The sequence below is a fragment of the uncultured Agrobacterium sp. genome (genome assembly GCF_913777885.1).
Lineage (GTDB): Bacteria > Pseudomonadota > Alphaproteobacteria > Rhizobiales > Rhizobiaceae > Agrobacterium.
Window position 1 is genome coordinate 288,357 of sequence record NZ_CAJYTV010000018.1, and the last position, 57,671, is coordinate 346,027.

A 57,671-nucleotide genomic window follows, 5' to 3' on the forward strand; every position below is an offset into this window, starting at 1 on the left:
GCAAGGCGCCAGATAGGAAACGACCGGCAGCATGGCGGCGCGCATCGCATGAAACACCACGACGCTTTTGGCCGGAAGCCCGTAAGCCTTGGCGGTCCGGATATGGTCCATCCGCAAAGCCTCGATCATCGCACCACGGGTCAGGCGGGCAATCACTGCAAGCTGCGGCAGGGCCAGCGCAATCATTGGCAAAATGAGATAGCGTAGCGATCCATCACCCCAGCTACCGGCGGGCAACAGGCCGAGGAACACCGCGAAGACGAGCGTCAGAACGGGTGCAACGACGAAGTTCGGCACTGTAACGCCAACTGTCGAAATCGACATGATGGAGAAATCGAAAGCGCTGTTTTGTCGAAGGGCGGCGAAGGTGCCAGCTGTCACGCCGCCGATCAGCGCCAAAAGCAGCGCGTAGCAGCCAAGCTCCAGCGAATAAGGCAGGCCCTTGCCGATCAACTGAGCGACAGTGTTGTCCTTGTAAATATAACTCGGGCCGAAATCTCCGGTCACCGCATTGCGCAGATAAATTAGATACTGACGCCACAATGGTTCATCCAGATGATAAGTCCTCATCAGGTTTTCCATCGTTTGTGGCGGTAGCGGCCGTTCGAGGTTGAACGGACCGCCCGGCGCAAAACGCATCAGGAAAAAAGAAATGGTGACGACGATGAACAGCGTCGGCACCGCGCTCGCCAAACGGCGCAGAACAAATGAAATCATGGATCTTCAGGCTCCGGGCAAGGCACGGCGGACCCTATGAACCGCCGCGCCAGCGCTGCTTATTCGGAAACGCTCAGAAAGCGGCTCAAATGTTCATTGGCAGCGTTGTCGTGCCAACCCTTGACGCGATCCGATACCAGCCAAAGGTCGGCCTGGGTCAGAAACGGTGCCACCGGCTGTTCCTTCATCAGAATGGTTTCAGCCTCATGCAGCAGCTTGGAGCGGGCTGCCGGGTCCTTTTCCTCGTAAGACTTCTGCATCAATGCGTCATAGTCGGCATTGTTGAACTTCGCATAGTTGAAGGTCTTGTTGGAAGAGATGGAAAGCGCCAGGAAGTTTTCGGCGTCCGCATAGTCAGCAACCCAGCCGGCACGCGCGACATTGTACTTGCCGCCTTCCTGCAGGTAGCCATAATGCGAGGCAACGTCGAGATTCACGAGCGAAACCTTGGCACCGAAAGTGTTCTTCCACATATCGGCAATGGCGGTTGCCACGCGCTCATGGTTCGGGTTGGTGTTGTAGCGGATTTCGATGGAGAGCGGCTTGCCGCCTTCACCGTAACCGGCTTCCTTCATCAGCTTGAGCGCTTCGTCTTCACGATCAAGCTGCGACATGGCGGCGAAATCGGCCTTTGCGGGCTCGCCATAGGAGTCCATGCCGGGCGGCACCATCGAGTAGGCCGGAACCTGCGAACCGCTATAGATTTCCTTTGCGAGGAAGTCGCGATCGACCGCCATGGAAAGAGCCCGGCGAACGCGAACGTCGCTATAAGGCGCCTCTCGCGTATCGAACGTGTAGTAATAGGTCGCAAGTGTCGGCGACACGTGAACCTGTTCGCCATAGGACTTGCGCAGACGATCGAGCTGATCGGCCGAGAAGTTGTAGGCGAGATCCATTTCCTTTGCTTCAAAGCGACGCACCGATGCGGCCTGGTCGTCGATCGGGTAGAAAATCACCTTGTCAATTTTGGTATTGGCTGCGTCCCAGAAATTGGCGTTCTTCACCACCGTCAGGCTGTCATTGGGAACATGAGACTGCAGCGTATAGGCGCCGTTCGAAACCATGACGCCGGGTTTGACGAAGTCATTGCCGTTCTTCTCATAGCTCGCCTTGGAAATGGGAAGCGCGGTCTGGTGAGCGAGCAGCTCAAGGAAGAAAGGCGTCGGCCGCTCGAGCGTAACTTCCAGCGTCTTGTCGTCCACGGCCTTCACGCCGAGCTGATCGACAGGCAATTCGCCCTTGTTGATCTTTTCGGCATTCTTGATGGGATAGAGGATATTGGCGTATTTCGAAGCCGTCTTCGGGTCCTGCACGCGCTTGTAGGAGAACACGAAGTCCTCCGCCGTCACCGGAGAACCATCCGACCACTTGGCATTGTCGCGCAGCTTGAACGTGTAGACGGTGCCGTCATCCGACAGCTTCCAGCTCTCGGCTGTGCCGGGAATGATCTTGCCGGCCGCGTCATAGATCGTCAGGCCCTCATAGAGGTCCTTCAGAATGAAAGCTTCGATATTGATCGAGGTCTGTGCCTGATCGAGGGTTTGAGGTTCCCCGGAATTACCGCGATGCAGAACGGTTTCAGCAAGAGCGGAACTGGCGCCAATCAGAAGCGAGCCAAGAAGAAGTGCGGCCCGTGTTGTCGTTTTAAACGAAATCATTTTTTTATGCTCCCAGACAGTTGAGAGGCCTAAAACAAGGCCATATTGGCTTGACGCGCAACCCCCAATATTTGCAGCCACGTCAAACTTGCCCCTCGAACAGGCACGCGGCGTGGCTGCGCAACAATGCGGCAACGGAAAATATGCTGAAAAAATATCGGGATACGAGGCGCTGTAATCGGTCAAGCTGACTGACAAATTTGCCCCCAATTTCGTAACCGGCTGTGGAAAAAGATGAACCTGAAAGTTCAGATAAGTCTAATCTTCAGAAGAATCCGCTTCTGACAGACGGGTTGTAAATAGCGTCGAAGGACGCTTGAGCGCCTTTCGTTTTCGGTTAAACTGAACCAAAACGAAAAGATTTAGGGGGTCATCGAATGTTTCTCAGCACACGTCAAACTGAGATAATAGAGCTTGCCAAAGCCGAGGGACGTGTGCTCGTCGAAGACCTCGCAACACGCTTTTCCGTTACCCCGCAAACGATCCGCAAGGACTTAAACGAGCTTTGTGAGAACCGCACGCTGAACCGCATCCACGGCGGTGCGATTTTCCCCAACGGTACGGAAAATATGCGCTATGAGGCGCGCCGCTCGATCGCGGCGGCTGAGAAGCAGGCGATCGGGAAGGCTGCGGCAACCATCATACCGCACAAGTCATCGCTTTTCATCAACATCGGCACTACGACAGAGGCGGTGGGGGATGCGCTCCTCGATCATCAGGAACTGATGGTCATTACCAACAACATCAATGTCGCGAACCGGCTGCGGATCTTCCCCTCTATCGAAGTCATCATAGCTGGCGGCGTGGTGCGCGGCACCGATGGTGGCATTGTCGGTGAGGCAGCGGTTGATTTTATCCGTCAGTTCAAGGTCGATTATGCAGTGATCGGCGTTTCCGCCATAGATCCGGACGGCGCGCTGCTCGACTACGACTTTCGAGAGGTGAAAGTGGCCCAAGCCATCATCGCCAATGCTCGCCATGTGATTCTTGCCAGCGACTCAAGCAAATTCGAACGCACTGCCCCGGTCAGAATAGGCCATCTGTCGCAGGTTCAGACTTTTATCACCGACCACTGTCCATCAGATGCCATTAGAGAGATCTGCCGCGAAGCAGGCGTAGAGCTGGTCGAAACAGCTCCACTGAATGGCGACGCTATAGACAATAGTTTCGTTTGACATTCACTTTGAGTTCCTTTTATTTTCTCTTTAACAAAAAAATCGTTCGGCTTGCACGCGCAACATCAGGGAGTGGGACAGGTGGCTCAAGAGGCGGTTCGCGACATCTTCGTGATCGGCGGTGGCATTAATGGCTGCGGCATTGCGCGTGATGCGGCCGGTCGGGGATATTCCGTAACGCTTGCCGAGATGAAGGACTTTGCTTCAGGCACATCCTCCGGCGCCACGAAATTGATCCACGGCGGGTTGCGCTATCTGGAACACTATGAATTCCGTCTCGTGCGTGAAGCGCTGATGGAACGTGAAGTTCTCTGGGCCATGGCCCCGCATATCATCTGGCCGATGCGCTTCGTTCTGCCCTTCCATAAGGGCGGCATTCGCCCTGCCTGGCTGATCCGGCTCGGTCTCTTTCTCTACGATCACCTTGGCGGCCGCAAATTGCTGCCTGCGACAAAGTCGCTCGACATGCGACGCGATCCGGCCGGCAAGCCGTTGAAGCCGCTTTTCACCAAGGCCTTCGAATATTCCGATGGATGGGTGGATGACGCCCGCCTCGTGGTGCTGAACGCACGTGATGCGGCTGATCGCGGCGCAGACATCATGAACCGCTCGAAAGTCACCTCCGTCCGCCGCGAGAACGGTCTTTGGACCATCAACGTCCAGGACATTCAAAGCGGCGAGTTGAAAACGGTGCAGGCACGAATGCTGGTCAACGCCGCCGGTCCTTGGGTGGATCAGGTGTTGTCCAATGCCGCCGGAAAGAACCAGGTTCATAATGTCCGCCTCGTTCAGGGCAGCCACATCGTCGTGAAGAAGAAGTTCAACGACCCACGTGCCTATTTCTTCCAGAACCCCGATAACCGCATCATTTTCGCCATTCCCTACGAAACTGACTTCACCCTGATTGGCACGACCGACCGCGATTATGACGGCGATCCTTCGCAGGTGCGGATCAGCGACGAGGAGACGGATTATCTCTGCAAGGCGGCAAGCGAATATTTCGCCGAGCCGGTAACGAAGGACGATATCGTCTGGACCTATTCCGCCGTTCGTCCGCTCTATGATGACGGCGCATCCAAGGCGCAGGAAGCCACGCGCGACTACGTCTTGAAGCTGGAGCAGAACACCGGCGAACCGCCACTGCTCAACGTCTTCGGCGGCAAACTCACGACCTATCGTCGCCTGGCCGAGCATGCGCTGGAAAAAATCACCGAAGCGATCGGCGCCAAGGGTTCGCCCTGGACGGCAAAAAGCTCACTGCCGGGCGGCGATTTTGCACCGACGGGATACGAGGCCGAAGTGGCAAAACTGAAGGCCATCTACGGCTTTCTCTCGGACCGCCACGCGCGTCGTCTTGTCCGGCTCTACGGAACAAAGGCTGCAGTGATCTTGGGAGATGCGGCCAGTGTGGAGGCACTGGGCAGGCGTTTCGGCGGCGACCTTTACGAGCGCGAAGTCGCATGGCTCATGGAAAAGGAATGGGCCAGAACGAGCGAGGATGTGCTCTGGCGCAGAACGAAACAGGGCTTGCATTTTTCCAGGGAGGAAGCCGCAGCCCTTAACGATTACATGATGACGAAGGCTGCTTGAGACGACTGATTTATACGCGCCGTAACGGCGCTGCATGAAGCATATTGATTGCAGACATCTTGCTGGTGGAGGAGGCCGCGGGACAGAATGCTTGAATTGCGCAATATCGCGAAGATGGTGGGTGGGGATTATCATATCTACCCGACCAATCTCACACTCAAGCGGGGCACGCTGAACGTCCTGCTGGGCCCGACCTTGTCCGGCAAGACATCCCTGATGCGGCTGATGGCCGGCCTCGACAAGCCGACCGAAGGCTCGCTGATGTTCGATGGCACTGACGTGACAGGCAAACGCGTGCAGGATCGCAGCGTTGCCATGGTCTATCAGCAGTTCATCAACTATCCCTCGCTTTCCGTTTACGAAAACATCGCCTCCCCGATGCGGATCGCCAAAAAGGATAGTGCCACGATCGATCGCGAGGTGCGCAAGGCGGCAGAGCTGTTGAAGCTGACGCCCTATCTGGAGCGCACGCCACTCAATCTTTCCGGCGGCCAGCAGCAGCGCACCGCCCTTGCTCGCGCCATCGTCAAGAATGCCAGCCTCGTTCTTCTGGACGAGCCGCTTGCCAACCTCGATTACAAGCTGCGCGAAGAACTACGCGAGGAGTTGCCCAAGATCTTCGCCTCGTCCGGCGCGATCTTTGTCTACGCAACCACCGAGCCTTCCGAGGCACTCCTGCTTGGTGGCAATACGGCAACGCTGAGCCAAGGCCGTATCACCCAATATGGCCCGACCATCGATATGTATCGTAATCCGGTGGATCTTATCTCCGCCAGAACCTTTGCCGATCCGCCCTTGAACATCGTCGAACTGACGAAAGCAGGCGGCTCCTTCCTGCAAAATGGCCAGCCGGCTTTCGCCGTGCCCGCTCATCTTTCCGGAATTGCTGACGGGCCGATGACGGCAGCATTTCATCCACACCACCTTTATCCCGAGCCGACCAACATCAATGCCGTGAAACTTAAGGCAAAGACGCTGGTGTCTGAAATTGCCGGTTCGGAGAGCTTCATCCATCTGGATTTTGCCGGCCACCGATGGGTCATGCTGACACGCGGCATTCTCGATATCGAGCCGGACCGGCAGATCGATATCTATCTCGATACCCGTCACCTGATGGCCTTCGACGTGAATGGCCGTTCCCTTGCCGCTCCTAAGCTTGCTGCCGCGTGAGGAGATAGAGACATGGCACGTATCAGTCTCGACCATATCCGCCACGCCTACAACGCCAAGGCCAAAGCAGCCAACGATTACGCTCTGAAAGAAGTGCATCACGAATGGAGCGATGGCGGGGCCTATGCGCTTCTCGGGCCGTCCGGTTGCGGCAAGACGACCTTGCTCAACATCATTTCCGGATTGATCCACCCGTCGGATGGTCGCATTCTCTTCGATGGCAAGGACGTTACTACCCTGCCGACAGAGCAGCGCAACATCGCGCAGGTTTTCCAGTTCCCGGTCATCTACGACACGATGACGGTCTATGACAATCTCGCCTTTCCTTTGCGCAATCGCGGCGTGGCCGAGCCGGATGTTGATCGTCGCGTCAAGGAAATTCTAGAGATGATCGATCTTGCCGCGATGGCGAAGCGCCGTGCGCGAGGCTTGACGGCCGACCAGAAGCAGAAGATCTCACTCGGGCGCGGGCTAGTGCGCAATGATGTGAACGCCATCCTCTTCGACGAGCCGCTGACGGTCATCGATCCGCATATGAAGTGGGTGCTGCGCTCGCAGTTGAAGCGACTTCACCGCCAGTTCGGCTTCACAATGGTCTATGTCACGCACGATCAGACCGAAGCCCTGACATTCGCGGACAAGGTCGTCGTCATGTATGACGGCCAGATTGTCCAGATCGGGACGCCTGCGGAGCTCTTCGAGAAGCCAAGCCACACTTTCGTCGGTTACTTCATTGGCTCGCCTGGCATGAATGTGATGCCGGTTTCTCTGAACGGCGCACAGGCAACGGTCGGCGACCAGACAATTGCACTGTCCTCTGCGCCAAACGTCAGCGCGGGTGCAAAAACCGAACTTGGCATCCGTCCCGAATTCATCTCGCTTGGTCGCGACGGCATGCCGGTCTCGATCAACAAGGTGGAGGACATCGGTCGGCAGAAGGTCGTACGCTCCAGCTTTGCGGGACAACCGCTGACCATCGTGGTGCCGGAAGATGGTGAGATTCCCGCAGACCCGCGCGTGACTTTCGATCCAAAAGCGATCGGCATTTACGCCGATAGCTGGCGCGTCGGAACAGGAGCCTGAGCCATGGACAAGACAGTCAACAACAAGGCCTGGTTCCTCGTCATTCCGGTTTTGGTGCTCGTCGCCTTTTCAGCCGTCATCCCGCTGATGACGGTCGTCAACTACTCGGTGCAGGATACGTTCGGCAATAACGAGTTCTTCTGGGCGGGCACCGACTGGTTCGTGCAGATGCTGCATTCTCCTCGCTTCTGGGATGCGCTCATCCGCAACCTGATTTTCTCGCTTGTCATTCTGGCCATTGAAATTCCGCTTGGAATCCTGATTGCGCTGAACATGCCGAAAAAGGGGTTAGGCGTTCCGGTCTGCCTCGTGCTGATGGCGCTGCCGCTCCTCATCCCATGGAACGTCGTCGGCACCATCTGGCAGGTTTTCGGCCGCGTCGATATCGGCTTCCTTGGCCATTACCTCTCGATGCTCGGCATCGACTATAACTATACGCAGGATCCGGTGGATGCCTGGGCGACCGTCATCGTTATGGACGTGTGGCACTGGACAAGCCTTGTCGTGCTGCTCTGCTATGCCGGTCTTGTCTCTATTCCGGATGCCTATTATCAGGCCGCCCGCATCGATGGCGCCTCGCGTTGGTCCGTCTTCCGCTTCATTCAACTGCCGAAGATGAAGCGCGTGTTGCTGATCGCCGTGCTGCTACGCTTCATGGACAGTTTCATGATCTACACCGAACCGTTTGTCGTCACCGGCGGCGGTCCCGGCAACTCCACGACATTCCTCTCGATCGACCTCGTGAAGATGGCTGTCGGTCAGTTCGATCTGGGTCCTGCTGCGGCAATGTCGATCATCTACTTCCTGATCATCCTGGCACTGTCCTGGATCTTCTACACCGTCATGACCAACAGCGACGCGGATGCGTGAGAAAGGAGACCAATATGAGCAATTCCACCATGAGCCGGTTTTCCTTTTTGATACCGACGATCTACATCATCTTCCTCCTGCTGCCGATCTACTGGCTAGTGAATATGAGTTTCAAGGAGAATGCCGAAATCCTCGGTGCCTTCTCGCTCTGGCCGCAAAACCCGACGCTGCGTAACTACACGATCATCTTTACCGACCCGTCCTGGTATAACGGTTACATCAACTCGATCATCTATGTGGCGCTGAACACCGTCATCTCGGTCGCAGCGGCCCTGCCAGCGGCCTATGCCTTCTCCCGCTATCGGTTCCTGGGCGACAAGCATCTGTTCTTTTGGCTGCTCACCAACCGCATGGCACCCCCGGCCGTCTTCGCTCTGCCTTTCTTCCAGCTTTATTCCGCCTTCGGTCTGATCGACACGCATATCGCAGTCGCAATCGCCCACTGCCTGTTCAACGTGCCGCTGGCGGTGTGGATTTTGGAAGGCTTCATGTCCGGCGTTCCGAAGGAAATCGACGAGACCGCCTATATCGACGGATACTCTTTCCCGCGCTTTTTCGTGAAGATCTTCATGCCTCTGATCGCGAGCGGCATCGGCGTAGCGGCCTTCTTCTGCTTCATGTTCTCATGGGTCGAGCTACTGCTCGCCAGAACCCTGACCACGACGGCGGCAAAGCCGATTGCCGCGACCATGACACGCACAGTTTCTGCTTCGGGGATGGATTGGGGTGTTCTGGCGGCTGCTGGCGTGCTGACGATCATCCCCGGAGCGCTCGTCATCTATTTTGTCCGAAACTACATCGCCAAGGGCTTTGCCCTCGGCCGCGTCTGAGAAAGGAGATCTCACATGAATTTTTCCTGGATGGCCTGGACGCTGCCGACAGCCCTGTTTTTTCTGACGATCCTTATGCTGCTGATCGGCATGGCGGTGTGGGAATATTTTTCACCCGGCGGCAATCCGCGCGTCGGCATTCTTCGCTTCGAGACGACGCGCGGGGACAGGCTCTTCGTCTCGCTGCTCGGCTCTGCGTTCATCAACCTCGCTTGGCTCGGCTTTGTCGGCCCAAGCCTCTGGTGGGCGCTCGCTCTTTCGGTTGTCTATGCGATCGGGGTGTTCCGCTTCGTATAGCTGCCGACAACATACCGGGGCGGAGGACGACCCGGCACTTCTCTACATGACGCAATCGCAAAACCTTGGGAGGACCTCTTATGCGAATGCATCTTCTTACCACCACGGCAGCAGTGCTGCTGGCAATCACCGGCGTGGCTCACGCCGGCATGAATGAAGCCAAAGCCTTTCTGGACAAAGAAGTCGGCGACCTTTCTTCCCTTTCCCGTGCGGACCAGGAAAAGGAAATGCAATGGTTTATCGACGCTGCAAAGCCATTTGCAGGCATGGACATCAAGGTCGTCTCCGAAACGCTGACGACGCATGAATATGAATCCAAGGTGCTGGCCAAGGCCTTCTCGGACATCACCGGCATCAAGATCACCCACGACCTGATCGGCGAAGGCGACGTCGTCGAAAAGCTGCAGACGCAAATGCAGTCCGGCGAAAATATCTACGATGCTTTCGTTAACGACAGCGACCTGATCGGTACCCACTGGCGCTACCAGCAGGTGCGCAACCTGACCGACTGGATGGCTAGCGAAGGCAAGGACGTCACCAATCCTGGTCTCGATCTTCCCGACTTCATCGGCACGAAATTCACCACCGCTCCGGACGGCAAGCTCTACCAGTTGCCGGACCAGCAGTTCGCCAACCTCTACTGGTTCCGCTACGACTGGTTCAACGACGCCAAGAACAAGGCCGATTTCAAGGCCAAGTACGGTTACGATCTCGGCGTTCCGGTCAACTGGTCGGCCTATGAGGATATCGCCGAGTTCTTCACCGGTCGCGATATCGACGGCAAGAAGGTCTACGGCCATATGGATTATGGCAAGAAGGACCCGTCGCTTGGCTGGCGCTTCACCGACGCCTGGTTGTCGATGGCCGGCAACGGCGACAAGGGTCTGCCAAACGGTCTGCCGGTCGATGAATGGGGTATCAAGGTCAACGAAAAGTCCCAGCCGGTCGGCTCCTGCGTTGCGCGCGGTGGTGACACCAATGGCCCTGCTTCCGTCTATGCCATCCAGAAATACCTCGACTGGCTGAAGGCTTACGCACCTCCGGCAGCGCAGGGCATGAACTTCTCCGAATCCGGTCCGGTACCGGCGCAGGGTGAAGTCGCTCAGCAGATCTTCTGGTACACCGCTTTCACCGCGGATGCGGTCAAGAAGGGTCTGCCGGTCGTCAACGAGGACGGCACGCCGAAGTGGCGTATGGCCCCCTCCCCGCATGGTGTTTACTGGAAAGACGGCATGAAGCTCGGCTATCAGGACGTGGGTTCCTGGACGCTGATGAAGTCCACCCCGACGGACCGCGCCAAAGCCGCCTGGCTCTACGCGCAGTTCGTCACCTCCAAGACGGTGGATGTGAAGAAGGCGCATGTCGGCCTCACGCTCATCCGTGAATCGACGATCAACCACGAGAGCTTCACCAAGCGCGCCAAGGATCTCGGCGGTCTGATCGAATTCTACCGCTCGCCTGCCCGCGTTCAGTGGTCGCCGACTGGTACCAACGTTCCTGACTATCCGAAGCTGGCTCAGTTGTGGTGGCAGGCGGTGGGTGACGCCTCCTCCGGGGCGAAGACCGCACAGGAAGCCATGGATTCGCTTTGCGCCGAACAGGAAAAGGTCATGGCACGCCTGGAACGCGCAGGCGTTCAGGGAGACAAGGGACCGAAGCTCGCGGAAGAGCACGATCTCGAATACTGGCACAAGGACGCAGTCGCCAAGGGCAATCTGGCACCGCAGCTGAAGGTCGACAACGAGAAGGAAAAGCCGGTTACCGTTAACTACGACGAACTGGTGAAGAGCTGGCAGAAGTAAGTCTACTCATCTGATAAGAGAAAGCCGGGGCGATATTCGCTCCGGCTTTTTTAATATTGCATCCAGAGAGTTAGAGCGTCTTTTCTGATCCTAATCGCAGACGACGCTGTAATATCGTCAGCGCCAGCCGAGTTCCGGCGCAACATATTTCAAGATCGCCTCCAGCGCATGGACGTTATAGTCGACGCCAAGCTGGTTCGGGATCGTCAAGAGCAAGGTATCGGCTTCCGCCACCGCCTCATCCTTTGCGAGTTCCTTGACGAGCACATCCGGCTCGGCCGCATAAGAGCGACCGAAGATCGCACGCGTATTGGCGTCGATGTAACCGATGCTGTCGCTTTCCTTCGAACCTCGGCCGAAATAGGCGCGGTCGCGATCGTCAACGAGTGCGAAAATGCTGCGGCTAACCGATACGCGTGGCGTCCGTTCATGACCCGCTTCCTTCCATGCATCGCGATAGGCCCGGATCTGCGCCGCCTGCTGAACGTGGAAGGGTTCGCCTGTCTCATCATCCTTCAGTGTCGAGCTTTGCAAATTCATGCCAAGCTTTGCCGCCCACTGGGCCGTGGCGTTGGAGCCTGCACCCCACCATAGGCGTTCGCGCAAGCCTTCCGAATGTGGCTCCAGCCGCAAAGGGCCAGGAGGATTGGGGAACATCGGCTGCGGATTTGGTTCGGCAAAGCCTTGGCCTTTGAGAACCTCTAGCAATATCTCGGTGTTGCGACGGCCCATGTCGGCGTCGCTTTCCCCATCAGCCGGACGATAACCAAAATAGCGCCAACCGTCGATCACCTGTTCGGGCGATCCTCGGCTTAGGCCCAATTGCAGACGTCCGTTCGATATCAGATCGGCAGAGCCGGCATCTTCCGCCATGTAAAGCGGGTTCTCGTAGCGCATGTCGATGACGGCCGTGCCGATCTCGATCGACTTGGTGCGCGCGCCGACTGCCGCGAGCAGAGGAAAAGGCGAAGCGAGCTGGCGAGCAAAGTGATGCACGCGGAAATATGCACCATCGACGCCGATTTCCTCGGCGGCGACGGAAAGGTCGATGGATTGTTGCAAAACGTCCTTGGCGGTGCGTGCCTGCGAATGCGGTCCGGGGCTCCAATGGCCGAAGGACAGAAAACCGATCTTCTTCATGAGATAAAACCTGCTGGCTTAATGACTGTGGTTGTCCCACATATAGTGAGCCGCCAGCAGGATGTACCGAAGCGATTAGTGAACAGTCCGTTCAGGCCTGTGCACGAACGACATTATCTCCATGGGAGTGCTCTGCGGAGCCAGGTGCATTGACCATGGCACCTGCCAGTTGACGGAAGGTCACGATGCCGAGCGGCTCGGCCTGTTTGCCAACCACTGTCGCAACCTCATGTCCGCCAATGGCAAGCAGACGCATGGCTTCCTCAATGCTTGTGCCAGCAGGAACGGGCGGCGCATCAGCAACGACAGTGCTGCGGACCGGCGTCATGACGGCTTCGACATTGACGACGCGACCGCGGTTCACTTCCTTAACGAAGCTTTCAATGTAAGCGTCGGCCGGACGAAGCACGATATCCTGCCTGTCACCCTGCTGGATAACCTCGCCATCGCGCAGGATGGCGATCTGGTCGCCTAGCCGCAGCGCCTCATCCAGATCATGCGTGATGAAGACAATGGTTTTCTTGATCTCGCTCTGAATATCGAGAAGCACGGTCTGCATGTCCGTGCGGATCAGCGGATCGAGCGCCGAGTAGGCCTCATCCATTAGCAGCACGGGCGCGTCGTTTGAGAGAGCCCGCGCAAGACCGACGCGCTGCTGCATGCCACCCGAAAGCTGGTTGGGGTAGCGCTGCTCAAAGCCCTTCAGACCAACGCGCTCCAGCCAGCGCATCGCCGTATCGATGCTCTTGTCACGCGCAACGCCTTGCACTTCGAGCCCGTAGATCGTGTTGTCCAGCACGTTGCGATGCGGCAGAAGTGCGAACTTCTGGAACACCATAGCGGTCTGGTGGCGACGAAACTCGCGAAGTTCAGTCGCTGACATCTTCACGACATCCACGCCATCCACCAGCACCTCTCCGGCGGTCGGGTCGATCAGCCGGTTGATGTGGCGGATCAGCGTAGATTTGCCGGAGCCGGACAGCCCCATGATGACCTGAATGCAGCCCGACGGAATGGTGATGTTGATATCGCGAAGCCCGAGCACATGGCCATACTTTTCGTTCAACTCTTGCTTCGTCAGACCGTTGCGCACGGCCTCCACATGGGACGCAGGGTTGGAACCGAAAATCTTGTAGAGATTGCGGATTTCAATACCGCCGAAATCATCAGCCATGGGCGACCTCCTGGTGCTTCTGGAGCCGCTTGCCATAGGCCTGGCTAATTCGGTCGAAGATGATGGCAATGCCGACAATGGCTAGACCGTTGAAGATGCCGAGCGTGAAATACTGGTTGGCGATGGCTTTCAGCACCGGCTGTCCCAGTCCCTGTACACCAATCATCGAGGCAACCACCACCATGGCAAGTGCCATCATGATCGTCTGGTTTATACCGGCCATGATCGTCGGCAAGGCAAGCGGCAACTGTACCTTGAAGAGCTTCTGCCAACCGGACGATCCAAAGGCATCAGCTGCCTCCAGCACGTCCTTGTCAACCAGTCGGATGCCGAGATCGGTCAGGCGGATCATCGGCGGGATGGCGTAGATAACGACGGCGATCAGGCCTGGTACCTTGCCGATGCCAAGCAGCATGACGACAGGGATCAGATAAACGAAGCTTGGCATCGTCTGCATCACGTCCAGCACGGGATTGACGATCCGCTGGAAGCGGTCGGACCGCGACATGGCGATACCGAGCGGTAGGCCAATAGCGATGGAAAGCACCGTACAGACGAAGATCATCGAGATCGTCCGCATCGTGTCGGTCCACATGTCGAAGTAACCGATGAGGAGAAGCGTGATCAGACAGCCGAAAACGATCTTGAGGCTGCGGCTGGCGAACCAGGCGATTGCCATAATGATCAGGATGATGATCGGCCACGGTGTCTGTGTCATGAAGCGTTCGGCCGAGATCAGAAAATGCTGAAGCGGCGAAAAGAACGTTTCGATCGTGCCGCCCCATTCTCGGGTAAAGCCGCGGAAGCCGTCGTCGATCACCTTCTTGAGGTTCCGAAGAGCCTCATCATTCATATGCGGAAATGTGTAAAACCAATCCATAGTCATCCCCTGTGAGCGTTACCCCTTCGGGGAACGGTCGAACAGTGACGTATCGTCACCCACGGCGTTGACACGCGGCAGATGGGCGCCGCATGTCATTTCGCGTGCCGCGCGTTCTTGAAGAGAACGGCGTGGCGAGGGGGAGTGGTTAGAGAGACGCCTTGATCTTCTCGGCCGCTTCTGGCGACACCCAGGTCGTCCAGACATCGGCGTTTTCCTTGAGGAAGTGCTTTGCACCGTCTTCGCCAGTGGCCTGGTTATCTGTCATCCAAGCCATCAACTTGTTGACGGTGGCGTTGTCCCAGGACCGCTTGTTGAGATAGGCCATCACATCAGGGCCGGCCTTTTCGGAAAATGGCTTGGCGACGAGCGTCACGACCTGATCGACCGGCCATGCATTCGGCTTTGGGTCGGGGCAATCGGCAACCGTGTTGCAGCGCTTCCATTCCGCTGGATCGTTCGTAACGTCCTGCGTCAACTTCACCATTTCATACTTGCCGAGGATTGCGGTCGGCGCCCAGTAATAGCCGACCCAGGGCTGCTTGCGCTCGTAAGCCTTGGCAATCGAGCCGTCGAGACCGGCAGCAGAACCACTGTCGACCAAGGTGAAGCCAGCCTTCTCGCCGCCATAGGCCTTGAAAAGCTGCGCGGTGACGACTGTGCCGCCCCAGCCCTGCGGACCGTTGACGACGGCACCCTTGCTTGGATCTTCAGGAGCAGGGAACAATTTCGGGTTCTTGAAGACGTCGGCGAAAGTCTTGATTTCAGGATGGGCGTCGGCGAAATACTTCGGTATCCACCAGCTCTGGACGCCGCCGTCCTTCAGGGCCTTGGCAGCAATAACAAGCTTGCCTTCATCGACGCCGCGTTTCACGACATCGGGAAGCAGATCCACCCAAGCTTCCGGCGCGATATCCGGCTGACCCTTTTCAGCCATCGAGGTGATGGTCGGAACAGTATCGCCCACCGTGATGTCAGCGGTGCAGCCATAGCCTTCGTTCAAGATGATCTTATCGATGTTGGAAAGCACTTCGGCACTCTGCCAGTTCATGCTGGCGATGGTCGGGCTACCGCAATCGGCAGCATTGGCGGCAGCAGCGCCGCCCAGCAGTCCGAATAGGAGACAGGTCGATGCAAGCAGTTTGTTCATATCTGTTATGTTCCCTTTGTTGGCGGCATCTACGAAAGCGCAGGTGCGCCGCTGGCACCAGGCTCAGTTCTTGTCTTTTGCAAGCTTGAATGGATGATGGCGTGAAGACCGCAAACAGCCTGCGCAGAAAGCGACGGGTTTTCGCCCAACTACGACAGGTTAATTTCTTTTGAATAGTTCATTGAAGTTTCCGATTCGGTTCTCGCAGTGGTTGAAATCAGCGCGTAAAATGCCGCTTTGACAAGCCGTCCAAAAAAAAGATTCGAACCAAATCGTTTGAAAAACTCGTGCCTTCAAAAAGTGCTTGGCGAGTTATCCCCTTCAAGACAAGAGTGTTTCCCGTGATGAAAAATCGGTCACACACTCGGTTCAAATGGTCCCGCACCTGACGGTGACCTTCAATTAAGGGGAGAAACCTTGGCTCGAATTACGCTCCGCCAACTGCTCGATCATGCAGCTGAACACGATTATGGCGTGCCCGCCTTCAACATCAACAATATGGAACAGGCACTGGCCATCATGGATGCAGCCAGCGAAACCAATTCGCCGGTCATCATGCAGGCTTCGCGCGGCGCTCGTGCCTATGCGCATGACATCATGCTCAAGCACATGATGGACGCCGTGGTGGAAATCTATCCCGACATCCCCGTCTGCGTGCACCTCGACCACGGCAACGAGCCTGCCAACTGTATGACGGCCATCCAGGCTGGCTTCACTTCGGTCATGATGGACGGCTCGCTGAAGGCTGATGGCAAGACGCCGGGCGATTGGGATTACAATGTCGGTGTGACGCGCCAGGTCACCAACATGGCGCATTACGGCGGCATCTCGGTCGAAGGCGAACTCGGAGTTCTCGGTTCTCTCGAAACCGGTATGGGCGAGGCTGAAGACGGACATGGCGCGGAGGGCGTTCTGTCGCACGACCAGCTTCTGACCGATCCGGACGAAGCTGTAAAATTCGTTCGCGAGACCAAGGTGGACGCGCTGGCCGTCGCCATGGGCACCAGCCACGGTGCATACAAGTTCACGCGCAAGCCTGACGGCAGCGTTCTGGCAATGAACGTCATCGAGGAAATCCATCGCAAGCTGCCGAACACGCATCTCGTGATGCACGGTTCCTCGACTGTTCCGCAGGATCTGCAGGACATTATCAATGCCTATGGTGGCGCGATCAAGCCTACGTTCGGCGTTCCGATCGAAGAAATCCAGCGCGGCATCAAGAACGGCGTTCGCAAGATCAATATCGACACCGATTGCCGCATGGCGATCACCGGCCAGATCCGTAAGGTCCTCGTCGAAGAGCCTGCTGAATTCGATCTGCGCAAATATCTGAAGCCAGCGCGAGAAGCGATGACCAAGCTCTGCAAGGAACGTTTCGAACTGTTCAATACCGCAGGTCAGGCAGCCAAGATCAAGCCGATCGCCTTGCGCGATATGGCAAAGCGTTACGCCTCAGGCTCGCTCGATCCGGTCATTTCGTAACCTCAACTATTGCATGATGGCCGAACAAGCCGTTCGGCCATCATGTTGCCTGAGGATAAATTTTGCGCTGACACTCCAAATTCAGACTCATTTTCCTTTGAAGCTTCCCCGCAAGCACAAATCTGCGGCGACATGTGGCTGGTTTCACGGCACTATTCCGTCAGCATGTGAATGGGAGCAGACAATGACATTGCGCATCAACCAGACCGCACCGGACTTTACCGCTGACACGACCCAAGGCCAGATCAGCTTTCATGACTGGATCGGCGATAGCTGGGCCGTTCTCTTCTCTCACCCTAAGAATTTCACGCCTGTCTGCACCACCGAACTCGGCGCGATGGCAGGCCTCGACGAGGAATTCAAAAAGCGCAACGTCAAGGTCATCGGCATTTCTGTTGATCCGGTAGAGAGCCATGCGCAATGGAAGCAGGACATTAAGACCGCGACGGGCTTTAATGTTGAGTATCCGTTGATCGGGGACAAGGAACTCAAGGTCGCCAAGCTTTACGACATGCTTCCTGACGATGCCGGCGACAGTTCCGAAGGCCGCACGCCTGCCGACAACGCGACCGTGCGCTCCGTCTACGTGATCGGCCCGGACAAGAAGATCAAGCTGATCCTCACGTACCCGATGACGACTGGCCGCAACTTCGATGAAATCCTGCGTACCATCGACTCCATTCAGTTGACGGCGAAGCATCAGGTCGCGACGCCCGCCAACTGGAAGCAGGGCGACGACGTCATCATCACCGCCGCAGTGTCCAACGAAGACGCAGTGAAGCGTTTCGGTTCCTTCGATACGGTTTTGCCCTACTTGCGCAAGACCAAGCAGCCACAGGCATAAACCGGCCTCCCAAGGCGAAAGACCAAAAAGCGATCCTTACGGGGTCGCTTTTTGCTTTACACCACTGCTTTGCTGCCCTTCCTGCCCTTCCCGACCATTCAGCGGATGACACCGGCGGCGCGCCATGGCATAGGGGCGCAACGTTTTGACAGTTTGGTCCGCTCCCCATGATCCGCATTGAAAATATCAGCAAGTCCGCCAGCCATCGCATTCTCTATATCGAGGCATCTGCCGCCCTTAATCGCGGCGAAAAGGTCGGTCTGGTGGGGCCTAACGGCGCTGGCAAGACGACGTTGTTTCGTATGATCACCGGCGAGGAACTGCCAGACGAGGGACAGGTCGCTGCCGAGAAGAATATCACGATCGGCTATTTCAACCAGGATGTCGGCGAAATGGCAGGCCGCAGCGCGGTCGCGGAAGCGATGGAAGGTGCCGGCCCTGTCAGCGTGATCGCAGCCGAACTGCGCGAACTGGAGTCGCGCATGGTCGACCCCGATCAACTGGACCAGATGGACGAAATCATCGAACGTTATGGCGAAGTTCAGGCCCGCTATGAGGAGTTGGATGGTTACTCGCTGGAGGGCCGCGCTCGCGAAGTGCTGGCGGGGCTGAGCTTCAGCCAGGAAATGATGGACGGCGACGTTGGCAAGCTTTCGGGCGGCTGGAAGATGCGCGTGGCCCTTGCTCGTATCCTCTTGATGCGACCTGACGTGATGCTTCTCGATGAACCGAGCAACCACCTCGACATCGAAAGCCTGATCTGGCTTGAGAATTTCCTGAAGACCTATGAAGGCGCATTGTTGATGACGTCTCACGACCGTGAGTTCATGAACCGCATCGTCAACAAGATCATCGAGATCGATGGCGGCTCACTGACAACCTACTCCGGCGACTACGGTTTTTACGAGCAACAGCGGGCGCAGAACGAAAAGCAGCAGCAGGCGCAATTCGAACGCCAGCAGGCAATGCTTGCCAAGGAGTTGAAATTCATCGAACGCTTCAAGGCACGCGCATCGCATGCCGCCCAGGTGCAGAGCCGGGTGAAGAAACTAGACAAGATCGAGCGCGTCGAACCGCCACGCCGCCGCCAGACCGTGGCCTTCGAATTCCTTCCTGCTCCTCGCTCCGGCGAAGATGTTGTTTCCCTAAAGAAGGTCAAGAAAGCGTATGGCAGTCGCACGATCTACGACGGCCTGGACTTCATGATCCGTCGCAAGGAACGCTGGTGCCTGATGGGTGTGAACGGCGCGGGTAAATCGACCCTGCTGAAGCTTGTGACCGGCAGTACAGAACCGGATCATGGCAGCGTCACGATTGGCGCCAGCGTCAAGCTCGGCTATTTCGCCCAGCATTCCATGGATCTTCTTGATGGAGACGCCACCATTCTTCAATGGCTGGAACAACGTTTCCCCAAAGCTGGTCAGGCCCCGCTTCGCGCGCTCAGCGGTTGCTTCGGCTTCACAGGTGACGATGTGGAAAAGAAATGCCGTGTCCTGTCAGGTGGCGAGAAGGCGCGGCTCGTGATGGCCGCCATGCTGTTCGATCCGCCGAATTTCCTCGTTCTGGACGAGCCTACCAACCATCTTGATCTCGACACCAAGGAGATGCTGATCAAGGCGCTTTCGGAATATGAGGGCACGATGCTGTTTGTCTCGCACGACCGCCACTTCCTTGGCGCTCTCTCCAATCGTGTTCTCGAATTGACGCCCGATGGTATCCACCAATATGACGGCGGATATACCGAATATGTCGAGAGGACCGGAGTGGAAGCCCCCGGCCTGGAACGCGCCGCCTAAAAAGCCGTCGTCCGAGATGATAGGCAAAAAAAATGCGGCTCAATAGCCGCATTTTTTCACGCACAGGGCTGGTTGCTCAGTTGAGCGTTTCCCAGTTCTCACGCACGTCGGAAGCCGACTTGCTGAGATGCACATGGGAATCGACGTGATCGACCCAGTCCAGCGGGATCAGGTGGTGCTTGCCGTCGTCGGCATCGTTTTTCGTCAGCTTGATGCGGCTCTGACCTTCGAGGTGATCGACGGTTCCCACGTGGCTGCCATCGGCTGCCTTGACTTCCATATGCTCGCGAATGTTGTCTGCAGAGATCATTGGATATTTCCTCCTGTCGGTATTCGTTGACGCTCAGAAAATGAGCCGGGCGCTATTTCGTTCCGACAAAAATCCACTGTTCGGCTCTTCCGAACCTCCCCCTGCGCGTCCAAGAAGCAGTCCAGCACGATACAAACAACGTCCGTTACCGGACGCTCCGAAAGATCGACGGAACAACTTACTGATCCTGTTCTTTAACATGATCGGCATCACCATTTTGAATCGGCGAAACTTACGTGAAGAACAGAATCTGTATCATCGGATCGGGTCCGACCGGCATTTACACGCTGAAGAACCTGATCGCGTCACCTACGCCTCTCGATATTACCATCTACGAAGCCGAGAGCGAGGCGGGCAAAGGGACTCCCTATCTGCCAAGCATCAACGATCCGGTAATGCTCTGCAACATTCCCAGCATCGAAATTCCTTTCATCGGTCAGACTTTGATGGACTGGCTGGCGAAGCAGCCGGATGACTATCTCCAGCGCTTCGGCATCGTCAAAAGTGAAATAGACGAGCGGCAGTTCTACCCCCGCGTTGTCTTGGGCGATTATTTACATACGCAGTTCCGGTTCCTCTTGACGGTAGCAAAGGAAAAGGGACACGCCGTGCTGGTAAAACCCGCCCACCGCGTCACCGATATCGTCGTCGGTGAGACGGCCATACAGGTAAAGACCGGGCAAGGAGAGGATCTCGGCAGTTCGTTCAGCTATGTCGTGATCGCTACCGGGCATGACTGGCCCGAGACGACCGAAACAAAGCCAGGTTACTTCGTCTCGCCTTGGCCCGCTTCAGCCTTGGAAGGCATACCCAGCGGCTCGCTTGGAATTCTCGGAACGTCTCTTAGCGCTATCGATGCGCTGATGACGGTATCGACAGCACACGGCTCGTTCTTATACGATGAAGCGGGCGCCCTGATCTACAAGCCTGCAGCCGGTTCAGGTGACTTCCACGCCACGATGATGTCGCGAAAAGGGCTTTTGCCGGAAGCCGATTTTTATTTCCCAATCCCCTACGAGACGCCCACAATCTGCACGGAAGAAGCGGTGGATGCATTGATCGCGAAGGGTTCCAGCGGTCTTCTCGACGCGACTTTTACGCTTTTTAGCCAGGAGCTCGCGCTTCGCGATCCGGAATATGCCATGAAGATTGGCTTGTCGGATCTCGATGCAGACAGTTTTGCCGAGGCCTATTATGCCCAGCGATCCGGCATCGATGCCTTCGCCTGGGCCGCACGCAATCTGGCAGAAGCACAAAGCAATATGATCCAGAAGGTTACCGTGCCGTGGCGCAACGCCATCATGATCACCCACGAGATCATTGCCAGGATTGTCCCGCATCTCGACTTGAACGATTTCCGACGTTTCGGAAAATCCTTCAAAAGCATCTTCATCGACGAATATGCGACTGTTCCCCACCTTTCCATCCAGCGCCTTCTGGCGCTTCACAATGCGGGAGTCCTATCGATTCAGAAGCTTGGAAACGACTACGAGATCGAAACGGCGCCGGGCAAAAGGGGGGCGACGGTCAAAACAGAATCCGAGAGACTAGAATTCGATACCTTTATCGATGCGACAGGCCAGAGCGCTCATTCTGCCAAGGATATTCCTTTTCCAAGCCTGGTGAATGCAAATGTCGTGCGCGAGGCACCCACCCTGCGGGAGTTGAGCATACTTCCCGAGGATCACGTGGGCGAAGTCGAGTATCTTGGCGGCATCGATGTCGATGAGGATTACCGCGTCATTTCGGGAGGCGCCCTTCAAACCGCACTTTATTGCGCCGCCATACCTTATCTGTTGCACAAACACCCTTTTATCCAGGGTATTACCAGCGCAGCGGAGATCGGTGAGGCCGTAGCAGCGTCCATCATCGCGGATATGGCAAGAGCCGACTTTCATGAGCGTCTTACGGCGTAATCATCGTCGGAATGTCCCATATGAATAAAGTCGGCCGCATTCAGGAACTTTGGCGCTACCCGGTCAGCTCAACCGGGGGCGAAATGTGCAATGCACTTTCAATTGACGAACGCGGCCTTGAAGGCGATCGACGCTTCGGCCTTTTCGAGACGGAAACTGGCGCTATCGCCACGCCGGAGAAAGATCCGCGCTGGCGCCCGGCACTCTTACTCTGCAGCCGCGTTGGGGAGACTGGTGAAACACTGATCCGCTTCCCAGACGACCAGGAACTCTCCATCGAAGACCGTCATATTGTCGAGCGCCTGTCGGCCTATTTCGGGTTTGGCGTATCGCTCGGCAAGTATCCAGATGTGGCCGAAGAGATATCGCCGAGGCTCCCTGTCATCGGGAGAGCGTATAAGGCGAGCCCTTTGCATCTTCTCAGCTCTTCGTCTGTGAGGCAGATCGAGGGCAGACTGGTTACGCAGGAGGCAGATCGCCGGCGCTTCAGGCCATCACTTCTTCTCGATACAGCTCTGACCGACGATTTTCCGGAAGACGGTTGGATTGGCGCAATCCTCCATATCGGTAGCGTCCGCGCCATCGTCATCGAGAGAACCAAGCGCTGTGGCGTGACGCTGATCCCTCAGCCTGATCTACCCGAGCAACCAGAGGTTCTACGAACGATCCTGCGGACAAATCACCGCTGCCTAGGCGTCTATTGCGACGTGATCGATCCCGGCATTCTACAGGTCGGAATGGACGTGTTTATCGAAGACTGAGATCGAGCACGATGTGACTTTTACGCTGCTTGCTCGAAACCAAGCCTGTCCAGCCCGCGCTGCACCTCCGGCGCCTGCATGAACAATCGCCAGAGAAGGCCAGTGCGATGATTCTCCATCATTGCGACGATAGGGCCCTGATTTGTGGCCAGATGCGTTCGTGCCGCCCAGCCGGTGACACGCGAAAATGCGTCGATGAATCCGAACTTGCCGATCAGGGCGCCAGACTGGTGGGAGGCAAAGCTATTCAGCGCGTCTTCCGCTTCATCCGGCAGATAAGCAAAACTGGAAAGGGCGGCGGTCGGAGCGATGACACCGCCATCCACCGTCGGCGAGAAGGCACGATATCCTTTCGGGCCGTCACAAGCACTCATGCCCCACGGCGCCTCGCTGCCGAACTGTGCCTTGCAGTAATCATGATTGATCCGAGCATGCGCGATCACCTGTTGGCGATAATCGCAATATCGATCGCGAAGCTCGAAAGGATTGAGCCCACAGAAGGAATATTGCGACAGGAAAAGTGGTCCGCCGAATGGCTCCCCCAACGGCAGCACCGTCCCAAGATAACTATTGCCATTGACCATTTCGCCGCTACGCGCCCATCCGTCATGGTAGCTCTCCGGCTTGATCGCATGTTTTTCCGATCCCGCCGCGAGGACGTACGTCACCAGTGCTTCGTTCCAACCGGTAATCGGAACATTGCGTGCCCAGTGGTGGTTCGGGCTCCAGTGCCAGTAGAGTGGCCCGGGCTTTCTGCGCGTGAACCATGACCATTCCACGCCCTGAACGAACCGTTCAGCCAAGGCTCTAAAATCCACTTCCGCTGCAATGTCAGTCGCAAAATACTCCCTTGCGCAGATCAGACCCTGGAGAAACAGTGTGGTTTCCACCAGATCGGCCCCATCGTCTCTGCGGCCGAAAGGCAGAATCTCAAGCGTTTGCGCATGAATGAAATGGGGCAACGCACCGTGAAAACGCTCGACCGAAGACAGCGACCGGACCATGAGCGAGGCCCGCTCAAGGGCTTGTTCTCTACTGATCCAGCCCTGTTCGGCACCGACGAGGACAGCCATGAGGCCAAAGCCAACGCCCGATATCGACACAATATCGTTGATCGGCTTTCCCTCAGCCGTCAACCTGTCGAAGGGCAAGCCCGTCGTCTGATGCGCGCCCGAGCAGAAATAGTCGAACGTTGCTCGATGGATATTGCTGTAAAGACCGGTGGCCGAAAAGAGCTTGGTCGCGGGGTTATCTGCTTTCAATCATTTTCAGTTGTCGCCATCGCGACAACCGCCCCTGCCACATCAATCATCTGTTGGCGTCAACATATGGCTCTTGGCGGTCATGTTCAATAGCCGGTCATTTCCAGGTAGCCCACACCGCCGCTACTGCCCGTAAAGGAAATCGGACCCTCCCAGTAGGGCGTGGAAACAGCCATCCACGACTGGTCATTAAGGGGACGTGTTGTAATGTCGAGACCTTTAACGGGAATTCTCACCCGCCATTCGACGGGAATATTCCGACCGTTGACCTTTGCCATACGCAATGGCTCCAGAACGACGTCCTGCGAGGCAAGCGGCGTGGTCTGGCCGTCAGCAGAAATCCAGTTGGCGGAGGTGTAGCCGCCCTTTGTGTCCCGCAGCCGAAACGCCATAACCTTGTCGCCATTTGCAAGGTGGAGCGAGAACCAGTCCCACCCCATCTGATCGGATGCGAGGGGCTGGGACGACCATTCCCTGTCGAGCCACGCGCGCCCGTTAACCTTCACGGATTTTCCATTCAGCACAACGCTGCCTGTGACGTGATAGAAAGGCTGCGAGTAGTAATAGCTGGCCTGTCCCGCCAGCGATTTGATCGAAAAACCCTGGTCACCCTGTAAAGCGAGAGGCCCTTCGGCGTCCAGTTTCAGTTGATAGGAAAAATCCGCGCCATTTGCATTGAGGGTCAGATCGTCCAGTGTGTCTTCAGAGACTGCGGGTTCCCCCCTCATCTGCCAGTCGTCGATCCAGGCATCGAACGGCATGGCAGTAACGCCCGCTTGACCGACGCCTCCACGCGCAAAACGCTCGGCGACGACATGAGTTTCGCGCGTGGTGATGGCAGCATGTCCAATCCATATTTGCGGACTGGACCAGCCTTGTGTGTCGTTGGGTGCCAGCGCTGACCGAAAGAGTGTCCATTGCGCACCGAGGGCTTGACCATCCTCCGTCGTCAGATTGGCGGTGACGTACCACCATTCAATGCGATAATCCGCATGAGCGCCGTGATCCTTGGGAAATGTTAGTGCGACACCACGCTGTGGAATAGCGAAGCCTTGAGCCTCCGAACCGAGACCGGCAAAGCCTTGCGCAGCCACCGGCTGCCAAAGCGCAAGGCCCAGAGAAAGCGTATATAGGAACAGTTTAACGCTCATTGGCAAACACCCTCAGAAGATCGGCTGGATCGATTGAAGCTAGCCGACGAACGGGCAGCAACACCGATAGAAGCGCCGCCACGAGCGCGATGGCACCAAGACGCAACCAATCCAGCGGGAAGATCATCATGGGAAGTTTCCAGCCGAATGCTTCGACATTGACAACGGAAAGCAGCACCCAAGCCAGCGCAAGCCCGACCGGAATGGCGGCAACGAAAGTGATGCACCACAGGGCGAGCGTTCGCCACACCTCGAAATACGCAAGGTCACGCCGTCTGATCCCCATCGCCCAGATCGGTGCCAATTGAGAGAGCCTTGCGCCGGAAAGCGTCAGAAGGTTGGCGAACATGGCAAAGCCTGCCACACCCAGTGTCAAAATATTGAGGGCGCCCGTCACGGTGAAGGTCTGTTCGAATATGTCGAGCGACTGGCGTTTGATGGCCGCCTGATCGAGGATATTGCCTTCCGGTAAGCCGAGCTCGTCGACCATTTTTCTCTTGAGTCCCTGAGCCAAAGAGGGATCGACACGTACTCCGTATCTCAGCCGGGACGCTTGCGGGTAATGCTGTGTCAGGGCATCTGCGCCGACCATGATCTGACCGCGAGGATTGCCGTAGTCGGAATACACCCCGACAATCCTGAGCGTCCAGCCATCGGCAAGACGCAACGGCTCTCCCAGCGCTAAATGATCTCGGCGCCAAAGCTGTTCGTTGATCAGTGCCCCGTCGCCTCTGCTGACCGCGTCCCAAGCATCAGGCTCCTGCGACAATAACGGCCAGTGATCACGATAGGTTGAGTGGTCCGCAACCCCTGAGATCTGCACCAGCTCGCCGTTGACTTCGCCTTCCGTGCCAAAGATCGGCAGGGTGGCATCGGCGTGCTGCGGCAACCATGCCCTCAGTCGAGCGGCTTCGTTATCGTCTCGAGCGGTGACGTAAAGCTCCGCAACCAGACGCTGGTCTAGCCATCCTATGAAGGTCATTCTGAAGCTCGACACCATGGTGCCAACACCAATATTGGCCGAAAGTGCTAAGAGAAGCGCCATGAGAGCGAGCGACAGGCCCGGCAGTTGCAGACGCGTGTCTGCCCAAAACCAGACCGTCAGCGCGGTCTTCGATTTATTCTGAGCCAATGTCAGCGCCTTCGACAGGAAGGCTGGCAAGAGCAAGGCAGCACCCAGTAGTAACGCACCGAGCACCGTAAAACCGGCGACCAAGCCCGCCCCCCACCAAGCGACAAATATGGCGACGAGGAGAAGGAGAGCGCCAGCCAAGGCCTGGATGCGCAGAGAACGCGCGGATGACAACCCCCATGCTTGCGGTTGTGAAGAGGCCAGAAGCGGCAAATTGCGCACACGCCAAAGGCTCTGCGCGGAGGAAAGCAGTGTTCCCGCAAGCGCCATGGCCATTCCCGCCGCCCACCACTCCGGGCGGAACTGAAGGCTTCCGGGTACAGCAGCGCCATAAAGGCCACGCAGGGTGGACGAGACGCCTGGCAGCAGTGCCGATGCGATGACATAGCCAAAGCCAACGCCGATCATGCCGGAGAGCAGAGCAAGAGCAAGGATTTCCAACAGCAACAGTGCCGTCAGCATCTGCAAGGAAACACCGAGCCCACGAATGGTGCGAAAGCTCGCCCGCCGTTGTTCGAAGGAGAGACCTGTCGCCGAATAAACGATGAAGAGACCAACGATAAAGGCCAGAAAACCGAAGGCGGTGAGGTTCAGGTGAAAGCTGTCCGTCAGGCGTGCCATATCCGCCCGGTCTTCCATTGGCTGGATGTGAAGCTCTGGCGCAACGCTTGTCACATCCGCGATGTCTAGACGCTGGGTCTCAGCCACCATGATGCGGCTCAATCGCCCGTCTCGGCGCAGCAGCCGGTCGGCAAGCCCAATGTCGACAAAGCCGGTATCGTCCGGCACATCCGGCGAAATTCTTATTGGTATCCGTGTCTGGCCTTCGAGCCGGGCTGCCGTCGCTGGCGAAACCATCAACAGGCCTTTACCGCCCATGAAGTCCACCAGATCGGATGAACTCGAAATTCTGACCGGTCCGTTTCCGCCGGACATGCTCAGAGGATCGATACCGATCAATCTGATCCGAGCGGTATTGAACCGATAATCGCCTTCGATGACCGGCGAGACATTCCATCCGGCCCGCCGCAATGCCGCGAAGCTTTCGGGAGCGATAAGCCCGCCATTCTTTGCAACGAGACGAGCGAGGCTACTTTGTTCGATGATCGACGCGGAGCGGGCATAGCTCGCCCGCGCTTCCGCATTGATCGCTTGGACACCGGACCAGAGCGCTGTCGCAAGGCCGATACCGAGCACCAATGTCACGAACTGAAGCGGCCTGTGCCGCCAATGCGAGAGCAGCGCATGAAACACCACCCACATCATGCGGCGATCTTTCCGCCGCGCAACATCACCCGCCGGTCCAGCTTCTCGGCCATCCGGCTCGAATGAGTGACAAGCAACAGCGCAGAGCCGGCGCTTCGGCTGAGCGATATCATCAGATCGAGGACGATTTCGCTGGTCGCCTCATCGAGGTTGCCCGTTGGCTCATCGGCGAGAACCAGGGCCGGTCGCGCTGCCAGCGTCCGAGCGATCGCAACACGCTGCTGTTGACCGCCGGACAATTGCTCTGGGTAACGGTTGAGTAGAGTGCCGATCCCCAAAGTCTCGGCCAGTTCACGCTCCCATGTCGCATCGTGACGCCCCGCGAGCTTTGCGTGAAACGCAATATTATCTGCAACATCGAGGGAGGGAATGAGGTTGAACTGCTGGAATACGAGACCGACCACCTCACGTCGGTAATGCGCCCGTCCAGCTTCGTCCAACGCGGTGATATCCCGACCGTCTACGACGATAGAGCCACCATTTGCCCGATCAAGCCCACCCGACAGATGCAGCAGTGTGCTTTTGCCGCTGCCCGATTCTCCGGTCAATGCGACGCTCTCGCCAGCATCGACCGAGAGGTCGATCCCCTTCAATACCGCGACTGACCCTTCTACCGTTCGGTAGGATTTACTGACATTGGAGAGGGTTAGAAGCATGTCTGGATGGATCTCTGTGATGGTTGCTCTGTTTCAGCCCGTACGGGCTATGTGTTTTGGCCAAAAGAGAGAAACGCGCGATGCTCCCATGGTCCACCAAGATAGTCCCATAGGTCAATTCCAAGAATGGTTATCTCACGCGGCTGAAAATGAGTACGGAGATCATCATACAGCCTGTCCGCCGACGCCTTCTCCACCTTATTCTGGACGGTGATGTGCGGCTTGAACTTCTGCCGATCCTGCGGCCCCGGCCATGAGCCAAACGATTTGAAGAGGTCCGCACGCAGGTTTTTCAGTTCCGGACTGTCAATATCGAAAGCAACGCCGCCGCCCAGGTGTCTTAGACCGGATATGGACGCAACGAATGGATCACGCTGCGCCATGACCTCGTCGGCTGCCGTCAAAATATCGCAGAATACTCTGCCCGGAAGATGATGGAACATCGTGATGTGGGCATCGAGGAAGTTTCGGTGGGGCGGGAAATGCTCCCGCCTCAGCAGGTCGAAATAGTCCATATCATCCGATGAGGCGTGCGCCGTAACGATGATGGGTGGCAAGGACATGTTACCGGTCTGCGGTATCGTCTACGACATCGGTTTCTGGCCTGTCTCCACCACTGACATGCTGCGACTGCCAACGCCCATCAGCCAACTGATACGCGATTTCCACTTCTTCTCCGCCGATCTGCTGTCGGCGCGCTGCATCCTTCGCTGCCTCCAAGGCCGTGTCATGGTCGGGAAAGGTTTCTGACCAGACATCGTCAACCCGGTATGCGAAGCCGCCATCATGTTCGTCGACGTGATAAGTTACTGCCATGTGAGTCTCCTTTTGCAGGCTTCCTCAAACGTTGCGGCGACACAGATGTTCCCGCGTCCTCGATACCTTCGACGGGTCGGCTTAAGGACCACGTTCTTTTGGCAATCTCACTGCCCGCCGCTCCCACCCGACGAGGACGAGGCTGGCGGTCACGATGATGGCGGCGCCGATGAAGACATTGATGGCCGGGATCTCAGACCAGATGAGATAGCCATAAAGGAACGCCCAGATGAGGCCAGTATACTCGACGGACGCGAGAGACGAGGCCTCCGCATGCCTGAACCCTTCGTAGAGAAGGAACTGACCAAGCGTGGAGACAAGGCCGACACCGATCATCAGAGCCCATCCTTGGCTATCAGGGCTCTTCCACAACCATGGCAACGACAGGGCGCAGGCAATACCGAAGAGTGCGCTTGTCGAATACATCTGCGTCAGCGTGGTTTCCGTTTTGCTGACAATACGTACGATAATCGTGCTCCACGCCCAGCAGAAGCCAGCCACAATGCACAGAAGCGAGGGAAGCCAATTGGGTGAATGGGTAGGATTGGCGGCGATGAGAACCCCGATAAATCCGAAGGCACATGCGATCCAGCGACCGAAGCCGACATTCTCCTTGAGAACGAAAATGGAGAGGACGACGACCATGATGGGTGCCGAGAAATACAGCGTCGTCAATTCCGCCAGACCGAGATAAAGCGACGAGCTGTAAAACAGCATCCACGCGATCAGCATCAGAGTAGCGCGCAGGACGAGCGTTCCCCGATATTTGCTTTTCAGAATAGATGGGTGACGGTAGAAATAAGCCAGCGTCCCGGTAATGGCGACAATCACGGCACTACGGATGAACAAAATTTGCGGAACGTAATAGGTTTCCACAAGGTACTTCACCACAGCGTCCTGCATGGCAAAGCAGGCATAGCCCATAGCAGCCAGACTAATGCCAAAGAGCGGCCTGGCTTCTAAAGAATGTGTCATGCTTCTCACCGATATTGCGAACACTGACTCGCTCACGACAGCTTTGCCACCGGAGATACCGAGCGTGATACCAAACGCGTTCTCCCTTAGGAACGCAACCACGGGATGGATCGAACATCCCGCTCCGTTTTGCAAGGCCTAAAACGTGTCGTCGTGGCAAAGCCACCGCACGGGCTTTGTGCGACATGCTTCGAATGCCCCGTGACCGGCTTTCCCATCAATTCGAAACAGTCCCTGCAGCAATCAGAACAGTGCGTCAGCGAAAAGATCGTCGTCATCGGCTTGAGCCGACGCGGCTGCAGGTGCGGATGCCTGGCTCGACGAGTTGTTTGCCGGAAGATAGCGGACGTGAATCTCGCGCTCATTCGCCATCGTATAGAGCTTGTAGACGCGCGAGGCGAACCCCTCGATCTTGTCGGCAAAGCCGGACACGTCTGCCTGGAAGCCTTCAGAAAGCTGGGCTGCAATATTGCAGCAATCGTTGAACGTCGCACCGAGTTCGCTTTCGAAATCGAGGTTGACGACGGCTGCACTGATGCGGGTGAAGACCGCCTGCCCCTCTTCCGCCAGAGCCTGCGTTCCTTGCTCCATACGGGATTTTGCGTTCTGGATCGACTCCAACGCTTCGTTCAAGGGTGCGCTGAAATTTTTGGAAAGGCCCTGCCCCTGCTCAACCAGGGCCTGCGTTGCGACCTCAACGCCGCGCAACTCTTCGACAATCGCATCTGCGGGCGTCTCGAGCTTACCGGCAAAGATACGCATTTCGCCGCTAACGACGTTGACGGAACGGCCAGCCTCGCCAAGCTTTGAGCAGCGCAGGTTCGAATTCAACGCCATGTAATGGATATCAATCTTGATCGAGCGCAGAACCTCGATCCCCCGCAGCAGTTCCTTGGCGCTCTCGGCAACCGAGGAGACGACGCTGTCCGCCTCGCCGCTGCTTCCCTGAACTCGTTCCGCCAGTTTGCAGGCTTCGACAATATCCTTTTCCATCAGTGAAAGGACATTTTTATCCCCATTCGAGCTGCGATCGACCAGCTCGTCGCGAAGCGAGAGAATGCGAGCCGCATCATCGGTGAAGCTGGAAATACTGTTGAAAATCTTGGCACAATCGCGCTGGAAGTCTGCGGCCGTTTCATCCATCTGCGCGCTAATGAGCTGAAGGACGGCCTCGCGCAGCACAGCCTGTTCATCGTGATCGAGGGCTTCGCCTTCCGGTGAGGCAACGAACTCGTTGAGAAGCTGAAGCGTGCTCTGGATATGCTCGATGCGCTGTCGGGTGATGTCGCCGATCTGCAGGTTGGACAGTGTGGAGGCAATCTTGCCCTGCACGCCCTGAGCAATCTTTTTGACCTGCCCCGCTATTTCGGCCATTTCCCGATGCTGCTCAACGATACGAGCGGAATTCTCGTTCAGGCCCTTGATGATGGAGGGAATGGTCGATCCGAAGTCACTCAGAGTTTTCGACGAAAATATCCGGGCGTCCGTCAGCTGAAGGCGCATTGCCTCTAGATTGGCGCCGAAACGACTGACTTCGTCGGCGCCTGACTGGATGCGTTCGCGAATTTCATCCGCGAAACCGGAAAACTCCGCAAGGCCAGCACCCGCAATTTTGACCGTAACCGCAAAGGTCTTGAGATAGCGAATGGTCTCGTGAATATCTTCGATGTGGCCACGGGTAGAAACACACATGGTTGACAACTGCTCGAAGCCGGCTTTCCGATCGCTCTCGATTTCGGGCAAATGCGCCAGATCCTTGATCGTCCTGCGCAGACCAGCCACCGTATCCTCGGTCGTTCCCTGATCGAGCGTCCCCGTGATCCCGTCGAGAATACCGATAAGATCGTTGAGCATCTCCATGACGGAAACGAGCACCGCACCGCCATCAAGAAATCGCTTCTCTATGCGTGCATGCGCAGCCGTGAGTTTGCTATTGAACTCAATCTGGCGATCCGTATCGTAAGCCCTGTTCGCTTTGAGCATCGCGTTCATCGTCGTTTCCCGATCTCTTGTTATGCTTTCACGCTAAACGGGAATAATGAAACGACCGGTAAATGCGTGCATACGACGCCGGAAAGATCGATTTTAGAGTTAACAGCCTCATTAGAATGGTTTTGGTCGCCGGCCGTCTTCAAGACTTACCGCACGCATAAAACAGCGTCAGCTCACATGACCACGTGACGAAAGGTAAGATTGTAGCGGAACGATCCTGCCTTCTCATGCACGCCGTTTCTCAGCGTCAATACGCCATGAAAGAAGAGCCGCGATGGCCCTCCCCAGACCACGACATCGCCGTGCTGAAGCTGATGCTTCATGACGGGATCGGTCCGTCTTGCTCCGCCAAACTGGAAAGCGACAGGCAAGCCCAGTGACACCGAGACGATCGGCATGGAAAAATCTTTTTCATCCTTGTCCTGGTGCAGCGCCATCTTGGCGCCAGGCTCATACCGGTTTATAAGGCAGGCATTTGGAAGGAAGTTGGGGTAGCCCGCTTCCTCAGCAGCCTTTGTCGCAAGCGACAGAAAGCTCTGCGGCATGGGGCTCCAGTCCCGCCCGGTCAAAGGGTCCTGTTCCTCATAACGATAGCCACGCCTATCCGTGATCCAGCCATAGGTGCCGCAGTTCGTCATGGCGACGGACATCGCAAAGCCACCTGGCGTCACCATGTGACGGAAGGGTGCCAATGATGAAATACGCTGGATATCGGCAAGTAGCTGGTCTGCCTGCGAAAGCGCACGTGCGCGCATCAGCACCGCACCCTCTGTCATATCCTTCCGAGCCGCCTGTAGTTCGAGCCCGGCGAAAAGATCATTCATCATCACGCAGCATCCAGGTCGGAGGTTTCAAGCGACGGGTGCAGGACGGGTCTATAGCCTGCCTCCAGCGCCTTCAATGTCGAGGGCGGCGTCAGCAGCCCATCGACGAAAGGGAGCGTAGACGTCTGTCGATAGCCTTCAGGGCTCCACCGGTATGTATCGCCACCCGCCACGAGATAGGCTTCGCCCTGGGCTGCAAGCATTGTTCCATCCGGCAGTTCCTCCACAGGCGTGAGCAGGACATTGACGCGTTTTCGCTTCATCTGCAGCCGCTCGCGGTGCAGCGTTGTGTCAATATCGCGGATGGAACTTGCCGGAGAACCATTGCCCTCGACCCAGGCGACCATAAACTTGGAAGCCTCTTCCCGCCTGCATTGAAAGCAGGGTCTGTGTCCGGCAGCGAGCGCGGTCGCTTCATCAAGAAAGAACAGCTCAGTCCAGCTTCGTGACGCCATGACGTCACGGCGGACGTCCTTATAGCTGCAACTGCAAATCAGCCAGGATTTCGAAGCCCATCGCTTGGTGGTCAGCGTTTTTGACGCGGGATCATGGATGATGCCGCGGTTGCCGGTAAAAAGACCACGCAATGGTAGATCGAGAATATCCCCGAACGGATCGACACGGTTTTGAAGCGGCATGTCCTTCCTCCCTTGCTATCAAAGCAACACCAGCAACAGTCTACAGAAAGTAGACGGTTTTAGGGTCAGGACCCGCAACGAAACAAACATATCGTGTGTTCGTTTAGTTATTCTCGGATCAAACGAGGCAAGGCCAGAGCGGCGCTCTGCCGATCTGCGAAATAGCCAGCGTCCAGTTCTGCACGGTGCACCGTTGAAAGAAGAAGAGCGCCATGTACCCGACACGAACCGGCGCTCTCATTCTCACATATTGCCTACCAGCGCTGATGAACGTGCGGAGCGATTTTCTCGCGATAAAGCGTCCGCACCTGGTCCATAATCTCTGCAGGTATTGCCGCTACACCGCTCGCCGCCGCATTTGCTATGGCTTGGTCGCGGTTCTTCGCGCCGGGAATAACCACCGAAACGGCGTCTTCCATCAATATCCAGCGCAGCGCAAACTGAGCCATGGTGGCTTTATGGGGAACAAGCGCTCGCAATTGCTCAACCGCGTCCAGCGCGACATCATACGGGACACCTGAGAACGTTTCACCAACATCAAATGCCTCACCGTGCCGATTGAAGTTCCGGTGGTCATCGGCGGCAAAAGTCGAGTCCTTCCCCATTTTTCCCGTCAATATGCCGCTCGCCAGGGGCACACGCACGATGACACCGACATCGCGCCGCAGAGCCTCGGAGAAGAACAAGTCGGAGGGACGATGGCGAAACATGTTGAAGATGATCTGAACGGTCGAAACATTCGGAAAGTCGATAGCTTTAAGCGCTTCTTCGACCTTCTCTACCGATACGCCGTAGTGGCGGATTTTGCCTGCCGACACGAGATCGTCCATCGCGCCGAACACCTCAGGACGATAGTAGACTTCGCTCGGAGGGCAATGGAGCTGGACCAGATCGAGCGCCTCTACGCCGAGGTTCGATAGGCTTCGATCCACGAAGGCTTCAAGATTGGACTTTGTGTATCCGTCGGCCACGTGCGGGTTAAGCCTGCGTCCGGCCTTCGTTGCAACGATCGGTCGCTCGCCGCCGCGCTCCTTCAACACGTCACGGATGATGCGCTCAGAGCGACCGTCACCGTAAACATCGGCCGTGTCGATAAAGGTCATTCCCGCATCAAGGGCTGCATGAACGCTGGCCTTCGCATCAGCTTCATCCACATCTCCCCAAGAACCACCGATAGCCCAGGCGCCAAAACCGATTTCCGAGATGTTCCAGCCGGTGCGACCGAGGCGGCGCGTCTGAATAGTCATGAATTTACTCCAATGATAAATCGACGACCTTGGCGAGACGCCAGTCGGCAATATTTGATGACAAGAATTGGGAGGAGCATAGGTGCCTTTACGGCATGAGTTGCCCACCGTTCACTTCGATAATCTGGCCTGTGATGTAGCCGGACAGAAGTGGTGAGGCGAGGAAGAGATAGGCGCCGACGCATTCATCCGGTGTGCCGACACGAGCCATCGGGACGCTTTGTCGCTGGGTATCCAGCATTTCAGCGCTCGTGTAGCGATCGTGAAAGGGCGTCGAGATAATGCCGGGTGCAACGGCGTTGACGCGGATACCATCACCGACGAACTCCTTTGCATGGCCGTGGGTGATCGTTGAGACGAAACCTTTGGCGGCAGCGTAGAGGATTGCTCCATTACCGCCGCCATTGCGGGCCGCAATCGAGGTGGTATTGATCACGAAACCCTGTCGCCGCCTCAGAAACGGAATCGCCGCGCGCGTCGCGGCGAGTACCGAGCGGGCGTTAAGGTCCATGACGCGGGCGTAATGGGCATCATCCATTTCCGTCGTTGGTACGCGACCGAGCATACCGCCAGCATTGTTGACGAGTCCATCAAGCCCACCGAGATTTTCCGCTGCGGCCTCGACAACACGTTCGCTCTCGCCGGGCTTGGACACGTCGCCCTGGATGAGGATTCCATTCCCACCTCCACGCGCTATCTCGTCGACAACCGCCTCGGCGGCGGCTGCGCTTTCATTGTAGTGGACGGCGACCCTCGCGCCCTGTGCAGCGAAGGCTTTGGCCACGGCTGCGCCGATGCCCGTCGAGGCACCCGTGACGAGAATGGCTCTGTCTCTTAAATCCGGGATCTTCAATTCATGCCACATGACGTTCTCCTCCGCACGGCTTCGTTGAACCCGACCCTATGCCTTGCAGGTCCAGAAGCAAGTGCTTATCCTTGCACAACATTCAACGATGCACTGAACGGAATTCACTTCATGCTGCCGTTTTTACGGTCCGAACTGCCGGACCTTGCTGCCTTTTCCATCGTAGTGAGGCGTCGCAGCTTCAAGGCGGCAGCGATCGAACTGGGAATCACCGCGTCTGCTCTCAGCCACGCGATCCGCCGGCTGGAAGAGCGTCTTGGCACGAAGCTTCTCAATCGCACCAGCCGAAGCGTCGCTCCCACGCCTGCGGGTCTACGCTTCGCCGCGCGACTGGAGGCGGGTTTCGACGAAATCGGCTCGGCACTCTCCGAGATGGACGACATGCACGCCAGCGCGTTCGGCGAGCTTCGCCTCAATATTCCCTCAGACGCCAGTCGCCTCCTGTTAAGCCCGGTCCTTCCAAGTTTTCGCAACCTGTTGCCCGACATCCGGTTTACGGTCGTTGTGGAAAATCGACCTGTCGATATGGTGGCCGAAGGGTTCGACGCCGGGATACGATATGGAGACACTGTTCCGGAAGATATGATAGCAGTCGCCCTCACCCAACCCTTGGAGTGGGTGATCGTCGGGGCGCCGACCTATCTCGATAGGCATGGGCGACCGAGACGACCCGAGGATCTTCAGCGGCATTCCTGCCTGCGTCTGCTGCTGGGCGACAACTCCGCCTTCCGATGGGAGCTTGGCAATGGAGACGCCATGTTACGGATCGACGTGCCAGGTCACTGCACGATCAGCGATACGCAAACAACGATCGATGCCGCCGCCGACGGTCTGGGTCTTGGCTATGTCTTGAAACGGCGGGCTGAAGCTGAACTGCGAGAGAAACGACTTGAGATCGTCCTGCCTGAATGGTCATCCACGGGGGCGGGCTTTCACATGTACTACCCCAGCCGACGACAAAACCACCCCGCACTGCGTCATCTGATCGAGCTTATCCGAGCGCGGGAAGGACTGCCGCCTTTGGCCCGATGAAGCCCGGCAGAGCGTTTCCCTTTGGGCGCGAAGTGCTCTAAGGCTTGAAATCGATATTGCGGCTCTCGCCCTTTCTTCAGATCATATGGTTCCACATGCGCCAGAAGCTTTTCTTCTCCGAAAGACCGGAGGTCATCTATGCAGTGGGCGATGTCCACGGCTGCCTGGATCTTCTTCACATCCTGCAGGACAAGATACAGGCCGATGCTGCACAGGAGACGGGTGCGAAGTGGATCGTCATGCTCGGCGATTATGTCGATCGCGGACCGAAGTCGTCAGCCGTCCTTGAAGAATTGATCACGACAAAGCCGGACGGCATGCTGCGATTTTGCCTGGCAGGAAACCACGAGGAATCGATGCTGGATTTCATTCGCAATCCACATCGGGATCATCGCTGGCTGGAGTTTGGTGGTATTGAAACCTTGCAATCCTACGGCATTCCCTGGCTACCAGACGATAATCGACAATTACGGGCCGCAGTACAGCAAGCCATTCCGCCCCATCACATCGCATTTGCCGCCAGCCTCCCTTCGCTCATCGCAGTGCCCGGACTGTGCTTCGTCCATGCAGGGCTACTAAACGACGTTCCCATCGAACAGCAGGAGGATAAGAACCTCCTCTGGATCAGGCCAAGTCAGCAGGGAGCGCCGTCGGTACCGAACCCATTTCTGACCGTTCACGGTCACACGCCGGTGCGCAACGTCGCGATGGTTGAAAACCGGGTGAATGTCGATACGGGCGCGTTCATGACGCGACGGCTTTCTGCAGTGAAGATCAAAAGCGACGGGGAGATTACCGTCATGACGTCAGACAGCAGATAAAGAAGAGCCGCCGGCTAAAGATCAACCGGCGGCCAGGCTGTGTATGCCGAATTGCCTCGGCATACCCAAACGACGATTTAATGGTTATCGCGCGGCAGGCCCTTGGTCTGGGCGATGCGCTGATACTTGATGGCGGGCTCGAGAACGGCACCCGTTTCCATCTGGCCGACGATGCCGCGCTGGATTTCCTGCCATGGCGTCTGGTGATCCGGATATTTGTAACCACCATTGGCATTCAGCGCCTCGTAGCGCTTGGCCAGTTCTTCCGGCGAGATCAGGATATCGGCGGTACCGCGACCCACATCGATGCGAACGCGGTCGCCGGTCTGCAGAATGGCAAGACCGCCGCCTGCCGCCGCTTCAGGCGAGGCATTGAGGATAGACGGGCTGCCCGAGGTACCGGACTGACGACCGTCACCAATGCAAGGCAGCGAGTTGACACCTTCCTTAAGCAGGTAGTCCGGCGCGCGCATGTTGACGACTTCCGCAGCACCCGGATAGCCGATGGGGCCAGCGCCGCGCATGAAGAGAACTGTCTGCGCATCGATACCCAGCGACGGATCGTCGATGCGGTGGTGGTAATCTTCCGGACCGTCGAACACGACCGCACGGCCTTCGAAAGCCTCCGGATCGTTTGGATTGGAAAGATAGCGCTCACGGAATTCCGGGCTGATCACGCTAGTCTTCATGATCGCGGACGAGAAGAGGTTGCCACGCAGCACACGGAAGCCTGCACGCTCCTTCAGCGGACGATCGTAAGGACGGATGACCTTTTCGTCTTCGATGATCGCGCCACGGCAGTTCTCACCGATCGTCTTACCGTTGACGGTCAGGGCGTCTTCCATGATGAGGCCTTGCTCCATCAGCTGGTTGACGACCGCAGGCACGCCGCCGGCATGATAGTAGTCTTCGCCAAGATATTCGCCAGCTGGCTGAAGGTTGACGAGAAGCGGGACTTCTTCGCCGTAGGTCTGCCAGTCATCGACGGTCAGTTCGACGCCGACATGGCGAGCGAGGCCGTTAAGATGGATCGGCGCGTTGGTGGAACCGCCGATAGCCGAGTTGACGCGGATGGCGTTAATGAAGGCATCCTTGGTCATGATGTCGGAAGGCTTCAAATCTTCCTTAACCATCTCGACGATGCGAAGACCCGTGAGATAGGAAATTTCCTGGCGGTCGCGATAAGGCGCAGGGATAGCCGCAGAGCCCGGAAGCTGCATGCCGAGCGCTTCGGCCAACGAGTTCATCGTGGTTGCCGTGCCCATGGTGTTGCAATAACCGGTGGACGGCGCGGAGGAGGCAACCAGCTTGACGAAGCCCTGGTAATCGATCTCGCCCTTCGCCAGAAGTTCGCGAGCCTTCCAGACGATGGTGCCCGAACCGGTGCGTTCGCCACGGAACCAGCCGTTCAGCATCGGGCCGACGGAAAGGGCAATCGACGGAATATTAACGGTGGCCGCCGCCATGAGACAGGCAGGCGTGGTCTTGTCGCAACCGATCGTCAGAACGACGCCGTCGAGCGGGTAACCATACAGCACTTCCACGAGACCGAGATAGGCAAGGTTACGGTCGAGACCAGCCGTCGGGCGCTTCCCGGTTTCCTGGATTGGATGAACCGGAAACTCGATAGCAATACCGCCGGCTTCCCGGATACCTTCGCGCAGGCGATTCGCCAGCTCCAGGTGGTGGCGGTTGCAAGGGGAAAGGTCGGAACCCGTCTGCGCAATACCGATGATCGGACGATCCGATTGAAGCTCAGCCTGGCTCAGACCAAAGTTCATGTAACGCTCAAGATAAAGCGCGGTCATGTCGGCATTGGCCGGATTGTCAAACCACGCGCGCGAGCGCAGCTTTCCTTGCGGTGCGGTCAGGTTTTTAGAGTCTGTCATGATAAGGGTCTCCAGCCGGAAGTGGCGAACGGGTAGGTCAACGGGAGTGTGACGAATTCATGATGAATCGTCGAAAATTGGGCCATCGCCACGTCTCGCGAAAACCGACGCGTCTTGCAAGGCGAACATTGGTCCGATCCTTCCAGTTCGCTCAAAAATCCGCTCACGAGCAGCACGATTCCTCCCGCCTCAATCTTTGTCTTCCCTTGCCTGATGTGCGGCAATTGAAGCATGCGGTCAATGCCGCAATCAGTTCTTTATATTCGTATTACTATTTCCGCAACGGCGGACTTGTCAAGGAACGACCCGGCCTTACCCGTTCGCTCAAGAAAAAAATATTACTAAATTAAATCATTGAATTTAATAGCAATTTTTCAGGGTAGCTTGGCCTGGGTTAGCGTAAAGCGCGATATTTCGTGAAAAGTGTCTTCCCAAAGATATTACTATATGCTGATATCGCTTCGTCAGCCGACATCATCTCTGGGAGGAATGAAGATGAAAAAAGCACTCGCGGCGGTTACCGTCGCTCTCTCCGTATGCCTCGCTTCCGGCGTATCCGCAAAGTCGCTCACCGTCGGCTTCTCGCAGATTGGCTCCGAATCGGGTTGGCGCGCGGCCGAAACTACCGTTACCAAGCAGCAGGCTGAAAAGCGTGGCATCACTCTGAAATTCGCCGATGCGCAGCAGAAGCAGGAAAACCAGATCAAGGCCGTTCGTGGCTTCATCGCTCAGGGCGTTGATGCCATTCTGATCGCACCTGTCGTGGCCACCGGTTGGGATGCTGTTCTGAAGGAAGCCAAGGAAGAAAACATCCCTGTTATTCTTCTCGACCGCCAGATCGAAGCACCAGACAGCCTCTACCTGACCGCTGTGACCTCCGACCAGGTTCACGAAGGCAAGGTTGCGGGCGACTGGCTGGTCAAGGATGTCGGTTCAAAGGACTGCAACGTCGTCGAGCTTCAGGGCACGACCGGCTCTTCGCCTGCCATCAACCGCAAGAAGGGCTTCGAAGAAGCCATCGCTTCGCACAAGAACATCAAGATCACCCGCTCGCAGACCGGCGACTTTACCCGCACCAAGGGCAAGGAAGTCATGGAAAGCTTCATCAAGGCTGAAAACGGCGGCAAGAACATCTGCGCTGTCTACGCCCACAATGACGACATGGCTGTCGGCGCGATCCAGGCCATCAAGGAAGCTGGTCTGAAGCCCGGCACAGACATCAAGGTTGTCTCCATCGACGCCGTTCCGGATATCTTCAAGGCCATGGCCGCCGGTGAAGCCAACGCAACCGTCGAACTGACGCCTGACATGGCTGGTCCTGCTTTCGATGCACTCGATGCTTACCTGAAGGACAAGAAAGAGCCAAAGAAGTGGATCCAGACGGAATCCAAGCTCTATACGGCCTCTGACGATCCGATGAAGGTCTACGAAGCAAAGAAGGGCCTCGGCTACTAAGACCAATTGGGGTGAACCTCGGCTCACCCCAAAATGCTCTCATGCTTCCGTCACGGCACATTTCACGCATGTGAGGCCACAGGCCATATCCTCGGATGCCGTCCGACAGAAGCCAGCGATCGGAACGGTGCTTCGGCACCGTTTCCATCCACGCTCTTTCTTCAATGGAATGCTTCAGAATGTCCGAACAACCGTCCCTTCTGGAAGCACGTGCCATCGGTAAGTCCTTCCTCGGCATAACCGCTCTCGACAATGTCGACTTCACCTTGCGTGCGGGCGAAGTCCACGCGCTGCTCGGCGAGAATGGCGCCGGTAAATCCACGCTTATCAAAATCCTGACCGGCGTCTATACACGCGACAAAGGAACAGTGCGCCTCGACGGCGACGAGATTTCCCCTGCCGATGTCGGTGAAGCACAGGGTCTTGGCATCGGCACCGTCTATCAGGAGGTCAACCTCCTTGAGAATCTGACCGTTGCCGAAAATCTCTTCCTCGGTCGCCAGCCGCGCCGCTTCGGCCTGATCGACAAGCGCACGATGCGCGACGGGGCTCAGAAGCTGCTTGGTCGCTATGGCCTGAATATTGACGTCAATGCGCTGCTCTCCAGCTATTCGGTCGCCATTCGGCAGATCATTGCTATTGCCCGGGCTGTCGATCTCTCCGGCAAGGTTCTTGTTCTCGACGAACCGACGGCCAGTCTCGACAGTCACGAAGTCGAGATGCTGTTCACGGTGCTCAGACAATTGCGCGCCGAAGGGCTCGGCATCGTCATCATCACGCACTTCCTCAACCAGGTTTATGACATTGCAGACCGCGTCACCGTTCTGCGCAATGGCAAGCTCGTGGGAACGCGCACCATTTCAGAGCTGCCAAGAGGTGAGCTCATTTCCATGATGCTCGGGCGCGAATTGCAGAATGTCACGCATAACCGCCAGCCGTCCGATAGCGATGTTGTCGACGGTCCTCCCGCCATCCAATTCGAGGGATATGGCAAGCGTGGCAGCGTTGAGCCTTTCAATCTTGATATTCGACCGGGAGAAGTGGTCGGTATCGCAGGCCTGCTCGGTTCTGGCCGCAGTGAGACCGCATTCCTTCTCTTCGGCATCGACAAGCCGGAAAGCGGCACAGCCACTATCGATGGCAAGCAGGTTTCTATCCTGTCGCCGGAAGCGGCAATCGAACAAGGCTTCGGCTTCTGTCCCGAAGAGCGCAAGACGGATGGCATCATCGGTGATTTTTCCGTCGCCGATAATATCGCTCTCGCTTTGCAAGCCCGACAAGGCTGGATGCGGCCCATCTCCAAGCGTCAGAAGGCAGCGTTGGCCGACGACTTCATCAAGTCGCTCGACATTCGCCCCGCCGACCGCGAACGTCCAATCAAGTTTCTCTCCGGTGGCAATCAGCAGAAGGCGATCCTTGCCCGCTGGCTGGCAACCGAGCCTCGGCTTCTCATTCTCGATGAACCGACCCGCGGTATCGATATCGGCGCGCATGCCGAAATCCTGAAGATGATCGAGAAGCTTTGCCGGGAAGGCATGTCACTTGTCGTCATCTCTTCGGAGCTGGAAGAACTGACGGCTGTCGCCCATCGCGTCATCGTCCTGTCGGACCGTCGCCATGTTGAAGAACTCAAGGGATCCGATGTGACTGCAGAAAACATCATGAAGGCGATTGCCACGTCCGCTCACACGGAGGCCGCGTGATGAAAAGCGTGACATTGAAATTAAAGAGATTGGCGCCGCAGTTCATTGCGCTGTTCATCATTCTTGCGGCGATCACGGTGATCTCACCGGGCTTTCTCAACGTCTCCATGCAGAATGGCCGTCTTTACGGCAGCCTTATCGACATTCTGGTCCGTGCCGCACCTGTAGCGCTACTGACAATCGGCATGACACTCGTCATTGCCACCAAAGGTATCGACCTTTCGATCGGCGCTGTCATCGCCATCTGCGGTGCTGTTGCAGCAACGCTGATCAGCGCCGGGCATTCCATTCCGGTGGTGATTGCAGTTTCGCTGGCTGTCGGCGTTGCCTGCGGCATCTGGAACGGTATCCTTGTTGCAGTTCTCGATATCCAGCCCATCATCGCAACCCTCATCCTTATGGTGGCGGGCCGCGGTATTGCGCAGTTGATTACCGAAGGGGTCATTCTGACCTTCAACAATGACAGCTTCGCAGCTCTCGGTTCCGGCTCCTTCGCAGGCGTCCCGCTACCCGTCGTCATCTGGGTTGTGAGCGCAGTTCTGATCGGTCTTCTGGTGCGCAAGTCCGCACTCGGCTTCCTGATCGAGGCAACCGGTATCAATCGCCGCGCGGCAGCACTTGCTGGTGTTCGTGCCCGCTTCCTGCTGTTCTTCGTCTACGCAATTTCCGGCCTGTGTGCGGCAATCGCCGGCCTGATCGTGACCGCTGACATTCGTGGTGCAGATGCCAACAATGCCGGACTCTGGCTCGAACTCGATGCGATCCTTGCAGTGGTCATCGGCGGCACGTCGCTCAATGGCGGTCGCTTCTCGATCACCGCGTCGCTCATCGGCGCACTGATCATCCAGACGATCAATACCGGTATTCTCGTCTCAGGCTTCCCGCCGGAATTCAACCTGATCATTAAGGCAGGCATCATCATCGTGGTCCTGACGCTTCAATCGCCGGCGCTCGTTACTTTGCTCGGCTTTGCCAAGACACCGAAAAAACAAAGTCCGGTCACGCCGGCACCGACCGCCAACAAAGGAGAAGCAACGCGATGATCCACACCCGCAACCTTCCCTTTTTTACCACGCTGGCGATTTTCATCATCGCCTATGCTCTTTGCGTGTCCCAATATCCCGGGATCCTCAGCACACGGGTCATCGGCAATCTTCTGACGGATAATGCATTTCTCGGCATCGCCGCGGTCGGCATGACGTTCGTCATCCTGTCGGGTGGCATCGATCTGTCTATCGGCTCTGTCATCGCTTTTTCCAGCGTCTTCGTTGCAGTGCTGGTTAATGGATACGGGGTTCACCCCCTCGTCGCTTTCCTGGCGGTGCTCGTCATATCAACGATTTTCGGCAGTCTGATGGGCGTGATGATCCGCTTTCTGTCCATTCCACCCTTCGTCGTCACGCTGGCAGGCATGTTTCTGGCGCGTGGAGCGGCCTATCTCATCTCTACCGATTCCGTGCCGATCTCGCATCCGGTCATCGATGCCATCCAGGGCTTCTATATTCGTGTTCCGGGCGGGGGTCGGTTGACCGCGCTTGCCATCGTCATGCTCATCGTCTTTGCGGTGGGAATGCTTGTGGCAGCCCGCACCCGCTTTGGCGCCAATGTCTATGCGCTTGGCGGAAACCAGCAATCGGCTGAACTGATGGGCGTCCCGGTAGCGAAGACGACGATCGGCATCTACGCGCTATCGGGCTTTCTCTCCGGTCTCGCAGGCATCGTCTACACGCTCTACACGTCATCCGGTTATTCTCTGGCAACCGTCGGTGTGGAACTGGATGCGATCGCAGCCGTGGTCATCGGTGGCACGCTTTTGACCGGCGGAACAGGTCTTGTCGCCGGCACCTTCATCGGCCTGATGATCCAGGGACTTATTCAAACGTATATCGTGTTCGATGGCACGCTTTCATCCTGGTGGACTAAAATTGTCATCGGAATACTTCTGTTCATATTCATCGTTTTGCAACGCACAATCATCTGGTACTCAAACAGAAGAATGGCGGCGGCTCACCCGGCATAGCAGCAGCGAAGGAGATAGTTTTTGGGGCTACTGGAAAACACCATATCGGGACGAAAGCGGCGCAATAGCCATGCGCATGTCGTGGCGGAGCTCGGCAGCGCCATTGTTTCGGGCCTGATACCGGAGGGTTCCCTTCTTCCCAACGACGCAGAGCTTTCCCTTCGCTTCGGCGTATCGAGAACGGTACTTCGAGAGACGATGAAAACGCTGGCCGCCAAAAGGCTTGTCGAGGCGAAAGCGAAGGTCGGCACACGCGTTCTTGACAAATCGAGCTGGAATTTCTTCGATCCCGATGTTCTGGGTTGGCGCTGCGAAGCGGGGCTGGATCCAGAATTCATCGAGCATCTGGCTGAAATTCGCCTCGCGCTTGAGCCTGCCGCAGCAGCCGCAGCAGCACGGCATGCATCCAGCGAAGACATCGTCGCGCTCTACGCGATCGCCGCGAAATTTGACAATCCCGCCCACACTGCCGAAAGCATCGCCAAGATCGACCTGGAGTTTCATCTGGCGGTCGCCAGCATTTCCGGCAATCCCTTCATGCGCTCGGCAAGCGGCTTGATCGAAGCGGCACTCGCCATCTCCTTCAAGCTGTCGTCCCCCGCCTCTGCCCCAGCAACCATCGCAGAGATCGCCGCCAACCATCTTAGAATAGTCCACGCTATCGCTGCACGCGATGAAGCCGCAGCCGTGAAGGCCATGCGCCACGTCATCGAGGTTGGCAAGGACCGGATCAAAAGCGCTGTTCTATAACGCTGGCGAGAACGATGCAGCAACCGGGCTGAAAATCGCGATCGATTTTTCGAAAGAACACGACTGGTTTAGACGAAGAGACAAGGTGTCTTCTCCGGGCCCAATAAGACTCGCGGTTTTTTAGTGGAAGTTGCGGCCCTTGATGGTGATGTGGTCTTCATCACTTGTCTGGACTGATCTCGGCGGCAAGCCGCGCTTGTCTCGTGTCGGCGGACTACCATGATGGAATTCATCCCCACGCCCATGCGGTAGCGGAAACGGCTTGTCCCTCTCTCCCACGCTTCTCAGAATATTGGAAAGATCGGTTATGCGATGGGCGACGATATGGACAACTTCGCCCTCACGTTGGAGCTTGCCGTAAATTCCGACCATGCTCGCCGACAAGACGACGCGACGATACTTCTCGAAGGTCTTGACCCAGACAATCGCATTGGCAATGCCAGTCTCGTCTTCAAGCGTCATGAAAATGACGCCCTTTGCCGAACCGGGGCGCTGACGGATAAGGACGAGGCCCGCGACCTCCAGCCAGCGCCCATCATTGGATTTATAGGCCTCAGAACATGTGATGATCCGCCTTCGGGCAAGGTCTTGGCGCAGAAAGCTCATCGGATGTTCGCGAAGAGTGAGGCCCATATGACCGTAATCCTGCACCACTTCTCCGCCTGACGTCATAGGCAGCAAGTTTACCTCCGGCTCTTGCAACTCCTCGATCAAGGCGTTTTCTCTCGCTGCGGCCGCTGCAAAGAGTGGCAAAGGCTCGTCGCGCAATCCCTTTATGACCCATAGCGCCTCACGGCGTGAAAGTCCGAGAGACGGCAAAAACGCATCAGCCTCGGCAAGACAAACCAGCGCGGCAACCGGCACACCTGCCCGTCTCCAGAGATCATCGATAGACTGGAATGGCTTATCCTGGCGGCAGGCGATGATATCGCCGGCATGTTTGTTTGAAAGACCCTTCACCAGCCGCATGCCGAGCCGCACGGCCTCGCGGTCGGGTCCGGTCTCTTCCTCCAGCGTGCAATCCCAGCGGCTGGCATTGATGCAGACAGGTCGGACCACGACACCATGATTACGCGCGTCGCGGACAAGCTGTGCAGGCGCATAGAAGCCCATGGGCTGAGAGTTCAAAAGCGCTGCGCAAAAAATATCGGGATGGTGACACTTCATCCACGCCGATGCATAGGCAATCAATGCGAAGGACGCCGCGTGGCTTTCCGGAAAGCCATAGCTGCCGAAACCTTCCAGTTGCTTGAAGATACGCTTAGCGAAGTCTTCGCTGAATTTATTCTTCACCAAGCCCTGAACGAGCTTTTCTTGAAACTCGTTGATCGTCCCTACGTTTTTAAAAGTGGCCATGGCTCTTCGCAAACGGTCCGCGTCATTGGCACTAAAACCGGCGCATTCGATTGCTACACGCATCGCCTGCTCCTGAAAGAGAGGAACACCGAGGGTCTTTTTGAGTACGTTCTCCAGTTCAGGCCGCTCGTAGACCACCTCCTCCTTTCCCTCTCTTCGCCGAAGATAAGGATGCACCATGTCACCCTGGATCGGTCCGGGGCGAACGATTGCGACCTGTATGACTAGATCGTAAAGTCTACGTGGCTTCAGTCTGGGCAGCATCGACATCTGCGCCCGGCTCTCGATTTGAAATGTGCCGATCGTATCAGCCCTGCAGATCATGTCGTAGGTAGGCTCATCGTCGTTCTTGATGCTGGTCAACCCGAACTCTTTCCCCGTACGTTCGGTCAGCATCTCGAAGGCTCTACGCATACAAGAGAGCATGCCAAGCGCGAGACAATCCATCTTCATGAATTTGACGATATCGATATCGTCCTTGTCCCACTCGATGATCCGCCTGTCCTTCATGGCAGCGGGAAGAATGGGAACGAGTTCGTCCAGCCGGTCGTGGGTCAATACGAAGCCGCCCGGATGCTGACTGAAATGGCGAGGCGTGCCGATAAGCTGGCGCGCGAGATCAAAGGCGAGCCTGACGCGCCGATCCTCCAGATTGATGTTCAACTCCTTGGCGTGCTTCTCACCCGTCCCTTCTGTCCACCACCATATCTGCGAGGACATGAGCTTGGTCAGGTCTTCTGGAAGGCCAAGCACCTTTCCCACATCGCGGATGGCACCCTTGCCGCGATAGCAGGTGACGACAGAACAAAGCGCTGCCTTGTCAAACCCATAGTGATCGTAAATCCACTGAATGATCTCCTCGCGCCTCTGGTGCTCGAAATCGACATCGATATCCGGGGGCTCGTCGCGGTCTTCAGAAACGAAGCGCTCGAACAGAAGGTCGCTTTCCTTTGGATCAATTGCGGTAATGCCGAGAACAAAACACACGGCGGAGTTGGCCGCAGATCCCCGTCCCTGACAGAGGATCTTCATCTCCCGCGCCCGCCGGACGATCTTGTTGACGGTCAGAAAGTAGGCTGCGTATTTCTTTTTGGCGATGACGGCCAATTCATGCCGGAGTGTCTTTGCCACCTTTTCCGGCACACCATCAGGATAGCGCTTCGGCGCCTCCTCCCAAACGAAGTTTTCCAGTGCTTCCTGAGCCGTAATCCCCGGGACTTGTTGCTCGTCCGGATATTGATATTCCAATTCAGCAAGCGAAAATCGGCATTTTTTTACGATCTTTAATGTATTTTCCAGCGCATCCGGATAGGCAGAAAAAAGCCGATACATTTCCTCCGGCGGCTTCAGATAACGATCCGCATGCCGCTCGCGCCGAAAGCCGGCATCGTCGATGGTGCAGTTGTGGCGAATGCAGGTGACGACATCCTGCAACATGCGCCGACCGGGCTCGTGAAACAGAACGTCATTGGTGACGACTGTTGCCACACCGGCGCGTTGCGCCATCTGCGAAAGCTCATGGAGGCGCAGTGCATCATTGGGCCGTCGGCGCAGGCTCATCGCCACATAGGCGCGATCGGCAAAATCCGCTTTTATCCTACGCAGATGACTGGCGAGGCCTTCACTCGTCTCATCTGGCAGCAGAACCACGATCATCCCTTCGCCGTAGGCGACGAGATCGCTCCATGTAAGCGAGCACTTGCCCGCCTTGCCGTCTCTCTTTCCGAATGTCAGCAGGCGGCATAGCCGACCATAGGCTTCCCTATCGGTTGGATAGACCAACACGGAGACATCCTGCGTGAGATCCAGCCTGCAGCCGACCACGAGCCGAAGCTCAAGCTCTTTAGCGATTTTGTGTGCCCGAGGAATGGCTGCAAGGCTGTTGCGATCGACAATGCCCAGCGCCTCTATGCCGAGTGCCTTGGCCTGCGCAAACAGTTCCTCGCAGGAGCTCGCGCCCCGCAGAAAGGAAAAATGCGACGTCACCTGAAGCTCGGCGTAACGGACACGCGCGCTCATGCGAAAAATCCATGCATGAACCAGTTCTGGGAGCCGGTATCGCTGTGTTCGCCATCACCGGAACGGAATATCCAGAAGCGCTCGCCGCTCTCGTTTTCCACACGGAAATAATCGCGCACCGCCGAAAGTTCACGGTCGCGCTTCCACCATTCCCCGAACACACGTTCCGGCCCATCGGCCCGCTTCACGATGTGGCGCACACCCCGCCATGTAAAATTTCTGGGAGGATGATCGGGCAGAAGCGCCACGGTCTGGATCGGCTCCGGCTTGAACAGCAGTCGCACCGGGCGGGGCCAATACTCCGGCCAGCCAGGCGCGTCTTCCACAGTCTCCGCTGGAATTCTGGCAACGGAACGCTCCGGCACATCGCTTTGAACGGCAGCATAGCGATAAACCCTGTGACCACGGTTGAGGATGATATCGACAGCCTCGCCAATATCCCCTCCAGCATCTTCCAGAAGAATGGAGCGTGTCTGTCCGGCAAGAAGCGTCTCGGCATGGGTTGCCGTGAGTATCATTTTTTCGATACCGAAACCCGGATCGATCGTCTCGATACGATCCGTGAGAAGACGTGACAATTGCTTGATATCACGTGCGGGTCTCGAGGTTCCTGCACGGATGGCCTGTAGACTGCTATCAACACGATGGAAAAGAAGATCGACACGGCGCGCACCTAAGCCGCGCTTCTCCAGATCCAGACAAAGATCAGACACAAGCTGTCTCGTGTATTTGGCGATGGTCTCGGCAGCACCGATGGGTTCGGGAAAGAAGCGCTTTACCGTCACCAGCTCCGCCACGCGGACAGGCCCTATCGGTTCCGCAAGCAGGCCATAGGCCTGATCCAGCCTGCGTCCCACTTCAGGGCCAAACCGCAAGGTAATCGGCGCACGTGGGGCGGCTGCCAGTTCTCCAATCCGGCGAAATCCTAAAACCTTCAATTCATTGACCAGATGTGCATCCAGCCGTAAGGCGGAAAGTGGCAGCGGGGCAAGAGCCTCTCTCACGCTACCTTCAGGTAAAATGGTGACGGCCTCGCGCCCGAAACGCGCAAGTGCATGAGCCGCGCCCCAGCTTTCGGCAATTGCCGCACGGGCCCTAAACCCGAGCGCATGCAAGCGATTGATCATGCCGGTCAGCATCAGCTTCTCATTGCCATGCAGATGATCGGCACCGGTTGTATCGAGTACCAGCCCATCAGGCGCATCGGGTGCAACGATGGGGGCGTAGATGCGCAAAAACCAGAAGGCCAGATCCTCCAGAGCTTTTGCATCCTCCAGCGGCTTCAGGTCTTCGACGATCAGGCCCGGCAGAATGGCCTGCGCCTTGCTAGCTGGCATTCCCGGACGCAAGCCCGCTTTCATCGCAGCGCTATCGAGAGCAGCCACAAGGCGACGGCTTGCCTGACGGGCGATCATGACGACCGGGGTCTCAACCGGCGGCGCTTCGTTCCCAAGCATTCTGCGGTATCGATCCGTCTGCCATGTCGGCAGGTATAGCGAGACGACCCTCTGCATCACAGGCTTCCACTTCGAGTTCAAAAGGTTCGCCACCCCGGACACGCAACAATTCCAGAAACCAGCGTGACCGCCCTACTCCGCGCACGGGCAACGGTGTGGAGGGGCGCATGGAAATGCGCCATCGGGTGACAGCGGCGGTCGGCTGACCGAAATCGTCCAGACCGCTCACATGGCGCCAGCGGCGAAGCGCAATCGCTGCCACGCCTGAGGCTTCCGCCGTCAGTTGTAACCGCCGTGACATATTCATAGGCAGTTTAGACACTTCCCCGATCACCGCACCAAAGCCGTTGCAGCGAAGCCCCTCCTCGAAACAGTCCAGAACACCTTTTTCGTCACGACATTCGACGATGATCAGCCGGTTATGGGAAAGCCCTGCCTGGGTGAGGGCCGGCATAAAAAGATCAGGCCGTGTCACACACCAGAGAATCTTTCCCTTCAGGCGCGCCGCAATGCCTGCGCAGAAGAGCGCAGAAGCCGCACCGTCCACGGCACCATTTCCCCCACCGCTTATCTCATGTAAGCTGCCAAGCTTCAGGCCTTGACCGGGAAGACGCTCATCGATGGCAGGAATATTGAAAGGCAGAGTCTGCTGCTGTCTGGCAGGACCTTGGGTGATCCTCTCCAGTCTTTCTCGCAATTCCTCCACAACAAGCTGTTCTGCGCGCTTCTGCATGACACGAAACTTCTCAGAGCATTCCACGCTAAAAAACTAATGTTCACTTTTTGTTCTATCATCACAAAAGAGTCAACAGGAGTCCAACAGACTCCTGTTGAGAGATGAGAAGATTCTTCATCCGCCAATGATTGGCCGTACCGGAATACCTGCCAGAAAGGGCGACGCGGGAAGCGGCGCACGGCGCGGCAGGCAGAGTTTTCCAGCCGCGAAGAACAACAAGAAGGAGCCTACCTGATAGGGGAAAATGATGTCGATTTCGACGAAGGATCGGACGACAAAAAGGGCGCATAGGGAAAACAGGATTAGCGCCTGTGGATCTTGGTTGCGCATGAGAATTGAGCGCAGGTGACCCAGCAGTGTTCCATAAAGCAGGATCGCCAGCAGAATAAGACCGACGAAGCCATTCTCCACCACCACCTCGATATATGTATTGTGGAAATGGAAGCCGCTACGACCAGTAATGAAGAAATCGTCCCAGAGGCGTTCGGCATCTGAAAAACCCGGCACCCAGAAACCCTGATAACCGACACCGAAAATCGGCGCGCGCTTTGCAGCCTCAATGCCTTGCTGCCAGAGATAGGTGCGTCCCGTCAACGTGGTGTCCTTGCCAAAAGCGCCGAGAATCGCGTCGAACAGACCGAATTGCAGTGCTGCGACCACAAACAGGCCACCCACACCCACGGCAGCGAAGAAGAGCGTCTTTCGGTTACCGGGAGACAAGACCCAAAATAGCAGAAGACCCGCCATCAGAACGACCACAGCCGCCGTGGTGATGGCCGATGTCGCCGATTGAGATGCAAGCAGGCTGTAGGACGAGATCAGTCCTGCGACGCCCGCAACCGGCCACCACAAGCCTTTTTGGCGAAGGACGAGCACCGACGCTGCGGCGAAGAGAACGCCCAGCGAAGCATAGAAACCCAACTGGTTCTTGGAAGAAAAGGCCCCAACGAAGCTCGTCGTGCCATCCAGCGCATCAAAAAGATAGGTACCGAAGAGAAGCGAATAGAGCAAAACAATAGTTATGCCGATCAATGCGCCGCGTGTCAGCGTTTGGATAGAAATGACGCGCATGGCAATCAGCGCGCAGACGATATGGGTCATATACTGGATCGAGGCCCGCAGGCTGACCGACATGGCATCCGACCAGAAGCTCGAAATGAGGGCCAGAATTCCGAAGGCAAATATCCAGAAGTAGCGCGCATAATTGCCGAGTACTCTGCGGTAATCCACCACGACCAGTGGCAGCCAGACGGCGTAATAGGCAAGGATCGATATCTGTCCGAATTTCGAGGAATAGGCGAAGACAAAGAACGACAGCGCAACCGCCGCCGTTCCATAAAGCCCACTTCTATCAGGATCGATCAGTGCTGATTTCGCAATCCGCATCGCAGCCTCACTGCATCAGCACTTCCGAGGAAACCTTGATGACGTCGCCCGGCTGGAGAGCCGTGGTTTCGTCGACCTTGATTTCCTTCGACTGTCCATTGTCCTCACGAACGACCACATAGGAAATCGAGGCAGACTTGCCGGACGGATCGAAACGTAAAGCTTCCGCCGACTGCGCGAGGGCCTCCGACATGAGTTCGCGGCTGGTGGAGAGCTGCAGGTTAAGCTTCTGCAATTCGGCCTGAGTGTCTTGCAATTCCTTGGAACGCTGAGCTTCCCAGTCGTTTCGCAGATTGATTTCGTCCTGGATCGCCTTGTTGATGTCCTGCTTGGCGCGCAGCGCATTGGTATCGATATCAAGAAGCGTTGCCTCGACCTCGGCTGCGCGCTCTTCGGCAGAGATGCGGCGTTGAGCAAGCGCAAGACCCTGCTCGTTGAGCCGGTTGACCTTCTCACGGTCTTCATTGGCCAACTGCAACTGACGTTGCTGGCTCTCTGCCTTTTTGCGCAGAGACTCGACTTCGGAATCCAGCAGCTCACGCAGATCCTTCAACGCCTTCAACTGAAGCGTATAGCGCTCTGTGCGAGACTTCATCAGCGCGCTTTCGCTTTCCAAGAGCGCGTCGATATTGATGACCTTCTCCATCTCTGGCGTCTTCTTGATCTGCTGATCACCGCTCACTTCGGCGAGCAAGCGTGCCTGCCGGGCAAGAAGGCGACCACGCTGATCGTCATAGACGGCAGCGTCGCCGCGCGCGTTAATGAAGTCACGCGCAAAACGCTGACCTGCATCCGAGCGGCGCAGTCCCCCTGCAAGGCTGACCGCCTTCAAAACCGTCATATTGGGGGCATAGGGATATTCGCCTGGCGTCTGGACGTCACCCGTCAGGAAAACCGGGCGGAATTGGGCAACTTCAACGGAAGCCGACGGGAGGTTGCGCAGCGCAAATTTGCTTTGAAGCCCCGCACCAATCGCTTCCCCCACCTCCCCCGGGGTTTTTCCGGCAACATCCAACTGGCCGATGAAAGGCAGCGAAAGCGTGCCGGAAGGCCCAACGGAGTAATCGCCGTTGATCACATCCCAGTTGCGGATGGTGCCATCTGCCGGCTGCCATTCGGCCACGCGGATGCGAAGCTTATCAGCGGTTCCGAGGCGGTATTGTCCATCCTGTGCGAGCGCAGCTAACGGAGCGGTTAGCAACAGAGCCGTAGCAAAAGCTAACGCGGCGCCTTTGCGCAATGTTTTAGAGAAGGCTTCGTCGGCAGTGCCAACCATGTAAAACTCCATGTTGATGCCTTGAAAAGTGAATGCGCGACCGGTGCTAGTCCGGTCGCAGCCGCAAGGCATGGCACAGGTGGGAGTCCTGCGGCATGCCAAGTATCTATTCTGGCTTCAATAGCTGCCGCGGGACATGCAGACAGCAGGCACGGTTTTCATGATGATGGAAATGTCCTTCATCATCGACCAGTTCTGAACATATTGCGTGTCGTAATCCACGCGTTCCTTGTAGGAAACGTCATTACGACCGCTAATCTGCCAGAGACCGGTGAGACCAGGACGCGTGCTGAGATAGTAGCGCGCGGCACTTTCATAGTAGTTGAGCTCTTCGTCCACGACAGGACGAGGACCGACAACACTCATTTCACCACGAATGATGTTGATGAGCTGTGGCAGTTCATCGAGGCTCAGCTTGCGAAGAACGCTGCCGACCGCAGTCACGCGCGGATCGTTCTTCAGTTTTCTGGTCTGGCGCCATTCTTCCGCTGCTTGCGGATCGGAAGCCAGATATTGTTTCAGCACCTCGTCTCCATTCAAGACCATCGTGCGGAATTTCAGGCAATGAAACGTACGGCCATTATGGCCAATACGGCGATGGCCGTAAAAAGCAGGTCCCTTGTCAGATAGTTTGACCAAGAGCACGATCATGAGAAAGATCGGGCTGAGGACAAGAAGCGCGAGCAGTGCCGAGGACACATCGAAACTGCGTTTCACGATGCCCCCGATGGGAAAGCTCACATCAGACTCTTCAGAACCACTAAGCGGCGAAACAGCCGATCGAGTCGCGGACTTCATAGAGAGAACTCCATTTATGTTTTGCGATAGGTCGGTACCCGTTGGGCGCGTCATTGAGCCTTCATGAGATAACAAGTCTGTGGTCGGAATTTGGTGCTTTTGAATTTTTTGTGAGGCACGCTGACCCGGCACCTCAAAAACGGCCGCCCCAAATTCCTCACATGATGTTGACTGAGACTATTGGTGAACGCCTATAAAAGGAACAAGTACGAGGCCGTGCCATGCAATTTGCGCATGATCGACATTTGCATGTATTGCCCGGCCGTCTTTATTAAAACTGTTCTTCCGGTTTACTGGTCATCCGAGTCAGGAGGATCGATTTCGTAGGATCATGGCAAATAAGAAGCACATAATATTTCTTATATGCAGCGCAGCAAATTTACGGCGTCGCACATAAAAAATAATTAAAAATAAACCGTTTTTATTGGGAAATATTAATTTTGAGCGCGCCCTGAAACGTTTCCAAGACCAAAGCGTGGCCTAAATAAGGCAAAAATGTGGCGCGATTGATCATGGGTGGGTGAGGCCTTCCGACTCGTGAGTGGTGTGCTACCTTATTCTGGCATCCCTATTCACCTCAGCCGCACATAAAGCGCACAACGCAAAGGGCTGGCACGCATACGGCGCACCAGCCCTTCGTGTTCTTCAACCTATGAAGAATAGCTTATGCTGCCTGGCGATCGTGGCGGCCCTCTTCGACCTCCTCGACGATTTTGGCAACGAAAGCGTCCAGGTCATCTGGATTGCGCGATGTAACGATGCCCTTGTCGCAAACGACCTTTTCGTCCTTCCAGATGCCGCCGGCATTCTTCACGTCGGTTTTGATCGAACCGTAAGACGTTACCTCGCGTCCACGGACGGCATCGGCCTCAACCAGGAGCCATGGCGCGTGGCAGATAGCCGCGACGACCTTGCCGGACTTGACGAAGTCCTTCACTACTCGCATCGCGTCGTCGCTGGTACGCAGGACATCCGGGTTGATCTGACCGCCGGGAAGCACGAGGGCATCGAAATCCTCGATGCGCACGTCCTTGGCGAGGAGATCGACCTTGATGGAATCGCCCCAGTCCTTCTCGTCCCAGCTTTTGATCTCACCGTCCTTGATGGAGGCGATCTTGACGTCTGCACCCTTGTTCTTCAGCTGCTCGTATGGAACACGCAGCTCGGAGCGCTCGTAACCATCTGTCGCAAGAATGACGATTTTTGCAGAATTAATCGAAGTCATAAGAATTTCCTTCCTAGTTTCTGATTTCAACGGGATGTGATTAGGGCTCCACATCGGAGTTAACCGAGGGCAGAAAGAACTCGACATCCGCAATCCGCTCTTTGTCGAGCGTCGCGATGCGCTCCTGCCAGAAGCGTTCGGCCTCTGCCGGTTCATGGTCGTACTGTCGAACAAATGTCTTGTTGTCGTCGATCATGACCTGGCGGGTGCCACCGAGGAGCATGTATTCTTCCGCAAGCTTTCGCGTTTCGGTCTTTTCCACGTCCAAACCTCCTTGGCAGAGTGAAGCGGAGACGGCCGGATGGATAAGAAGCTCGTCTGCCCATTCGTTGGCCACCGAGAGAAAACGGAAAAATCCCGATGTCCTTCAGCACCATCGCGTCCGTTTGACACGGCGCGTCTCCTGCCAATTCGAACGTAGCCCTCCAGCATTGGTTCCGGAAAAATTAAAGTGAAATGGCCAGGAACAAGCAGAGCTGAGCGCCGACGAATGATCCCGGCCTCCGTCAGCACGAGTAAGCGATAGGGCCTTGAACTAGGCGAAAGGCAGTCTTTCCGACATCCCTACGCGTGGGTTTGTAGCGTCGGCGCTTGTTCTGTTGCACAAACTATCGTGCTGGCGGAAACTGGCGCTCCTTTAGAGCCTGTCCGCATCGACCCCACATCTGGCGAACAACGGAAATGAGACTGTCTCTACTAGTCCCCAAGAGTACGTGCCAGCGATGAGTATCGATGGCTGCATGCTCACCGAAAGCCCAGCCGTTTTCAATTTCATTGCATCGTGTTTTCCGGGTGCAGGGTCGTGGCGTGAGCAGATGCGTCATCAAGAACGCGCACGGAATGGTTGGGCTTGATCGGCCTGACCGTTCATGTTGCGCTGCGCGTGCGCATTACGCGGAACGTGATGCCGATAGCGAGGCCACCTTCAAAGACGTTTGCCCTAAGGGCAATGAAAGCTGCCTTGATCTGTGGCGATGAGTAGAGCATCGTTTAGGCGTCGGTCGCGCGGCATCGATGACCGCTAGACGGTCATTGATCCAAACCTTTTGGTGTTCTGGACCGGAAATGATGCTCGGCGCTCAGCGTAAGCTACGCCATTTCAAATATTACCGATCACAGGAAAAGCCAACGGTCCTTCTAGACATTCCGACGTCGCATTATTTCAACGTTTGAGGGCTTCTCAGCGCCTCAATCAGCCATGGACTCATGGGAAGTTCAAGATTGATGTTCAGCCCGGGCATCGGCTCCTCGAACCAGCGGCTGTAGATCCCCTTGACCGCCTCGGACTTGTAGATTTCGTTTAGGGCCTGGTTGACTGCTGTGACAAAAGCCTCGTCGTTCAGGCGCATCATGAAGCCAAGCGGCTGAAGTTCCGTCACCTGCTCTTCGGAAAGCACGTAATCGGAGGGTGACTGCGTACGGGCGATCATCGTTTTCAGAAGAACTTCATCCATCGCGAAGGCTGCAACGCGTCCGTCCGTCACCATGTCGAAGGCAGCTTGCAGACTATCCACCGGAACGGTTGAGATATTCAGCTTCCGTTTGCGGCTGATCTCATTGATTTCGTTGATATTGACGGTTCCCAGCGCCACACTGACGGACCGTCCCTTCAGATCATCCAGCTGCTTGAGGTTGTTCTTGCGCAGGGAAACGTAGCGCGTGGCACCATAGAAGTGGCTGTAGGCAAAAGCGACGCTCTTGCGCCGTTCCGAGGTGTTGGTGCTGGCATTACACTCGATGTCCATCGTACCATCATTCAACAACTGCACGCGATTGCTGGGTGTGCGCGGCACGAACTCGATATCGATCGAATGTAGTTTCAGACGGTCTTTCAGCTTTTCTACAATCCCTCGGCAGAGATCGATCGAGTAACCTACGACCTGACCATCCGCGTTGAGAAACGAGAAAGGCGCAGTCGATCCGTAGCCGATCCTGATCTTGCCGGTCTGGACGATCCTGTCGAGGGTCGGTGTTTCGAATTTCTTGTCTTCAGCCTTTACCCCAATAGCGACACCAAGGCACGAAACCAGCAAGAGACAACGGATGATATGCATTTTCATTGCAGATACTCCTTCGGCTCCTTGAACACAGCCTTCAACTCCGGGGAGAGAGGAAGATTGAAATTGCGATTGTCCGGCGGCACGGGAGACATGAACCACTTATTGTAGATCGCTTCTGCCCCGCCGTTGGTAAAAACGGAGAACAAGGCCTCGTTGACGAGAGTTTTGAACGCTTCATCGTCCTTGGGCAAAAGAATGCCATAAGGCTCGGGCGGGCCG

General features: G+C 56.6%; 50 protein-coding genes (2 of these 50 cut by a window edge). 20 read left to right on the forward strand and 30 right to left on the reverse strand.

What is annotated here, in order from left to right; all coding sequences use genetic code 11:
* Positions 1 to 717: the 5' portion of an oligopeptide ABC transporter permease OppB gene (gene oppB / locus QZ869_RS18175; RefSeq protein ID WP_296017268.1), read on the reverse strand. 207 nt of this gene lie to the left of the window's left edge; 717 of the gene's 924 nt are visible here — the first part of the coding sequence; it begins with the start codon at positions 715 to 717; its stop codon lies beyond the left edge, outside the window.
* 59 nt (positions 718 to 776) lie between these two features.
* Positions 777 to 2,375, reverse strand: coding sequence for a peptide ABC transporter substrate-binding protein (locus QZ869_RS18180; RefSeq protein WP_296034711.1), 1,599 nt, complete (start codon positions 2,373 to 2,375; stop codon positions 777 to 779).
* 377 nt (positions 2,376 to 2,752) lie between these two features.
* Here QZ869_RS18180 and QZ869_RS18185 point away from each other — a divergent pair, with 377 nt between their 5' ends.
* From QZ869_RS18185 to QZ869_RS18220, 8 genes are all read left to right on the forward strand, one after another.
* Positions 2,753 to 3,550 (forward strand): DeoR/GlpR family DNA-binding transcription regulator, encoded by a 798-nt coding sequence (locus tag QZ869_RS18185; RefSeq protein WP_296106385.1) that lies wholly within the window; start codon positions 2,753 to 2,755, stop codon positions 3,548 to 3,550.
* Positions 3,551 to 3,622: 72 nt separating this feature from the next.
* Entirely contained in the window at positions 3,623 to 5,140 is a 1,518-nt protein-coding gene (gene glpD, locus QZ869_RS18190; RefSeq protein WP_296106387.1) for a glycerol-3-phosphate dehydrogenase, read from the forward strand.
* 87 nt (positions 5,141 to 5,227) lie between these two features.
* On the forward strand, positions 5,228 to 6,310 hold the full coding sequence (locus tag QZ869_RS18195; RefSeq protein WP_296106389.1) for an ABC transporter ATP-binding protein: 1,083 nt from the start codon (positions 5,228 to 5,230) through the stop codon (positions 6,308 to 6,310).
* 12 nt (positions 6,311 to 6,322) lie between these two features.
* Positions 6,323 to 7,393, forward strand: coding sequence for an ABC transporter ATP-binding protein (locus QZ869_RS18200; protein WP_296034704.1), 1,071 nt, complete (start codon positions 6,323 to 6,325; stop codon positions 7,391 to 7,393).
* 3 nt (positions 7,394 to 7,396) lie between these two features.
* Positions 7,397 to 8,263: a carbohydrate ABC transporter permease gene (locus tag QZ869_RS18205; protein WP_296017277.1), complete on the forward strand. Its 867-nt coding sequence runs from the start codon at positions 7,397 to 7,399 to the stop codon at positions 8,261 to 8,263.
* A gap of 14 nt (positions 8,264 to 8,277) precedes the next feature.
* Complete coding sequence (locus QZ869_RS18210) at positions 8,278 to 9,093, forward strand: carbohydrate ABC transporter permease (RefSeq protein WP_296034702.1); 816 nt, start codon at positions 8,278 to 8,280, stop codon at positions 9,091 to 9,093.
* A gap of 15 nt (positions 9,094 to 9,108) precedes the next feature.
* Positions 9,109 to 9,390: a DUF2160 domain-containing protein gene (locus tag QZ869_RS18215; RefSeq protein WP_296034698.1), complete on the forward strand. Its 282-nt coding sequence runs from the start codon at positions 9,109 to 9,111 to the stop codon at positions 9,388 to 9,390.
* Between the two features lie 80 nt (positions 9,391 to 9,470).
* A complete protein-coding gene (locus tag QZ869_RS18220; protein ID WP_296106391.1) occupies positions 9,471 to 11,192 on the forward strand; it encodes an ABC transporter substrate-binding protein in 1,722 nt (573 codons plus the stop codon).
* 117 nt (positions 11,193 to 11,309) lie between these two features.
* On the opposite strand, the gene QZ869_RS18225 is transcribed toward QZ869_RS18220, so the two are convergent.
* The 4 genes from QZ869_RS18225 to QZ869_RS18240 form a co-directional block, all read right to left on the reverse strand.
* Entirely contained in the window at positions 11,310 to 12,332 is a 1,023-nt protein-coding gene (locus QZ869_RS18225) for an LLM class flavin-dependent oxidoreductase (protein WP_296017284.1), read from the reverse strand.
* A 91-nt stretch (positions 12,333 to 12,423) separates the two neighbouring features.
* The gene (locus QZ869_RS18230; protein ID WP_296017285.1) at positions 12,424 to 13,506 is read right to left on the reverse strand and encodes a glycine betaine/L-proline ABC transporter ATP-binding protein; all 1,083 of its coding nucleotides are present in this window, start codon (positions 13,504 to 13,506) and stop codon (positions 12,424 to 12,426) included.
* Positions 13,499 to 14,386 carry a proline/glycine betaine ABC transporter permease gene (locus QZ869_RS18235; RefSeq protein WP_296034691.1) on the reverse strand — a complete coding sequence of 296 codons (888 nt, stop codon included), beginning with the start codon at positions 14,384 to 14,386 and terminating at the stop codon, positions 13,499 to 13,501. Before QZ869_RS18235 ends, QZ869_RS18230 begins: the two co-directional genes overlap by 8 nt.
* Before the next feature lie 148 nt (positions 14,387 to 14,534).
* On the reverse strand, positions 14,535 to 15,536 hold the full coding sequence (locus QZ869_RS18240) for an ABC transporter substrate-binding protein (protein WP_296106393.1): 1,002 nt from the start codon (positions 15,534 to 15,536) through the stop codon (positions 14,535 to 14,537).
* Between the two features lie 417 nt (positions 15,537 to 15,953).
* On the opposite strand from QZ869_RS18240, the gene fba reads away from it, so the two are divergent.
* The 3 genes from fba to QZ869_RS18255 all read left to right on the forward strand — a co-directional run bounded on the left by fba (position 15,954) and on the right by QZ869_RS18255 (position 19,658).
* Positions 15,954 to 17,018, forward strand: coding sequence for a class II fructose-bisphosphate aldolase (fba, locus tag QZ869_RS18245; RefSeq protein ID WP_296017292.1), 1,065 nt, complete (start codon positions 15,954 to 15,956; stop codon positions 17,016 to 17,018).
* A gap of 184 nt (positions 17,019 to 17,202) precedes the next feature.
* On the forward strand, positions 17,203 to 17,862 hold the full coding sequence (locus QZ869_RS18250; protein WP_296017293.1) for a peroxiredoxin: 660 nt from the start codon (positions 17,203 to 17,205) through the stop codon (positions 17,860 to 17,862).
* A 167-nt stretch (positions 17,863 to 18,029) separates the two neighbouring features.
* Positions 18,030 to 19,658, forward strand: coding sequence for an ABC-F family ATP-binding cassette domain-containing protein (locus QZ869_RS18255; protein ID WP_296106395.1), 1,629 nt, complete (start codon positions 18,030 to 18,032; stop codon positions 19,656 to 19,658).
* A gap of 76 nt (positions 19,659 to 19,734) precedes the next feature.
* Here QZ869_RS18255 and QZ869_RS18260 read toward each other — a convergent pair whose 3' ends face one another.
* Positions 19,735 to 19,968, reverse strand: a complete 234-nt coding sequence (locus QZ869_RS18260; protein ID WP_296017296.1) for a DUF2171 domain-containing protein — start codon at positions 19,966 to 19,968, stop codon at positions 19,735 to 19,737.
* 236 nt (positions 19,969 to 20,204) lie between these two features.
* On the opposite strand from QZ869_RS18260, the gene QZ869_RS18265 reads away from it, so the two are divergent.
* Entirely contained in the window at positions 20,205 to 21,884 is a 1,680-nt protein-coding gene (locus QZ869_RS18265) for an FAD/NAD(P)-binding protein (RefSeq protein WP_296106398.1), read from the forward strand.
* A gap of 20 nt (positions 21,885 to 21,904) precedes the next feature.
* Positions 21,905 to 22,645 carry an MOSC N-terminal beta barrel domain-containing protein gene (locus tag QZ869_RS18270; protein ID WP_296106401.1) on the forward strand — a complete coding sequence of 247 codons (741 nt, stop codon included), beginning with the start codon at positions 21,905 to 21,907 and terminating at the stop codon, positions 22,643 to 22,645.
* Positions 22,646 to 22,665: 20 nt separating this feature from the next.
* Here QZ869_RS18270 and QZ869_RS18275 read toward each other — a convergent pair whose 3' ends face one another.
* From QZ869_RS18275 to QZ869_RS18330, 12 genes are all read right to left on the reverse strand, one after another.
* Complete coding sequence (locus QZ869_RS18275) at positions 22,666 to 23,907, reverse strand: glucoamylase family protein (protein WP_296106403.1); 1,242 nt, start codon at positions 23,905 to 23,907, stop codon at positions 22,666 to 22,668.
* Between the two features lie 86 nt (positions 23,908 to 23,993).
* The gene (locus QZ869_RS18280; protein WP_296098278.1) at positions 23,994 to 25,058 is read right to left on the reverse strand and encodes a lipocalin-like domain-containing protein; all 1,065 of its coding nucleotides are present in this window, start codon (positions 25,056 to 25,058) and stop codon (positions 23,994 to 23,996) included.
* Positions 25,048 to 27,456, reverse strand: a complete 2,409-nt coding sequence (locus QZ869_RS18285) for an ABC transporter permease (protein ID WP_296106407.1) — start codon at positions 27,454 to 27,456, stop codon at positions 25,048 to 25,050. The genes QZ869_RS18280 and QZ869_RS18285 overlap by 11 nt, the downstream gene beginning before the upstream one ends.
* On the reverse strand, positions 27,453 to 28,112 hold the full coding sequence (locus QZ869_RS18290; RefSeq protein ID WP_296106408.1) for an ABC transporter ATP-binding protein: 660 nt from the start codon (positions 28,110 to 28,112) through the stop codon (positions 27,453 to 27,455). The genes QZ869_RS18285 and QZ869_RS18290 overlap by 4 nt, the downstream gene beginning before the upstream one ends.
* A gap of 47 nt (positions 28,113 to 28,159) precedes the next feature.
* Complete coding sequence (locus QZ869_RS18295) at positions 28,160 to 28,675, reverse strand: 2'-5' RNA ligase family protein (RefSeq protein ID WP_296106410.1); 516 nt, start codon at positions 28,673 to 28,675, stop codon at positions 28,160 to 28,162.
* A gap of 1 nt (position 28,676) precedes the next feature.
* Positions 28,677 to 28,928, reverse strand: a complete 252-nt coding sequence (locus QZ869_RS18300) for a DUF2188 domain-containing protein (RefSeq protein WP_296041218.1) — start codon at positions 28,926 to 28,928, stop codon at positions 28,677 to 28,679.
* 81 nt (positions 28,929 to 29,009) lie between these two features.
* Positions 29,010 to 29,903, reverse strand: a complete 894-nt coding sequence (locus QZ869_RS18305) for a DMT family transporter (RefSeq protein ID WP_296106412.1) — start codon at positions 29,901 to 29,903, stop codon at positions 29,010 to 29,012.
* Positions 29,904 to 30,146: 243 nt separating this feature from the next.
* Positions 30,147 to 31,895, reverse strand: coding sequence for a chemotaxis protein (locus QZ869_RS18310; RefSeq protein ID WP_296106415.1), 1,749 nt, complete (start codon positions 31,893 to 31,895; stop codon positions 30,147 to 30,149).
* Positions 31,896 to 32,068: 173 nt separating this feature from the next.
* Positions 32,069 to 32,719, reverse strand: a complete 651-nt coding sequence (gene alkB / locus QZ869_RS18315) for a DNA oxidative demethylase AlkB (protein ID WP_296041254.1) — start codon at positions 32,717 to 32,719, stop codon at positions 32,069 to 32,071.
* Between the two features lie 2 nt (positions 32,720 to 32,721).
* The gene (locus QZ869_RS18320) at positions 32,722 to 33,357 is read right to left on the reverse strand and encodes a hypothetical protein (protein ID WP_296041227.1); all 636 of its coding nucleotides are present in this window, start codon (positions 33,355 to 33,357) and stop codon (positions 32,722 to 32,724) included.
* Positions 33,358 to 33,611: 254 nt separating this feature from the next.
* Positions 33,612 to 34,604 (reverse strand): aldo/keto reductase, encoded by a 993-nt coding sequence (locus tag QZ869_RS18325; RefSeq protein ID WP_296106417.1) that lies wholly within the window; start codon positions 34,602 to 34,604, stop codon positions 33,612 to 33,614.
* Between the two features lie 88 nt (positions 34,605 to 34,692).
* Positions 34,693 to 35,469: an SDR family oxidoreductase gene (locus QZ869_RS18330; protein ID WP_296106421.1), complete on the reverse strand. Its 777-nt coding sequence runs from the start codon at positions 35,467 to 35,469 to the stop codon at positions 34,693 to 34,695.
* Positions 35,470 to 35,580: 111 nt separating this feature from the next.
* On the opposite strand from QZ869_RS18330, the gene QZ869_RS18335 reads away from it, so the two are divergent.
* Positions 35,581 to 36,501: a LysR family transcriptional regulator gene (locus QZ869_RS18335; RefSeq protein ID WP_296106424.1), complete on the forward strand. Its 921-nt coding sequence runs from the start codon at positions 35,581 to 35,583 to the stop codon at positions 36,499 to 36,501.
* A gap of 95 nt (positions 36,502 to 36,596) precedes the next feature.
* A complete protein-coding gene (locus QZ869_RS18340) occupies positions 36,597 to 37,322 on the forward strand; it encodes a metallophosphoesterase (RefSeq protein WP_296106427.1) in 726 nt (241 codons plus the stop codon).
* Between the two features lie 77 nt (positions 37,323 to 37,399).
* Here the strand turns inward: QZ869_RS18340 and QZ869_RS18345 are convergent, their stop codons facing one another.
* A complete protein-coding gene (locus tag QZ869_RS18345; RefSeq protein ID WP_296017327.1) occupies positions 37,400 to 39,211 on the reverse strand; it encodes an IlvD/Edd family dehydratase in 1,812 nt (603 codons plus the stop codon).
* A 489-nt stretch (positions 39,212 to 39,700) separates the two neighbouring features.
* Between QZ869_RS18345 and ytfQ the strand changes: the two genes are divergently transcribed.
* The 5 genes from ytfQ (at position 39,701) to QZ869_RS18370 (ending at position 45,139) form a co-directional block, all read left to right on the forward strand.
* Positions 39,701 to 40,666 (forward strand): galactofuranose ABC transporter, galactofuranose-binding protein YtfQ, encoded by a 966-nt coding sequence (gene ytfQ / locus QZ869_RS18350; RefSeq protein WP_296017328.1) that lies wholly within the window; start codon positions 39,701 to 39,703, stop codon positions 40,664 to 40,666.
* Between the two features lie 179 nt (positions 40,667 to 40,845).
* Positions 40,846 to 42,369, forward strand: coding sequence for a sugar ABC transporter ATP-binding protein (locus QZ869_RS18355; RefSeq protein ID WP_296080259.1), 1,524 nt, complete (start codon positions 40,846 to 40,848; stop codon positions 42,367 to 42,369).
* Entirely contained in the window at positions 42,369 to 43,412 is a 1,044-nt protein-coding gene (locus QZ869_RS18360; RefSeq protein WP_296106431.1) for an ABC transporter permease, read from the forward strand. The genes QZ869_RS18355 and QZ869_RS18360 overlap by 1 nt, the downstream gene beginning before the upstream one ends.
* Complete coding sequence (yjfF, locus tag QZ869_RS18365; protein ID WP_296017334.1) at positions 43,409 to 44,389, forward strand: galactofuranose ABC transporter, permease protein YjfF; 981 nt, start codon at positions 43,409 to 43,411, stop codon at positions 44,387 to 44,389. The genes QZ869_RS18360 and yjfF overlap by 4 nt, the downstream gene beginning before the upstream one ends.
* A 21-nt stretch (positions 44,390 to 44,410) precedes the next feature.
* Positions 44,411 to 45,139: a FadR/GntR family transcriptional regulator gene (locus tag QZ869_RS18370; RefSeq protein WP_296017336.1), complete on the forward strand. Its 729-nt coding sequence runs from the start codon at positions 44,411 to 44,413 to the stop codon at positions 45,137 to 45,139.
* 120 nt (positions 45,140 to 45,259) lie between these two features.
* On the opposite strand, the gene QZ869_RS18375 is transcribed toward QZ869_RS18370, so the two are convergent.
* The 10 genes from QZ869_RS18375 to QZ869_RS18420 form a co-directional block, all read right to left on the reverse strand.
* Entirely contained in the window at positions 45,260 to 48,514 is a 3,255-nt protein-coding gene (locus tag QZ869_RS18375; protein WP_296106433.1) for an error-prone DNA polymerase, read from the reverse strand.
* On the reverse strand, positions 48,511 to 50,028 hold the full coding sequence (locus tag QZ869_RS18380) for a DUF6504 family protein (RefSeq protein WP_296098255.1): 1,518 nt from the start codon (positions 50,026 to 50,028) through the stop codon (positions 48,511 to 48,513). The genes QZ869_RS18375 and QZ869_RS18380 overlap by 4 nt, the downstream gene beginning before the upstream one ends.
* Positions 49,943 to 50,704, reverse strand: coding sequence for an ImuA family protein (locus QZ869_RS18385; RefSeq protein ID WP_296017341.1), 762 nt, complete (start codon positions 50,702 to 50,704; stop codon positions 49,943 to 49,945). Before QZ869_RS18385 ends, QZ869_RS18380 begins: the two co-directional genes overlap by 86 nt.
* Positions 50,705 to 50,821: 117 nt before the next feature.
* Positions 50,822 to 52,093 (reverse strand): O-antigen ligase, encoded by a 1,272-nt coding sequence (locus tag QZ869_RS18390; protein WP_296098252.1) that lies wholly within the window; start codon positions 52,091 to 52,093, stop codon positions 50,822 to 50,824.
* Between the two features lie 7 nt (positions 52,094 to 52,100).
* The gene (locus tag QZ869_RS18395; RefSeq protein ID WP_296017344.1) at positions 52,101 to 53,369 is read right to left on the reverse strand and encodes a polysaccharide biosynthesis/export family protein; all 1,269 of its coding nucleotides are present in this window, start codon (positions 53,367 to 53,369) and stop codon (positions 52,101 to 52,103) included.
* Positions 53,370 to 53,486: 117 nt separating this feature from the next.
* Positions 53,487 to 54,167: a sugar transferase gene (locus tag QZ869_RS18400; RefSeq protein WP_296017346.1), complete on the reverse strand. Its 681-nt coding sequence runs from the start codon at positions 54,165 to 54,167 to the stop codon at positions 53,487 to 53,489.
* Between the two features lie 664 nt (positions 54,168 to 54,831).
* The gene (locus QZ869_RS18405; RefSeq protein WP_296039602.1) at positions 54,832 to 55,392 is read right to left on the reverse strand and encodes a type 1 glutamine amidotransferase domain-containing protein; all 561 of its coding nucleotides are present in this window, start codon (positions 55,390 to 55,392) and stop codon (positions 54,832 to 54,834) included.
* A gap of 40 nt (positions 55,393 to 55,432) precedes the next feature.
* The gene (locus QZ869_RS18410; RefSeq protein ID WP_296017349.1) at positions 55,433 to 55,654 is read right to left on the reverse strand and encodes a hypothetical protein; all 222 of its coding nucleotides are present in this window, start codon (positions 55,652 to 55,654) and stop codon (positions 55,433 to 55,435) included.
* Between the two features lie 895 nt (positions 55,655 to 56,549).
* Positions 56,550 to 57,452, reverse strand: a complete 903-nt coding sequence (locus QZ869_RS18415; protein ID WP_296098245.1) for an amino acid ABC transporter substrate-binding protein — start codon at positions 57,450 to 57,452, stop codon at positions 56,550 to 56,552.
* Positions 57,449 to 57,671 carry the final stretch of an amino acid ABC transporter substrate-binding protein gene (locus QZ869_RS18420; RefSeq protein WP_296098243.1) on the reverse strand. 578 nt of this gene lie beyond the right edge of the window, so the window shows 223 of its 801 coding nt (coding positions 579-801); its start codon lies off the right edge, out of view; it ends in the stop codon at positions 57,449 to 57,451. The genes QZ869_RS18415 and QZ869_RS18420 overlap by 4 nt, the downstream gene beginning before the upstream one ends.

Coding starts and splice junctions, on each gene's coding strand:
- QZ869_RS18180 (WP_296034711.1), bottom strand. CDS start 2,375: ATGATTTCGTTTAAAACGACAACACGGGCCGCACTTCTTCTTGGCTCG.
- QZ869_RS18185 (WP_296106385.1), top strand. CDS start 2,753: ATGTTTCTCAGCACACGTCAAACTGAGATAATAGAGCTTGCCAAAGCC.
- QZ869_RS18195 (WP_296106389.1), top strand. CDS start 5,228: ATGCTTGAATTGCGCAATATCGCGAAGATGGTGGGTGGGGATTATCAT.
- QZ869_RS18200 (WP_296034704.1), top strand. CDS start 6,323: ATGGCACGTATCAGTCTCGACCATATCCGCCACGCCTACAACGCCAAG.
- QZ869_RS18205 (WP_296017277.1), top strand. CDS start 7,397: ATGGACAAGACAGTCAACAACAAGGCCTGGTTCCTCGTCATTCCGGTT.
- QZ869_RS18210 (WP_296034702.1), top strand. CDS start 8,278: ATGAGCAATTCCACCATGAGCCGGTTTTCCTTTTTGATACCGACGATC.
- QZ869_RS18215 (WP_296034698.1), top strand. CDS start 9,109: ATGAATTTTTCCTGGATGGCCTGGACGCTGCCGACAGCCCTGTTTTTT.
- QZ869_RS18220 (WP_296106391.1), top strand. CDS start 9,471: ATGCGAATGCATCTTCTTACCACCACGGCAGCAGTGCTGCTGGCAATC.
- QZ869_RS18225 (WP_296017284.1), bottom strand. CDS start 12,332: ATGAAGAAGATCGGTTTTCTGTCCTTCGGCCATTGGAGCCCCGGACCG.
- QZ869_RS18230 (WP_296017285.1), bottom strand. CDS start 13,506: ATGGCTGATGATTTCGGCGGTATTGAAATCCGCAATCTCTACAAGATT.
- QZ869_RS18235 (WP_296034691.1), bottom strand. CDS start 14,386: ATGGATTGGTTTTACACATTTCCGCATATGAATGATGAGGCTCTTCGG.
- QZ869_RS18240 (WP_296106393.1), bottom strand. CDS start 15,536: ATGAACAAACTGCTTGCATCGACCTGTCTCCTATTCGGACTGCTGGGC.
- QZ869_RS18250 (WP_296017293.1), top strand. CDS start 17,203: ATGACATTGCGCATCAACCAGACCGCACCGGACTTTACCGCTGACACG.
- QZ869_RS18255 (WP_296106395.1), top strand. CDS start 18,030: ATGATCCGCATTGAAAATATCAGCAAGTCCGCCAGCCATCGCATTCTC.
- QZ869_RS18260 (WP_296017296.1), bottom strand. CDS start 19,968: ATGATCTCTGCAGACAACATTCGCGAGCATATGGAAGTCAAGGCAGCC.
- QZ869_RS18270 (WP_296106401.1), top strand. CDS start 21,905: ATGAATAAAGTCGGCCGCATTCAGGAACTTTGGCGCTACCCGGTCAGC.
- QZ869_RS18280 (WP_296098278.1), bottom strand. CDS start 25,058: ATGAGCGTTAAACTGTTCCTATATACGCTTTCTCTGGGCCTTGCGCTT.
- QZ869_RS18285 (WP_296106407.1), bottom strand. CDS start 27,456: ATGATGTGGGTGGTGTTTCATGCGCTGCTCTCGCATTGGCGGCACAGG.
- QZ869_RS18290 (WP_296106408.1), bottom strand. CDS start 28,112: ATGCTTCTAACCCTCTCCAATGTCAGTAAATCCTACCGAACGGTAGAA.
- QZ869_RS18295 (WP_296106410.1), bottom strand. CDS start 28,675: ATGTCCTTGCCACCCATCATCGTTACGGCGCACGCCTCATCGGATGAT.
- QZ869_RS18300 (WP_296041218.1), bottom strand. CDS start 28,928: ATGGCAGTAACTTATCACGTCGACGAACATGATGGCGGCTTCGCATAC.
- QZ869_RS18305 (WP_296106412.1), bottom strand. CDS start 29,903: ATGACACATTCTTTAGAAGCCAGGCCGCTCTTTGGCATTAGTCTGGCT.
- QZ869_RS18310 (WP_296106415.1), bottom strand. CDS start 31,895: ATGAACGCGATGCTCAAAGCGAACAGGGCTTACGATACGGATCGCCAG.
- alkB (WP_296041254.1), bottom strand. CDS start 32,719: ATGAATGATCTTTTCGCCGGGCTCGAACTACAGGCGGCTCGGAAGGAT.
- QZ869_RS18320 (WP_296041227.1), bottom strand. CDS start 33,357: ATGCCGCTTCAAAACCGTGTCGATCCGTTCGGGGATATTCTCGATCTA.
- QZ869_RS18325 (WP_296106417.1), bottom strand. CDS start 34,604: ATGACTATTCAGACGCGCCGCCTCGGTCGCACCGGCTGGAACATCTCG.
- QZ869_RS18330 (WP_296106421.1), bottom strand. CDS start 35,469: ATGTGGCATGAATTGAAGATCCCGGATTTAAGAGACAGAGCCATTCTC.
- QZ869_RS18335 (WP_296106424.1), top strand. CDS start 35,581: ATGCTGCCGTTTTTACGGTCCGAACTGCCGGACCTTGCTGCCTTTTCC.
- QZ869_RS18340 (WP_296106427.1), top strand. CDS start 36,597: ATGCGCCAGAAGCTTTTCTTCTCCGAAAGACCGGAGGTCATCTATGCA.
- QZ869_RS18345 (WP_296017327.1), bottom strand. CDS start 39,211: ATGACAGACTCTAAAAACCTGACCGCACCGCAAGGAAAGCTGCGCTCG.
- ytfQ (WP_296017328.1), top strand. CDS start 39,701: ATGAAGATGAAAAAAGCACTCGCGGCGGTTACCGTCGCTCTCTCCGTA.
- QZ869_RS18355 (WP_296080259.1), top strand. CDS start 40,846: ATGTCCGAACAACCGTCCCTTCTGGAAGCACGTGCCATCGGTAAGTCC.
- QZ869_RS18360 (WP_296106431.1), top strand. CDS start 42,369: ATGAAAAGCGTGACATTGAAATTAAAGAGATTGGCGCCGCAGTTCATT.
- yjfF (WP_296017334.1), top strand. CDS start 43,409: ATGATCCACACCCGCAACCTTCCCTTTTTTACCACGCTGGCGATTTTC.
- QZ869_RS18375 (WP_296106433.1), bottom strand. CDS start 48,514: ATGAGCGCGCGTGTCCGTTACGCCGAGCTTCAGGTGACGTCGCATTTT.
- QZ869_RS18380 (WP_296098255.1), bottom strand. CDS start 50,028: ATGCAGAGGGTCGTCTCGCTATACCTGCCGACATGGCAGACGGATCGA.
- QZ869_RS18385 (WP_296017341.1), bottom strand. CDS start 50,704: ATGCAGAAGCGCGCAGAACAGCTTGTTGTGGAGGAATTGCGAGAAAGA.
- QZ869_RS18390 (WP_296098252.1), bottom strand. CDS start 52,093: ATGCGGATTGCGAAATCAGCACTGATCGATCCTGATAGAAGTGGGCTT.
- QZ869_RS18395 (WP_296017344.1), bottom strand. CDS start 53,369: ATGGTTGGCACTGCCGACGAAGCCTTCTCTAAAACATTGCGCAAAGGC.
- QZ869_RS18400 (WP_296017346.1), bottom strand. CDS start 54,167: ATGAAGTCCGCGACTCGATCGGCTGTTTCGCCGCTTAGTGGTTCTGAA.
- QZ869_RS18405 (WP_296039602.1), bottom strand. CDS start 55,392: ATGACTTCGATTAATTCTGCAAAAATCGTCATTCTTGCGACAGATGGT.
- QZ869_RS18415 (WP_296098245.1), bottom strand. CDS start 57,452: ATGAAAATGCATATCATCCGTTGTCTCTTGCTGGTTTCGTGCCTTGGT.